At 68.8% G+C, this 53,546-nt stretch carries 37 protein-coding genes; 17 read left to right on the top strand and 20 right to left on the bottom strand.

From position 1 onward, the window contains the following. Positions 1 to 24: 24 nt before the first annotated feature. From fis to prmA, 4 genes are all read right to left on the bottom strand, one after another. Complete coding sequence (fis, locus tag CEK66_RS09335; protein ID WP_010343856.1) at positions 25 to 297, bottom strand: DNA-binding transcriptional regulator Fis; 273 nt, start codon at positions 295 to 297, stop codon at positions 25 to 27. Positions 298 to 413: 116 nt separating this feature from the next. Next, a complete protein-coding gene (locus tag CEK66_RS09330; protein WP_226978552.1) occupies positions 414 to 938 on the bottom strand; it encodes a DUF3426 domain-containing protein in 525 nt (174 codons plus the stop codon). A gap of 462 nt (positions 939 to 1,400) precedes the next feature. Beyond that, entirely contained in the window at positions 1,401 to 1,847 is a 447-nt protein-coding gene (locus tag CEK66_RS09325) for a helix-turn-helix domain-containing protein (protein ID WP_152236728.1), read from the bottom strand. Between the two features lie 86 nt (positions 1,848 to 1,933). Beyond that, positions 1,934 to 2,854 carry a 50S ribosomal protein L11 methyltransferase gene (gene prmA / locus CEK66_RS09320; protein WP_152236727.1) on the bottom strand — a complete coding sequence of 307 codons (921 nt, stop codon included), beginning with the start codon at positions 2,852 to 2,854 and terminating at the stop codon, positions 1,934 to 1,936. Between the two features lie 417 nt (positions 2,855 to 3,271). Here prmA and CEK66_RS09315 point away from each other — a divergent pair, with 417 nt between their 5' ends. Both CEK66_RS09315 and CEK66_RS09310 read left to right on the top strand, forming a co-directional pair. Next, entirely contained in the window at positions 3,272 to 4,198 is a 927-nt protein-coding gene (locus CEK66_RS09315; RefSeq protein ID WP_152236726.1) for a hypothetical protein, read from the top strand. Continuing rightward, on the top strand, positions 4,195 to 4,551 hold the full coding sequence (locus tag CEK66_RS09310; RefSeq protein WP_152236725.1) for a hypothetical protein: 357 nt from the start codon (positions 4,195 to 4,197) through the stop codon (positions 4,549 to 4,551). Before CEK66_RS09315 ends, CEK66_RS09310 begins: the two co-directional genes overlap by 4 nt. Before the next feature lie 256 nt (positions 4,552 to 4,807). Here CEK66_RS09310 and accC read toward each other — a convergent pair whose 3' ends face one another. From accC to aroQ, 4 genes are all read right to left on the bottom strand, one after another. After that, complete coding sequence (gene accC, locus CEK66_RS09305; protein WP_017911501.1) at positions 4,808 to 6,175, bottom strand: acetyl-CoA carboxylase biotin carboxylase subunit; 1,368 nt, start codon at positions 6,173 to 6,175, stop codon at positions 4,808 to 4,810. A 54-nt stretch (positions 6,176 to 6,229) separates the two neighbouring features. After that, positions 6,230 to 6,607, bottom strand: coding sequence for a four helix bundle protein (locus CEK66_RS09300; RefSeq protein ID WP_026143397.1), 378 nt, complete (start codon positions 6,605 to 6,607; stop codon positions 6,230 to 6,232). A 17-nt stretch (positions 6,608 to 6,624) separates the two neighbouring features. After that, positions 6,625 to 7,107 carry an acetyl-CoA carboxylase biotin carboxyl carrier protein gene (gene accB / locus CEK66_RS09295; RefSeq protein WP_148827977.1) on the bottom strand — a complete coding sequence of 161 codons (483 nt, stop codon included), beginning with the start codon at positions 7,105 to 7,107 and terminating at the stop codon, positions 6,625 to 6,627. Positions 7,108 to 7,200: 93 nt separating this feature from the next. After that, positions 7,201 to 7,647: a type II 3-dehydroquinate dehydratase gene (gene aroQ / locus CEK66_RS09290; protein WP_010343847.1), complete on the bottom strand. Its 447-nt coding sequence runs from the start codon at positions 7,645 to 7,647 to the stop codon at positions 7,201 to 7,203. A gap of 216 nt (positions 7,648 to 7,863) precedes the next feature. Here aroQ and CEK66_RS09285 point away from each other — a divergent pair, with 216 nt between their 5' ends. The 3 genes from CEK66_RS09285 (at position 7,864) to CEK66_RS09275 (ending at position 14,734) form a co-directional block, all read left to right on the top strand. After that, complete coding sequence (locus tag CEK66_RS09285; RefSeq protein ID WP_152236724.1) at positions 7,864 to 10,845, top strand: KAP family NTPase; 2,982 nt, start codon at positions 7,864 to 7,866, stop codon at positions 10,843 to 10,845. 109 nt (positions 10,846 to 10,954) lie between these two features. Then, a complete protein-coding gene (locus CEK66_RS09280) occupies positions 10,955 to 12,910 on the top strand; it encodes a beta-N-acetylglucosaminidase domain-containing protein (RefSeq protein ID WP_152236723.1) in 1,956 nt (651 codons plus the stop codon). A 426-nt stretch (positions 12,911 to 13,336) separates the two neighbouring features. Further along, entirely contained in the window at positions 13,337 to 14,734 is a 1,398-nt protein-coding gene (locus tag CEK66_RS09275) for an FAD/NAD(P)-binding protein (RefSeq protein WP_152236722.1), read from the top strand. Between the two features lie 234 nt (positions 14,735 to 14,968). On the opposite strand, the gene CEK66_RS09270 is transcribed toward CEK66_RS09275, so the two are convergent. The 4 genes from CEK66_RS09270 to CEK66_RS09255 form a co-directional block, all read right to left on the bottom strand. Then, positions 14,969 to 15,562, bottom strand: coding sequence for a TlpA disulfide reductase family protein (locus CEK66_RS09270; protein ID WP_152236721.1), 594 nt, complete (start codon positions 15,560 to 15,562; stop codon positions 14,969 to 14,971). Then, positions 15,559 to 17,856: a protein-disulfide reductase DsbD gene (locus CEK66_RS09265; protein WP_152236720.1), complete on the bottom strand. Its 2,298-nt coding sequence runs from the start codon at positions 17,854 to 17,856 to the stop codon at positions 15,559 to 15,561. The genes CEK66_RS09270 and CEK66_RS09265 overlap by 4 nt, the downstream gene beginning before the upstream one ends. Positions 17,857 to 17,860: 4 nt before the next feature. After that, a complete protein-coding gene (gene cutA, locus CEK66_RS09260; RefSeq protein WP_017907317.1) occupies positions 17,861 to 18,193 on the bottom strand; it encodes a divalent-cation tolerance protein CutA in 333 nt (110 codons plus the stop codon). A 157-nt stretch (positions 18,194 to 18,350) separates the two neighbouring features. Next, positions 18,351 to 20,129, bottom strand: a complete 1,779-nt coding sequence (locus CEK66_RS09255; protein ID WP_152236719.1) for an endonuclease — start codon at positions 20,127 to 20,129, stop codon at positions 18,351 to 18,353. A gap of 280 nt (positions 20,130 to 20,409) precedes the next feature. On the opposite strand from CEK66_RS09255, the gene CEK66_RS09250 reads away from it, so the two are divergent. From CEK66_RS09250 to CEK66_RS09210, 9 genes are all read left to right on the top strand, one after another. After that, on the top strand, positions 20,410 to 20,697 hold the full coding sequence (locus tag CEK66_RS09250) for a co-chaperone GroES (protein WP_010340979.1): 288 nt from the start codon (positions 20,410 to 20,412) through the stop codon (positions 20,695 to 20,697). 147 nt (positions 20,698 to 20,844) lie between these two features. Beyond that, positions 20,845 to 22,491, top strand: coding sequence for a chaperonin GroEL (gene groL / locus CEK66_RS09245; RefSeq protein ID WP_010340980.1), 1,647 nt, complete (start codon positions 20,845 to 20,847; stop codon positions 22,489 to 22,491). 182 nt (positions 22,492 to 22,673) lie between these two features. Further along, positions 22,674 to 23,222, top strand: a complete 549-nt coding sequence (locus tag CEK66_RS09240) for an RNA polymerase sigma factor (RefSeq protein ID WP_152236718.1) — start codon at positions 22,674 to 22,676, stop codon at positions 23,220 to 23,222. After that, positions 23,219 to 24,265, top strand: a complete 1,047-nt coding sequence (locus CEK66_RS09235) for a FecR domain-containing protein (RefSeq protein WP_152236717.1) — start codon at positions 23,219 to 23,221, stop codon at positions 24,263 to 24,265. The genes CEK66_RS09240 and CEK66_RS09235 overlap by 4 nt, the downstream gene beginning before the upstream one ends. Positions 24,266 to 24,539: 274 nt before the next feature. Beyond that, on the top strand, positions 24,540 to 27,353 hold the full coding sequence (locus CEK66_RS09230; RefSeq protein ID WP_226978551.1) for a TonB-dependent receptor: 2,814 nt from the start codon (positions 24,540 to 24,542) through the stop codon (positions 27,351 to 27,353). Between the two features lie 85 nt (positions 27,354 to 27,438). Beyond that, positions 27,439 to 28,746 carry a hypothetical protein gene (locus tag CEK66_RS09225; protein WP_152236716.1) on the top strand — a complete coding sequence of 436 codons (1,308 nt, stop codon included), beginning with the start codon at positions 27,439 to 27,441 and terminating at the stop codon, positions 28,744 to 28,746. Between the two features lie 297 nt (positions 28,747 to 29,043). Then, positions 29,044 to 31,956, top strand: a complete 2,913-nt coding sequence (locus tag CEK66_RS09220) for a TonB-dependent receptor (protein ID WP_226978553.1) — start codon at positions 29,044 to 29,046, stop codon at positions 31,954 to 31,956. Between the two features lie 450 nt (positions 31,957 to 32,406). Beyond that, positions 32,407 to 33,480 carry a 3-deoxy-7-phosphoheptulonate synthase gene (locus tag CEK66_RS09215; protein WP_152236714.1) on the top strand — a complete coding sequence of 358 codons (1,074 nt, stop codon included), beginning with the start codon at positions 32,407 to 32,409 and terminating at the stop codon, positions 33,478 to 33,480. Positions 33,481 to 33,910: 430 nt separating this feature from the next. Further along, positions 33,911 to 34,225, top strand: a complete 315-nt coding sequence (locus CEK66_RS09210) for a GIY-YIG nuclease family protein (protein ID WP_152236730.1) — start codon at positions 33,911 to 33,913, stop codon at positions 34,223 to 34,225. A gap of 213 nt (positions 34,226 to 34,438) precedes the next feature. Here the strand turns inward: CEK66_RS09210 and CEK66_RS09205 are convergent, their stop codons facing one another. Together CEK66_RS09205 and CEK66_RS09200 are read right to left on the bottom strand one after the other, a co-directional pair. Next, positions 34,439 to 35,602: an AAA family ATPase gene (locus CEK66_RS09205; RefSeq protein ID WP_152236713.1), complete on the bottom strand. Its 1,164-nt coding sequence runs from the start codon at positions 35,600 to 35,602 to the stop codon at positions 34,439 to 34,441. Between the two features lie 20 nt (positions 35,603 to 35,622). Next, a complete protein-coding gene (locus tag CEK66_RS09200) occupies positions 35,623 to 37,143 on the bottom strand; it encodes an acetyl-CoA hydrolase/transferase family protein (protein WP_152236712.1) in 1,521 nt (506 codons plus the stop codon). A gap of 285 nt (positions 37,144 to 37,428) precedes the next feature. Here CEK66_RS09200 and CEK66_RS09195 point away from each other — a divergent pair, with 285 nt between their 5' ends. Beyond that, entirely contained in the window at positions 37,429 to 39,744 is a 2,316-nt protein-coding gene (locus CEK66_RS09195) for an AsmA-like C-terminal region-containing protein (protein ID WP_226978550.1), read from the top strand. 279 nt (positions 39,745 to 40,023) lie between these two features. Here CEK66_RS09195 and CEK66_RS09190 read toward each other — a convergent pair whose 3' ends face one another. Beyond that, positions 40,024 to 40,902: a LysR substrate-binding domain-containing protein gene (locus CEK66_RS09190; protein WP_152236710.1), complete on the bottom strand. Its 879-nt coding sequence runs from the start codon at positions 40,900 to 40,902 to the stop codon at positions 40,024 to 40,026. Positions 40,903 to 41,066: 164 nt separating this feature from the next. Here CEK66_RS09190 and CEK66_RS09185 point away from each other — a divergent pair, with 164 nt between their 5' ends. Beyond that, the gene (locus CEK66_RS09185; RefSeq protein WP_152236709.1) at positions 41,067 to 42,611 is read left to right on the top strand and encodes an MFS transporter; all 1,545 of its coding nucleotides are present in this window, start codon (positions 41,067 to 41,069) and stop codon (positions 42,609 to 42,611) included. 200 nt (positions 42,612 to 42,811) lie between these two features. On the opposite strand, the gene proP is transcribed toward CEK66_RS09185, so the two are convergent. Beyond that, positions 42,812 to 44,293, bottom strand: coding sequence for a glycine betaine/L-proline transporter ProP (gene proP, locus CEK66_RS09180; RefSeq protein WP_152236708.1), 1,482 nt, complete (start codon positions 44,291 to 44,293; stop codon positions 42,812 to 42,814). A 657-nt stretch (positions 44,294 to 44,950) separates the two neighbouring features. Here proP and glnE point away from each other — a divergent pair. Next, positions 44,951 to 47,791, top strand: coding sequence for a bifunctional [glutamate--ammonia ligase]-adenylyl-L-tyrosine phosphorylase/[glutamate--ammonia-ligase] adenylyltransferase (gene glnE / locus CEK66_RS09175; protein WP_152236707.1), 2,841 nt, complete (start codon positions 44,951 to 44,953; stop codon positions 47,789 to 47,791). 227 nt (positions 47,792 to 48,018) lie between these two features. On the opposite strand, the gene CEK66_RS09170 is transcribed toward glnE, so the two are convergent. The 4 genes from CEK66_RS09170 to CEK66_RS09155 form a co-directional block, all read right to left on the bottom strand. Further along, positions 48,019 to 48,546, bottom strand: coding sequence for a hypothetical protein (locus tag CEK66_RS09170; protein WP_152236706.1), 528 nt, complete (start codon positions 48,544 to 48,546; stop codon positions 48,019 to 48,021). A gap of 112 nt (positions 48,547 to 48,658) precedes the next feature. After that, positions 48,659 to 49,216, bottom strand: coding sequence for a queuosine precursor transporter (locus CEK66_RS09165; protein WP_017914641.1), 558 nt, complete (start codon positions 49,214 to 49,216; stop codon positions 48,659 to 48,661). Between the two features lie 230 nt (positions 49,217 to 49,446). Next, on the bottom strand, positions 49,447 to 50,517 hold the full coding sequence (locus CEK66_RS09160) for a glycerophosphodiester phosphodiesterase (RefSeq protein ID WP_152236729.1): 1,071 nt from the start codon (positions 50,515 to 50,517) through the stop codon (positions 49,447 to 49,449). An 80-nt stretch (positions 50,518 to 50,597) separates the two neighbouring features. Beyond that, positions 50,598 to 52,895 carry a TonB-dependent receptor gene (locus CEK66_RS09155; RefSeq protein ID WP_152236705.1) on the bottom strand — a complete coding sequence of 766 codons (2,298 nt, stop codon included), beginning with the start codon at positions 52,893 to 52,895 and terminating at the stop codon, positions 50,598 to 50,600. Positions 52,896 to 53,546: the final 651 nt, after the last annotated feature.

The following is a 53,546-nucleotide window of genomic DNA, read 5'->3' as shown; positions in this document are numbered from 1 at the left end:
CCGATTCCCGATTCCCGGCCTCTCTCAGGCCAGCCCGTATTCCTTGAGCTTCTTGCGCAGGGTGGCGCGGTGGATGCCCAGCAGTGCGGCGGCGCGGCTCTGGTTGCCTTCGCAATGGTTGAGCACTTCCACGAACAACGGGATCTCCATCTCGCGCAGCACGATCTCGTACACGTCGTCGGCGTCGCAGCCGTCGAGGTCGCGCAGGTAGCGGCGGACCGATTGCGCCACGTGTTCGCGCAGCGGCGGCTTCGGCGCGCCGCGACTGGAGTCAGGACGAGTGGTGGCGGCGTTCAAGTTCGACGGATCCCCGGATGACAGCGGCACCGGACGGCAGGAGGGCCGGCGCGGGGGGACGAGTCTAGCGCGTGGCCTGCGCCGCTGCCATGGCGTAGTGCCCGAACGCAGCGTTCTCAGTGGAAATCGAAACTGAATGCCGCCGTCTCGGCGGCCGGTTCGCGCACCTGGAACGCGATCTGTGCGCTCTGTCCCGGCGCCAGTGTGGCGCTGTCCGGCCGTGCGCGCCCCAGGTACTCCTGCGGGCGCAGCACGCGGCTGCCGATGGTGCGGCCGTCGGCGTCGGCCAGCGACAGTTGCAGCAGCGGCCAGGCCTGCGCCCAGCGCGCGTCGTTGCGGAAGGTCGCCTGCACCTGCAGGGTGCCGGCATGGCCGGGCAGCGGCCGCACCTCGCGGCTGAGCATGGTGAAGGCGGCCGGCTCGCGCCAGGCCGGCACGCTGCAGCGCAGGACCTGGCAGACCCCGGCCACCCACGGCCGCCAGCGCGGGTCGGCGCCCAGGCGCTGGCGATCGGCGATCAGGATCTGCAGCGCCAGCAGCAGGCCCAGCCCGGCCAGTGCGATCCACTGCCAGGGCGCGGCACGCAGCACCGGGCGGCGTTCGCGCGGGCCATGCAGGAAGCTGGGCGCGGCGGCGGACACTGGCGAGGTGGGGGCTATCGCGGGAGTCGCGACCGTGGCCGGTGCCGGTGCCGGATCCCTCGCCGACGCGGGCGCTGGCGGCAGCGCTTCCAGGTCGCCCGCGTCAGGTGCTGCGTCGCGTGCGGCGGTCTCTTCCTCGGCCGGCTTCACGTTCGCAGGCGCTGGTGAGACGCTCGACGCCACGGGCGGCGCTGCAGTGTCGGTCAGCGGCGTCGCGGGTGCCGACGTGTCACCGCCCGCCGCCGGCGCGACCGGGGTGTCGCCCTGTGTGGCGGACGGATCGGGCTGACGCAGCAAGGTGGCGAGGCTGGGGCGGGGCGGAGTGCGATCGGGCATGCGCGCGGGCGACGACGGCGAGAGCCGTATTCAAGCACGCGCCGGCGGGATCTGCAGTGCGCTGCCGGCGGATCGCGGCCTTTCTCAGCGCTGGACGCTCTACGGAGCGAGGGGCCCGCGGCGTACTCAGCGCGACTTGCGGGTGTCGAGCAGGTCGAGCAAGCCGGCGCGCTGACGCGGGCTCAGGCTGTCGAAGCGCTCCAGCAGGCGCAGTTGCTGGTCGGTGAACTGGTAGTGGTTGGGCAGCTCGCCGATGGCCGCGGCGTCCACCGCCATCGGTTCGCCGAACACGCGCTCGCCACGGCCGGTGGCCAGGTACTCGAAGTGCAGCCCGCTGCGGCGGGCCAGGGCGATCAGGTGCTCCAGCGCTGGCGCGGTGCCTTCGGCCATTTCCCACTGCGCCACGGCGCTGCGGGTCACGCCCAGGTCCAGCGCCAGGGCCTCCTGGGTGAGGCCGGTGAGCTTGCGCGCTTCGCGCACCCGTTCGTACAGCTTGCTGTTCACACGCACCTCCGCAGGGGAGGCGAGATATAGCCGCGCCGGCCGCCGCGCTTGGTTCGCAGCGCTGTCCATCAGTGAAATGTTAGCGATACTGTCCCTGGCGCAATGGGCCGGCTGGCCTTGAGGTGGACCACGCCCCGGCCTGGCCGTGCCCCGGTTCAGTCCCGGCGCACGCCGTCGATGCGCATCCAGTCGCCGTCCTGTTCGGTGCGCAGTTGGGCGAACCACGGGGCGTAGCGCTGCAGCAGCTCCTGTTCCTGGCCATGCAGGATGCCGGACAGGGCGATGCGCCCGCCCGGCGCCACGCGCGCGGCCAGGGTCGGCGCCAGCGCATCCAGCGCCGAGGCGAGGATGTTGGCCACCACCACCGGATAGGTGGCCGCCGGTTCGTCGGCAGGCAGGTACACGACCAGGCGCTCGCCCACCGCGTTGCGCTCGGCGTTGTCGTGGCTGGCCAGCAGCGCCTGCGGGTCGTTGTCCACGCCCACCGCGGCGGCGGCGCCCAGCTTCAGCGCGGCCAGCGCCAGGATTCCCGAGCCGCAGCCGAAATCGAGCACGCGCGCCTGCGCCAGGACGCCGTCGGTGGCCAGCGCATCCAGCCAGCGCAGGCACAGCGCGGTGGTCGGGTGGGTGCCGGAGCCGAACGCCAGGCCCGGGTCCAGGCGCACCACCGCGGCGTCGGCGCCGCTGGCGTCTTCGGGCAGCTCATGGTTCCACGGCACGATGAAGGTGCGCGCGCCGAAGCGCATCGGCTGGAACTGGTCCAGCCAGGCCCGTTCCCAGTCCTGGTCGTCGACCTTGCGGAAGGTGGCCTGGGTCCAGTCCAGCCCGGGGTCGAAGGCCTCCAGCGCAGCCAGCAACACCAGCGCATCCTGCTCCTCGGGGAACAGCGCGGTGAGCACCAGCGTGCCCCACAGCGGGGTTTCGCCCACGCCCGGTTCCAGGATCGCGCGTTCGTTGCTGGTGTCGGCGTCGGCATCGAGCAGGGTCACCGCCAGCGCGCCGACATCCTCCAGCGCGGTCTCGTAGCGGGGCTGGGTGGCGTCGGTGCAGCGCAGGGTCAGTTCGAGGAACGGCATCGGTCGATGGGGCAATCAGGGGAAGCGCGCATCTTAGACGGGCGGCGGGCTTCGCGCTGGAGACTGTCTTGCGGCGGAGCGGGGTACGGCACGCATTTCGGCCGGGTGCGAACCACGTCCAGCTGGCGCCGTTCGGAATGCGATACGTGCCGGCGGTACGCGGCGTCACGCTGGCCGCGCCGGGCCCAGCAATGCGTCCGGACGCTGCCGGGCCAGCACCGGCACTGCGATCTACACCGCGCCGCCCGTGGCGTCGTGCCGTTCGTCCGTGCCGCCGGTCCGCACGTCCATGCGCCGGGATCGCGGCATGCATTTGGCGCATGCCGCGGCCGTGGCCTGGGGTAGACTGCCGGCTCGCAGCGGCCGGGCGACAGGGGGTCCGGCTGCGCTTCTGCCCGTGGTCCGGCTCTTTCGCGCATGCCCGTCGTGTCCCGTCCAACCTGGCTGTTGCTGGCGCCCGCCGCGCTGTTGCTGGGCGTGGTCGCCTATCGCGCGCTGTCGCTGCCGGCTGCACCGGCGGCGTCCGTGCCGGCGAGCGTGGTGGCGGCCGACGCCTACCCCGCGTCCGCCACGCCGGCCACGGCGTCGCGCCAGGCGTCGGCGCCTGCGCGCCTGCGTGAGGAGAAGGAGGGCGAACACAGTGCCGACCTCTACCGCGCCGCGCAGCAACTGTCGATCGCCGCCGCGCACGGCGACCCCGAGGCGTCCTGGCGGCTCAGCCGCATCTACGACTACTGCGCCGGCTATGCGATGGACCCGGTCGGCTACGGGGCCGATACCCGCGCCATCGCCGACGCGCGCCTGCCGACCTCGGCGCAGATGGTGCAGGCGCGCGCCCGCGTCGGCCGCCGCTGCGCCGGCTTCGCGCCCGGCGACGGCCTGACCCGCCAGGCCATCGTCGCCCAGCGCGTGCAGGCCGCGCGCGGCGGCAACCTGGCCGCCGAAGCGGCGCTGCTGGCGCTGGGCCAGCCGTTGCATGCCGGCGCCGAGTACAAGCGCGATCTGGTCGCGCGGGTGCGCGCCTCCGGCGATCCCGATGCCTACGTGGCGCTGTCGCCGGCGATGGGCCTGGCCGCCAGCGGCGACGACAGCCTGGACGGGCGCGTGGCCGGCACTCAGTTTTCCGAATTGGCCTGGCAGTTGGCCGCCTGCAGGCTGGGATTGGATTGCGGCCCGGACAGCGAGCTGATGACCCGCTATTGCGCCAACGGCGGGATCTGCTCGCGCGACCCCACGCAGGACTTCAGCAGTTTTGTTTACGACGCCGCGGTGCCGCGGCAAGGCACGGACACGATGAACGACATGGTCAATCGACTGGTGGACAGCAAGGGAGCAGGCTCATGAATTACCGGCGATGGCTGCACGGCGCCAAATTCTGGTTCTGGGTCCTGGCCTTCGTCGCCTATTCGGCGGCGGCGGCGGGCCTGTTGCTGATCGACACCGCCGAGCAGCGCTACCGCGGCCTGTCCAAGGTCGAACTGACCACCGCGCACGCCGCGCCGGACGTGCGCCGCGCCGGCGCCGCGCAGGTGGCGGCGATCTACCGCGCCAACAGCGGCATGCCCTTCTCCACCCTGGCCCCGGGCAGCACCTTCCAGATCGTCTGGCCGGACGGCTCCACCGAAACGGTGATGATCGTCAGCCCGACCTCGAGCCTGGGCGCGGAGCCGGTGGCGGGGACCCAGCAGGGGAAGTAGCCGGGAGTGGGGAACCGGGAATGGGGAACCGCAAGAGCGGGTTCCCGGCCCCCTAATTGCACTGCGCGGTGGTTGTCGCAACGATGTCGGCGACGGGCGCCGACGCGCTGCATCGAAGCCATTCGCTCCGGCCTATTCGTTCCGCCTCGATCCTGTCGTGCTTAGGCGAACGCGCCAGCGAGATCGCGGCCTTCTCCGTCGAAAATCGGGAGCCGGCACTGCCGATTCCCGATTCCCGTTTCTCCATTCCCGGCTGTCAAACCAACGCAATCGACTTGTTCTTGCGCTCGGCCAGACGCTTTTCCAGGTAGTGGATGTTCTGGCCGCCGGCCTGGAAGCCCTTGTCGCGCATGATGCGCTGCTGCAGCGGGATGTTGGTCTTGATGCCGTCCACCACCATCTCGCTCAGCGCCACGCGCATGCGCGCGATCGCGGTCTCGCGGTCGGGGCCATGCACGATCAGCTTGCCGATCATCGAGTCGTAGTTCGGCGGCACCTTGTAGCCGCTGTAGATGTGCGTGTCCACGCGCACGCCGGGGCCGCCGGGCGGGTGGAAGCCGGTGATCAGGCCCGGGTTGGGCATGAAGGTTTCCGGGTCCTCGGCGTTGATGCGGCACTCGATCGCATGGCCGCGCAGGACGATGTCCTTCTGCTTGATGCTGAGCTTGTGCCCGGCGGCGATGCGCAGCTGCTCGCACACCAGGTCGATGCCGGTGATGCGCTCGGTGACCGGGTGCTCCACCTGGATGCGCGTGTTCATTTCGATGAAGTAGAAGCGCCCGTTCTCGAACAGGAACTCGAAGGTGCCGGCGCCGCGGTAGCCGATGCGGATGCAGGCGTCCACGCAGACCTTGCCGATCTCGTTGCGCAGTTCCTCGGTGATGCCCGGCGCCGGCGCTTCCTCCACCACCTTCTGGTGGCGGCGCTGCATCGAGCAGTCGCGCTCGCCCAGGTGGATGGCGCCGCCCTGGCCGTCGGCCAGCACCTGGATCTCCACGTGGCGCGGGTTCTCCAGGAACTTCTCCATGTACACCTGGTCGTTGCTGAAGGCGGCCTTGGCCTCGGACTTGGTGGTCTCGATGGCGGCCTTCAGCGCGGCCTCCGAATGCACCACGCGCATGCCGCGGCCGCCGCCGCCGCCGGCGGCCTTGATGATCACCGGGTAGCCGATCTCGCGGGCGATCTTGGTGTTGGCGACGATGTCCTCGCCCAGCGGGCCGCCCGAGCCGGGCACGCACGGCACGCCGGCGGCCTTCATCGCGCGGATCGCCTCGACCTTGTCGCCCATCAGGCGGATGGTGTCGGCCTTGGGCCCGATGAAGATGAAGCCGGACTGCTCCACGCGCTCGGCGAAGTCGGCGTTCTCCGACAGGAAGCCGTAGCCGGGGTGGATGGCCTGGGCGTCGGTGACCTCGGCGGCGGCGATCAGCGCCGGGATGTTGAGGTAGCTCTCCGAGGAGGGCGCCGGGCCGATGCACACCGACTCGTCGGCCATGGCCACGTGCTTGAGGTTGCGGTCCACGGTGGAATGCACCGCGACCGTGCGGATGCCTAGCGTATGGCACGCGCGCAGGATGCGCAGCGCGATTTCGCCGCGATTGGCGATGACGACTTTATCGAGCATGGGAAGGCCGGGAATTGGGAATGGAGAATCGGGAATGGAGGACGGCGTGCATCGTCAATCTCCGCGCTTGCTCAGAACATTCATCAATGCGGTCAGTTTGGCGAAGATCGTATCGATCAATCCGTCGAGTGCCGCGATGTCGGAGGTGTAGTCGAGCCGGCGCGCGATCTGCAGGTGCGTGCTGGCCTCGGACAGCGAGCCACGTGCGATCGACAGAAAACGCAGGTATTCGGGAGTGGAGCGGCGTGCCGCGCCTTCGGCGATGTTGGCGGGAATGCTGACCGCTGCGCGGCGCAGCTGCGCCGTCAGCCCGAAACGTTCCGTCGCCGGAAACGTCTCGGAGAGGCGGTAGATCATTTCCACCAGATCCATGGAGTCGCGCCAGACGTCGAGCCGCTCGTGCGGCCGCTTTGACGATTCCCCATTCTCCACTCCCGATTTCCGGCGTCTCAGCCAATCACAAACAACGGCTGATCGAACTCCACCGGCTGGCCGCTTTCGCCCAGGATCGCGACGATGGTGCCGGAGACGTCGGCTTCGATCGGGTTGAACATCTTCATCGCCTCGATGATCGCCAGGGTCTCGCCGGCCTTGACCGCCTGACCGACGCTGACGAAGGCCGGCTTGTCCGGGGCCGGCGAGGTGTAGAAGGTGCCGACCATCGGCGCGCGCAGCACGTGGCCCTCGGGCAGGGCGTTGCCGGGCTTGGCGCTGCCGCCGGTGGAAGCTTCGGTGGGCGAGCTCATCGGCATCGGCGCGGCGGCGGCCGGCGCGGCCGCGGGGGCGGCGGCCACGTACTGCGGTGCGCTGGCGGTCATGCCCTTTGGGGTGCGCGCCAGGCGCACGCTTTCCTCGCCTTCCTTGATCTCGATCTCGGCGAGATTCGATTCTTCCAGCAGGTCGATCAGTTTCTTGATTTTGCGGAGATCCATAACGGCCTCGTGAGGTGACTTTTGAAAAAGACCGGGCGCGCGGCCCGGGGACTCAGACGGGGGTATGCGGTGCCGATCGGGCGTGGGCGCGGCTCATGCGGCCGCTCCCAGCCGGGTCAGCGCCGCGTCCATCGCGTAGCGGTAGCTGTCGGCGCCGAAGCCGCAGACCACGCCGACCGCGTGGTCGCTGAAATAGCTGTGGTGGCGGAACGGCTCGCGGCTGTGCGGGTTGGACAGGTGGATCTCGATGAACGGGATCGCCACCGCCGCCAGCGCGTCGCGCAGCGCCACCGAGGTATGGGTGAAGGCCGCCGGGTTGATCAGGATGAAGGCGGTGCCGTCGCCGCGCGCGGCCTGCACCCGCTCCACCAGCACGTGCTCGGCGTTGGACTGCAGGCTCTCCAGCGCGTGGCCGGCGGCGCTGGCCTGGGCCTGCAGCGCGGCATCGATCTGCGCCAGGGTGGCATGGCCGTACACGCCCGGCTCGCGGGTGCCGAGCAGGTTGAGGTTGGGGCCATGCAGCAGCAGCAGTCGCGCCATCGGGAACAAAGCAGCGGAAAGGGCGGCAGTCTGCGCGAAGCCGGCATTGCTGTCCAGTTCGGCGAAGTTGCAGGTGTTTTAAGCGTTTGTTTGATTTTTCCGCGGACTTGCGTCGCGGTCTCTGTCGCCTAGATCGCGAGGAACCTTTGTCCGCAGTTTGTCGCCAACCTATGATGAACAATCGATGGCAAGCGCGCCAAAGGATGGGGGGACTCAATGACAGCCGCTAAGCCCGTACTGAAGATGGCTGAGTTGTTGATATTCCTGCGTTTTGTTTTCATAGGATTCGTGCTCGCCGAGGTAGGGCGAATTGCGTTTTACCTCGGCACAAGCTGCGCACTAGCCTGGCCCAATGTGTCTATTGGGGTATGGGCCGGAGGGGCATTTGTAGGCGCGGCTTTATGTTTGACTTACGTTGTACAACGAGGCGCACTCGCTACGGTAAGTCGAATGGTCCGCAGCCTACGTGTCGATCTCCTTGCAGCGACTGCGGTTGGCATCTGGGCCAACGGATTAATCTCCCCTTGGCTCGCTAAGGTTCACCTAGTATTCAAAACTGCGGATCCGCAATGGGCGCTGTTGATCTTATTTCTCCTTTTATTTTTATTGACTTCACCCTTGGTTAGGCAGCGCTTTCCGAGATCAAAGAAAAATGCTGAACAACTCTACTTCCTTGTGGACGAGGAAATCGGAAATGAACAAGATGATTTGCTCGCCAGTGAGGCACAAGCCAAGGCGTTCGCCGAAACTGTTCTTGAAAGCGGTGCGCATAAGGGTCTTGTTTTTGGCGTTGATGGTCCTTGGGGCGTAGGAAAGACAAGTTTTATCAATATGGCTGAACGCTATTGGGCTTCAGCCGAGAACAGAGTAATAGTGTGCCGATTCGAGCCTCTGCGATATTTGTCGGAGTCCGACTTGGCGGATCGCATGATCCGTGATCTTTCCAGCTCGATTCAACGACAGGTCTTTGCGCCTGAATTTCGGCCAGCTGCATCTCGGTATTCCCGCTTAATCAAAGGCAAAGCCGACTTTTCGTTTCTTGGATTTAAGCTTTCGCTGGAGCCGGGTCAAGAGACTGTCGAGGAACTACTCGAGGACATCGATGAAGTACTCAAGCGAATAGACCATCGTGTGATCATCGTCATAGATGACTTGGATCGCTTGGACTCGAAGACCATAAACAGCATCTTGTTTGCCACTCGGCGAACATTTAAGCTTTCCCAGGCGACCTATGTCCTTTGTTATGACACCGAGATACTTGCTGGAAGCAAAGAGGAAGACTCTAGGGCGAGGGAGTTTCTTGAGAAATTCGTAACCGTCAAGTTAAGCCTGTTTGTCGATAGCTCTAGAATCCGAGACTTCCTACGCCGGGATTGGCAGCGCGAAGAAAATTGGCTTGTTTCAGTTCCCTCCGATACCATGCTGAAGCTCGGTTCTGTACTGAATGAGCTGGCCAATATTCTCGATAGCGATTTGGCAGCGGCTTACATGCCTCTCGTTGGTGACCTGCGTAAAGTAAAGCGGTTTATCAACGCAATGCTGCTTATGCAGATTGAGAAGAGTGACTTAGGTCGGACGGACTTTGATAAACGCGACCTAATCAATCTCATGCTTCTGCACTTGAACTATCCGGGGTTATTCAGGCGGATTTATGCCGAAGAGACGGAGGGGCGTAAGGGGGCCTTCTCAGTGCGCCGTGAGTACGACGAGCGAAAATATAAAAACACTGTCGAATTCTCAAGCCTGGTAAGTCGTGACTCCGGAACGTCTATCTTCTTACTTCGGCAGCTTTTTGATGTTGAATCCTTGCGGATTGGCGATATTGGCAGCATTGATGAAAACTTTTTGGCGTCAAGGGCATGTTTCAATCATGATTCATTTCGGAATCTGGAGAAGTATCTCAAGCTAATTGTACGATTTTCTAGGCCTGAGCCACGCGAGACCTTTGTTCTGTACCAGGAGGCTGTGGGAAAGGTTCGGAGAGGTGCTGATATTGTTTCAATTTTAGAGTCGCCAGAATTCAATCTTGGATCCGGAGACCGTGCGCATGATCAGTTCTGGAGGGTGCTTGTAAATCAGTCTCACGACTTAACCAGTCCTGTTGCAGAAGATGCTATCACAACCTTGGTTAGTTATCTTCCTAGATATTCTTCGATAGAGAATGAAGATCGTGGGCTACGACCGAGGTCGGTTTATTCCCTGCTTCGACTCCTGGATCGTGCTGGTTGGGGAAGGACGCTTGGTCGGCGGCGCCCCAACTCTGCAGAAAACATCGTGGAAATTGCGTGGCGGATCTTTGGTGAGAACCTTCATCAGGGAAAGGGTCTACTTCAACGCATCGTCAACGGTGACCGTGGCGTTCTTGGCTGGAACGACCTAATGCTATTTAGGCTCCAGTGCTCTGCAGATCGCCAAGGGCAACTCCATAATCTGCATTCTGCGCTCTTAATTCATCAGAATCCAAAGGCGTCAACAACTGGTTATATCGCGAACAACACAGTGGTGGGAATGAGGCGATTATCGCAAGAGGTGTTTGCGCTATTTAAAAGTGCCTACATTGCATCGCGACGGAACTTCTACTCTGAAGTCGACGATTTGGTGGATGAGGCGCTTCTCGGTGATGCGTCGAATTATATTCGAGAGCAGATTCTAGGTCGAAGTGAATCAGTGCCAGGTGTTACTCTTCTTTCACAGAAATCTTCATCGGCACGTTATGTTATCAAGTCATTTGTGATTTATCAGTTGAGCAACTCACTTCCTCCAAATGGTTCGGGTGTTGGTTGTGGGTTTTATGATGAATCAGGGGAGGTCGATCGCAGTGGCATAGCGAGGCTTATGAACGACTACGTTTTTGGTTTTTGCTTTAGTCCTGCTGTCGAAGAGGATAATGTTTTTTATTTTCTCGATCACTGCCTTTCGCACCTGACAAATTCCTTCCTTTCTGGAGATAATGAGGATGGCTACTCTGCGACCAAGAACGGCATTCTTGGTGGTTTTGATGCAAAGGAGATGGGGCTCTATTGGATTACAAACCGCGATCTTATTCGCCGAAAAGCCTTGCAAGTACAAGGGCGTCTAGTAATGACGAGTAATTATATAGCCTCATACAAGGACGATTTGCCTAGTGTCTTTGCCGCACTCGATGATTTGGTGTGCGAAGCGGTTGCAGAAGATGGAGAATCTAGAGGAACTGTATGAGCCGCGCTTGCTCCGCGGCTAGGCTTTGCGCCACCGACGTGCGGTATCTTGGCTAACAATGGTATATACCACTCCCTAATCACTAAGATACCAATCCGGGAGTGGGCGCATGCGAACCGAGCGTATTGGCCGTTGCGGCCTTGGCCGCCACATCCTGGCGTTCGCGCTGCTGGCCGGGGCGACCGCGCCCGCGCTGGCGGCGGCGCCGGCCACCCTGCCGGCGGTGTACCCGACGCCGACCGCGCTGCGCCTGCTCGGGCCGGAGCTGCCGCTGGGGCCGTCGGTGGTGCTGGTGCAGGCCGGCAAGGCCGACCCGGCCACCGACACGCTGGTGCGCGCGGTGTTGCGCGAGGCCGGCGTTTCCCGCATCCGCCGCGCCAGCACGCTGCCGCACGACCCGCAGGCGGTGTCGGTGGTGCTCGGCACCGTCGACGCGGCGCCGGTGCGCGATGCGCTGGCCGCCGTCGACCTGGACGTGCCGGAACGCGCGGAAGGCTATGCGCTGGGCAGCGTGGCCAGCGGCGGTGGCACGCGGATCGTGCTGGCCGGCCGCGACGGCGCCGGCCTCTACCACGCGGCGCAGACCTTCCGGCAACTGGTCGCGCCCGGACGCATCGCCTCGGTGGCGGTGACCGACGCGCCGGCGATGCCGGTGCGCGGCACGATCGAGGGTTTTTACGGCAAGCCCTGGAGCATGGCCGAGCGCGCCGCGCACCTGGCGTTCCTGGCGCGGTTCAAGGCCAACACCTACATCTACAGCCCCAAGGACGACGCCTTCGCGCGCGACCGCTGGCGCGTGCCGTACCCGGCCGCCACGCTGGCGGCGCTGGGCAAGCTGGCCGCGGTCGCCAATCGCGAGCACATCAACTTCGTCTACGCGCTCTCGCCGGGGCCGTCGGTCTGCTACAGCGATGCGGCCGACCTGCAGGCGATCCGGCGCAAGTTCGCCGCGCTGCGCGCGCGCGGCGTGCGCAGCTTCTACATCGCCTTCGACGACATCGAATACACCAAGTGGAACTGCCCCGGCGACGCCACCGCATTCGGCCCGGCCGGCGAGCAGGCCGCGGCCACCGCGCAGGCGCGGTTGCTCAACGCGGTGCAGGCGGACATCGCCGCGGCCGGCCACGGCGCGCTGATCATGGTGCCGACCGAGTACTTCAACGTCACCGAGTCGCCGTACAAGGCGACGCTGCGCAAGGCGCTGGATCCGCGCGTGGTGGTGCAGTGGACCGGCACCGACGTGGTCCCGGCGTCGATCTCGGTCAGCGATGCGAAGAACGCGACCAAGGCGTTCGGGCGCAAGACCCTGCTGTGGGACAACTACCCGGTCAACGACTTCGCCGAGACCGCCGGGCGCCTGCTGCTGGCGCCGTACGACCGTCGCCAGGCGGGGCTGTCGACGGAGCTGAGCGGCATCGTGTCCAACCCGATGAACCAGGAAGTGGCCAGCCGGCCGGCGGTGGCCGGGCTGCTCGCCTTCGCCTGGAACGACCGCGGCTACGACGCGCCGCGCACCTGGCGCGCGGCCGCGCGCGACCTGGCCGGCGGCGATGCGCAGGTCGCCGACGCGCTGCTGACCTTCTTCGACACTCAGCACCTGGCACCGACCTTCGGCCATCTGCCCTGGCAGCCGCAGGCGCCGCGGCTCAAGGCGTTGATCGATGCGACACGCGACGCGCTGGCCGACGGCGATCCGGCTGCCCGCAGCGCGGCGCTGGCCGCGCTGGGCCGCGCCGCCGACGACCTGGTGGCGGCACCGCAGCGCATCCGTGCCGGCACCACCACCGGCGCGTTCGTGGCCGAGGCAGCGCCATGGCTGGACGCGACCGCGCTATGGGGCCGCGCGCTGCGCCTGAGCGTGGACGGGCTGAACCAGGCGCTGGCCGGCGATCCGGCGGCCGAGCAGGCCTTCGCCACCGCCGGGCAACTCGCCGCGCAGGCCGCGGCGATCCCGTCCATCCCCGGCGCGACCCGTTTCGGCGGCCCGGTCAAGGTCGCCGACGGCGTGCTCGACACCTTCGTCGCCGATGCGCCCAGCCTGGTGCAGCGTCCGACAGGGCGTTAGCGCCCGGATCGGCGCACCACGGCGCTCCTTGCCGACGGCTCACCTGTTGCGTGGCACACGCCGGGTCCGGCGCGGCACTGCCGATGCGGCCCGCGCAGTGTCCGACACGAGGCGGCGGACGGCGTCGTTGCCGGCGAGAATGCGCGGAGCTTGATCGGCCCCGTGGCGACGCCGCGCGAGGAGGCCGCAGCCGCGAGCCGCGAGGGTCGCGCCGTCGGTACGTGCCGGCCCAGCGCTTCTGTGTCTGCCGCGGCGTCAGCGGCCTTCGGCTCGGCCTTGCCGATCGCCGTGCAGCCTGACTCATGGACATCGCCCATGTGCTGATGCCGCATTGCCATGGCGAGCGACGCACGCATTAACCGACGGTTTACACCTCCGGCGGGCATCCCGGGCACAAAGAACGCCCGACCGGCCAAGGTGCGAGCCATGCGAATTGCGATCATCGGCGCAGGATTCTGCGGCAACGTGCTGGCCGCGACGCTGGCCAGGCAGGGCGCCGCCCGCCACATCACCCTGGTCGGCGTGGCCGACACCTACGGCCGCGGCATCGCCTACGGTGCGGCGCGGCCGGAACACGTGTTGAACGTGCGCGCCAAGGACCTGGGCGTGGATCCGCAGGAGCCGGGCGGCTTCGCCGACGCCCTGCAGCTGGATGCCGCGCAACGCCTGCAGTTCCTGCCGCGGCTGCTGTACGGCCGCTACCTGCAGCAGCACCTGGACGACGCGCTGGCAGCGTCGCCGGTCGAGGTGGCGCGAGTGAGCGAGGAGGCGGTGGCGGTGGAGCGCGATCCGGACGGCTTCCGCCTGTTCCTGGCCAATGGCGAGGCCGTGGTCGCCGACGTGGTGGTGCTGGCGATCGGCGCGCTGCCGCCGGCGGCGCTGCCGGGCATCGGCCCGCGCCTGGCGGTGCATCGCCGCTACATCGGTTGGCCGTGGCAGGACGGCGTGCTGGACGAGGTGCCGCCGCAGGCGCGGCTGTTGCTGGTCGGCACCGGCCTGACCATGGCCGATGTGGCCCTGACCCTGCGCCGACGCGGACACCGCGGCCCGATCACCGCGCTGTCGCGGCGCGGCCTGGCGCCACAGGCGCACCTGGCGGTGCCGGGCGCGCCGGTGAGCCTGCCGCCCAGCGTCGTGCAGGCGCTGCGCAGCCACGACCTGCGCGGCCTGGTGCGCAGCCTGCGCCAACTGACCACGGTGGTGGAGGACTGGCGCTGCGTGGTGGATGCGCTGCGTCCGCACCTGCAGCCGTTCTGGCAAGGCTTGGCGCCGGCGGCGCGCGCCCGCTTCCTGCGCCACCTGCGGCCGTACTGGGAAGCGGCGCGGCATCGGCTGGCGCCGGCCGCGGCGGCCGCGCTGGCGCAACTGCAGGCGCAGGGCCAGCTGCGCATTCGCGCCGGGCGCCTGCTGCGCGCGCGGCTGGGCGAAACCGCGGTGGAAGCGGTGATCCGCGATCGCGCCAGCAGCAACGCGCGCACCGAGGACTTCGACGTGCTGATCCGCGCCACCGGGCTGGACACCGACGTCGCCCGCACCAGCCATCCGCTGGTCGCCACGATGCGCGACGCCGGCCTGCTGCAGGCCGATCCGCTGGGCCTGGGGCTGCAGGTGGACGAGCGCCTGCGGGTGCGCGACGGCAGCGGCCATCCGGTCGCCGGGCTGTACTGCATCGGGCCGCTGCTGCGTGGCGTGCTGTGGGAGATCACCGCGGTGCCGGAACTGCGCACCGCCGCGCAGCGCCTGGCCGAGGAGCTGGCGACGCTGGCGCAGGTGCGGACCGGGAATGGCAGTGTTGGCGAAGCGCGGCAGCGGCAGGCGTTTTAGCGGACTGATCCGGTGCGGCGTGGACGTGGCGTGGGAGGCAACTCTCACGACGCTGCAGCGCGCTTTCCCGATAATGCAATGCGTCGGGACTGACGTCCCTCCCACAGTGCACCCGGCAGGCTCGCCGCAAGCCGCTTGGGAGGCGCGAGGTGAGTCGCGACAGCGCCATCGGCAATGCGTCGCCGACGCGGACGTCGCTCCCACAAGGGCGCGCATCGGCGGCTGGCTCGCCGGCTACAGCGTCGGCTGCGCGCCGCCGCCCACCCAGGCCTCCACTTCGCCCGGCGCGAACGGGCCGAGCTTCTGCCTGACGATGCGGCCGTCGGCGTCGATCAGCACGCTGTACGGCAGCAGGCCCTGGGTGTCGCCCAGGCGCACGCTGGCGTCGGCCGGGCCGGGCGTCTCCAGCGCGATCGGGTAGCCGATCGGCACTCGCTGCAGGAAGTCGCGCACGTCTTCGGCGCGGTCCAGGGCGATGCCCAGCACCTGCAGGCCGTCGGCTGGTTGCGCGCGCGCCAGCCGGTCCAGTTCCGGCATCTCGCGCACGCAGGGTTCGCACCAGCTCGCCCAGACGTTGACCAGCAGCGGCCGGCCGCGGAACTGCGCCAGGGTCAGGTGGCCGCCGTCGAGCGTGGGCAGGCGCAGCGCCGGGGCGGAATCGCCCGGGCGCGCCGCGGCGACCGGCGGCGCGGCCGCATGGCCGCTGGCCTTGGCGGACGTTGCCGGGGCCAGCGCCGGCGTCCGCCGTTCCCACCAGTGCGCCGCCGCCACGCCGAGCACCGCCGCCACCGCGGCGACCGCCAGCAGGCGCGCGCTGGCGGGGGTCATCGCGCCGCGCGCAGCAGGGCGTCCTCGACCACCGCCTGGCTCAGCACCGGCGGCAGTACCGTCGGCGGCGCGCCGGGGCCATAGACCACGTACAGCGGCACGCCCACTGCCTTGTGCTCGGCGAGGAAGGCGCTGATGCGCGGATCCTCGTTGGTCCAGTCGCCCTTCATGTACACCGCGTCCACCCGCTTGATGGTGTCGCGGAACGCGTCGCTGTCGAACACGTTGCGTTCGTTGGCCTTGCAGGTGACGCACCAGTCGGCGGTCATGTTGACGAACACCACGCGGTTGTCGGTGCGCAGGCGGTCGAGCATCTGCGGCGAATAGGCCACGGTGTTGCGCTCGACGCTGGCGCTGGGCGGCGGCAGCCGGGTCACGCCCCAGGCCGGCACCAGCGCGGCCAGCAGCAGCACGGCGGCCAGGCGCATGCCGGTCTTGTGGTCGCGCCAGCGCGCGCGCTCGAACCACCACAGGCCCAGCGCCAGCAGGGTGGCGCCGATCAGCAGCAGCGCCACCGCGTCCACGCCGCGCTGCTTGCCCAGCACCCACAGCAGCCAGATCGCGCTCAGGTACATCGGGAACGCCAGCACCTGCTTGAGCGTTTCCATCCAGGCGCCGGGCTTGGGCAGGCGCCTGGCCAGCGAGGGCACGAAGCCGATCAGCAGGAACGGCAGCGCCAGGCCCAGGCCCAGGGTCAGGAACACCAGCATCGCCATCGCCGGCGGCGCGGTCAGCGCATAGCCCAGCGCCGGGCCCATGAACGGGCCGATGCAGGCGCTGGACACCACGCAGGCCAGCACGCCGGTGAAGAAGTCGCCGACCGGACCGCTGCGCGTGGACAGCGACTGGCCGACGCCGCCGAGGTTGGCGCTGAGGGTGAACACCCCCGACAGGCTCAGCCCGACCACGAACATCAGGTACACCAGCACCGCGACGAAGCCCGGGCGCTGCAGCTGGAAGCCCCACAGCAGCCGCGCGGCCACGGCGATGCCGCCGACCACGGCGAAGGAGGCGAGCACGCCCAGCGTGTACCACAGCGCATGGCTGCGGGCGCGGCCGCGGCTCTCGCCGCTCTGCGCCAGGCCCAGCACCTTCAGCGACAGGATCGGCAGCACGCACGGCAGCAGGTTCAGCAGCAGGCCGCCGCCGAGCGCCAGCAGCAGGATCCACAGCAGGTTCTGCGTGGCCGGCGGCGGTGCGGCGCTGCGCGCGGCGTTGTGCGCCGAGGCGTCCGGCGTCGCCGGCAGGGCATCGGCGGCCGTGGCCGCGGCCGCGTCGTTGGCGTCGGCCTGGCGGCTGTCCAGCGGCGTCACCAGTAGCGGGCTGACCTCGGCCTGGTCGGCCGGGGTGACGGTGCCCTTGGGCAGCGCCAGCTTCACCCGCCGGGTCATCGGCGGGTAGCAGATGCCGTCGGTCTGGCAGCCCTGGAAGGTCGCCACCAGGGTCGCGGCGGTGGCGTCGGCGCGCTGGCGCTGCAGCGGCACGGTGACCTCGGTCTGGTCGAAGTACACCACCACGTTGCCGAAGTGTTCGTCCTGGTGCGAGCTACCCTTGGGCCAGCGCGGCATGCCGGTGCGGATGCCGGGCGCGCCCTCCAGCGCCAGCGCGGTGCGGTCGCGATACAGGTAGTAGCCGGGCGCCGGGGTGAAGCGCAGCAGCAGGGTATTGCCGTCGCCGACGATGGCTTCGAACTGGAAGGCCTGGTCCGAGGGCAGCGGCAGGCCCTGCACCGCCGCGGTGCCGGGGCCGGGACCGAACAGCGGCTTGGCCCCGTTGCCGGCGCCCGGGCCGCTGCCCGGCAGCCCGCCCGTCGCGGCCGGCGGCGGCAGTGCCGGTGCGGGATCGGTGGCGGCCGTGGCGGCCGGCAGGGTCACCTCGAGCAGGCGCTTCTGCGGCGGATAGCACACGCCGGCATCGGCACAGCCCTGGTAGCGCACCTCCAACTGCACGCGGCTGGTGCCGGGATCGGCGACGCCGCTCTGCACCGCGTTCAGTTCGTCGCGGTAGGTCTCCACCTCGCCGAAGTACGGGTCGGTCTTCTTGTGGCCGGCCGGCAACTGCAGGGTCGGGTTGGGCTTGAAGCCGCCCATCACCTTCACCGCGATGCGGTGCCGATACAGGTAGTAGCCCTTGGCGATGTCCCAGTGCAGCGCGATGCGGCCGCGTTCGGGTGCCTGTGCGCTCAGCGCGAAGGCCTGGTCCACCGGCAGCAGGTCCTTTTCGCTGATCGCCAGGGCGGGAAAGGCGGCCACGGCCAGCAGGCACAGGGCGGCGAGGCGGTGCAGCAGGGTCATCGGCTTACGGTTCCTCACGGGTTTCGGCATGCACCCACTGCAGGTAGGCCGGCAGGCCGCCGGCGACCTCGAGTTCGACCAGTTCGGGGACCTCGTAGGGGTGCAACGCGCACAGCCGCTGCCGCAACGCGGGCAGGCGGTCGGCGGCGGTCTTGATCAGCAGCAGCACCTCCTCGCCCTGTTCCACCTCGCCTTGCCAGCGATAGGTGGACTGCACGCCGGGCAGGCGGCTGACGCAGGCGGCCAGGCGTTCGTCGACCAGCGCCTGGGCGACCCGCGCGGCGCTGGCCGGATCGGGGCAGGTGCTGAGCAGCAAGCGGAGGGCGGGCGCGGACATGCGGCCGACAGTATAGGGATGCCGGCCGCGCTTTGGCGGCGCCCGCGGGGAAAGCCGGCGCCGCTCTGAATCCCCAATCCCGAATCCCGGGTTTTTCAGCAGCCGAATGGCTGATCATCCCCGCCCGCTCCAAATGCAGCGGGCGAGGCACCACGGCTCAGTTGAGCAACTGGCAGCTGGCCGGCTTGGCCGAGGTGAACAGCGACGAGGTCGCCCACTCCGGGTGGTCGATGAACGGGTTGCGGTTGCCCTGGAAGCTGTAGATCACCTCGTTGCGGGCGCGCTCGGCGTCGTCCGGCGGATCCTGCTGGCTCCACGCGATCAGGGTCGACAGCAGGCCCATGTAGGCCGGCGAGGACGAGGTCTTGACGATCTTGCTGCGGTCGTCGGTCAGCTCCAGGTCCGGCTCGGACTGCCCGGTCTTGGCATCCACGCCACCCTCATAGCGGATCGCCATGTACATCACCGCACGCGCCATGTCGCCCTTGCGGTGGTCCCACACCTCGAAGGTGCCGCTGTTGCCGTCCGGGGTGCGCACCCAGTTGGAATTGCCCGGGTAGCGGCCGCTGCCGCCGCCGAAGCCGGCGTTGGCCTCGGTGGCGCGCTCGCCGCAGTTGCTGTCGCACTTGGCGTAGGGCTTGTTGCCGCGGTCGGCGTTCCAGGTGGCGTCGGTCAGGTACAGCATGTGGGTGTCGGTGTACGGCGCGTAGGGCAGGCCCTTGTTGCCGGTGGCGGTGCCGAAGCCCAGCGAGTTCGGCCAGCTGTGCTCGCGGTTGTACTTCAGGCCGCTGCCGCTGCCGGCACGGTCGGTGCCCTTGGCATAGCTGCGGTTGCGGTAGGCGTCGAGCACGCGCTGGCCGTTGTTCGGATCCTCGTCGGCGATCTCCAGGATGGCCCAGGTATCGGTGCCGGAGCTGCTGCTGTACGGATAGACGGTGTGGCCCTTGATCGTCTCGTGCAGCGAGCAGCGCAACTGGCTGGGGCTGGAGGTGTTGACCCGCGAATAGTAGGTGCCGGCGCCATTGCCGCCGCCGCCCGAACCGCTGGCGACGTTGAAGGCGACGCTGCGATCCTGCGCCGGATGCGCGCCGTCGGCATCGCTCACGCGTGCGGCGACGATGCTCAGGGTGCAGCTCTCGCCGGCCTTCAGCGCGGTGTTGGTGGACAGCGCGAACTGGGTGCCGCTGCTGGGATAGGTCAGCGCCACGCTGCCGGACTGCTGGCAGCTCAGGCCGAACGCGCCGCTGGCCAGGCTCACCGTCTCGCTGAAGGTCACCGCCAGGTCGCCGGCGGCGGGGAAGTCGGTGGCGCCCTGGGTCGGGGTGGTGGCGGTCACGGTCGGCGCGGCGTTGCCGCCGCCGCCGCCGGCGAAGGTCTGGCCGTTGTTGCAGGCGCCGAAGGTGCTGGTGGCGCTGTCGCTCCAGCTGAAGTCGGCCGCGGCGCTGCCGTTGCCGCGCAGCTGCAGCGAGGTGCCGGCCGGGGTGCTGTTGCTCTCGCTGACCGGCAGGTTCTGGCTGGTCATGCCCGCGGCGGGGCCGCCGCCGCCGGTGATGGCGCCCTCGTAGCTGAGGAACTGCACCACCTTGCCGTTGCCGTCGACCAGCGCCAGGCCGTCGTTGGGCCCGTTCTGGATGCCGTTGCTGGCGTAGCTGACGGTGGCGATGCGCACCTGCCCGCCGCAGCTGACCAGGTTGCCGGCCGGCACCGCGCTGTTGGCGTAGACGGTGGCCGACCCCGGGTTGCTGCCGTTGTACAGGTAGACGCGGTAGCCGCTCAGGCTCTCCCCGGCGGTGGCGACGATCTCCACGCCTTCGCCGGTGTCGCCGGCGGCGGTGGCATCGTCGTAATGCAATTCATTGATGAATACGGCGGCCTGGGCCGGCCCGGCAAGGGCGAGCAGGCAGGCCAGCGGCAGCGCAACGGCGGATGGCTTCATCGACAACTCCTTTTGGTGACGGATCCCCCCCTGGGTCCGCGCTCAGCCTAGCCTGCCTCTGTGACACTGTGACGGGATTCGGTCACTGCTTGCCACCGAATGCACGTTCCTGGCAAAAATTTTTTGCCTCCCGCCCTTGAAAGCCCTGGCCGCGGCACTACATCAGGCGCATCCCGGCGCTACCGGGTTTTTTCGCGAGCGTTGCTGGCAGTCGTCATGGGCGAGTGCTAACATCGCCGGCATTTCCTAGACCAATCAATCACTTAAGAGGTCTCACTCAATGAGCATCAAGCCGCTTCACGACCGCGTCGTAGTCAAGCCGATCGAAGCCGACGAAATCTCCGCCGGCGGCATCGTGATCCCGGATTCGGCCAAGGAAAAGTCCACCAAGGGTGAAGTCGTGGCCGTCGGCGCCGGCAAGCCGCTGGACAACGGCAGCGTGCGCGCCCCGGCGCTGAAGGTCGGCGACAAGGTCATCTACGGCCAGTACGCCGGTTCCAGCTACAAGGCCGAAGGCGTCGAGTACAAGGTGCTGCGCGAAGACGACGTTCTGGCGATCGTCGGCTAAGAGCGCCGCCGATCGCGGGAATCGGGAATGGTGAATCGGGAATCGGTCAGGCGCCTTCGTCGCCCGCGATTTCCGTCCCGTCCCGACCGCCCGCTCTTGATCTGCCTATTCCCTGTTCTCCATTCCCTATTCCCGAGGTAACTCAACATGGCTGCCAAAGATATCCGTTTCGGTGAAGACGCCCGTTCGCGCATGGTGCGCGGCGTCAACATCCTCGCCAATGCCGTCAAGGCCACCCTGGGCCCGAAGGGCCGCAACGTCGTGCTCGAGAAGAGCTTCGGCGCCCCGACCATCACCAAGGACGGCGTCTCCGTCGCCAAGGAAATCGAACTGGCCGACAAGTTCGAGAACATGGGCGCGCAGATGGTGAAGGAAGTCGCCTCCAAGACCTCCGACAATGCCGGCGACGGCACCACCACCGCCACCGTGCTGGCGCAGGCGCTGATCCGCGAAGGTTCCAAGGCGGTCGCCGCCGGCATGAACCCGATGGACCTCAAGCGCGGCATCGACAAGGCCGTCGTGGCCGCCGTGGCCGAGCTGAAGAAGATCAGCAAGCCCACCGCCGACGACAAGGCCATCGCCCAGGTCGGCACCATCTCCGCCAACTCCGACGAGTCGATCGGCAACATCATCGCCGACGCGATGAAGAAGGTCGGCAAGGAAGGCGTGATCACGGTCGAGGAAGGCTCGGGCCTGGAGAACGAGCTGGACGTGGTCGAGGGCATGCAGTTCGACCGCGGCTACCTGTCGCCGTACTTCATCAACAACCAGCAGAGCCAGCAGGCCGACCTGGACGACCCGTTCGTGCTGCTGCACGACAAGAAGATCTCCAACGTGCGTGACCTGCTGCCGGTGCTGGAAGGCGTGGCCAAGGCCGGCAAGCCGCTGCTGATCGTCGCCGAGGAAGTGGAAGGCGAGGCGCTGGCGACCCTGGTGGTCAACACCATCCGCGGCATCGTCAAGGTCGTGGCGGTCAAGGCCCCGGGCTTCGGCGACCGTCGCAAGGCGATGCTGGAAGACATGGCCGTGCTGACCGGCGGCACCGTGATCTCCGAGGAAGTGGGCCTGGCGCTGGAGAAGGCGACCATCAAGGACCTGGGCCGCGCCAAGAAGGTGCAGGTCTCCAAGGAGAACACCACCATCATCGACGGCGCCGGCGACACCTCGGCGATCGAGTCGCGCATCAAGCAGATCAAGGCGCAGATCGAGGAGACCTCGTCGGACTACGACCGCGAGAAGCTGCAGGAGCGCGTGGCCAAGCTGGCCGGCGGCGTGGCGGTGATCAAGGTCGGTGCCTCCACCGAGATCGAGATGAAGGAAAAGAAGGCGCGCGTCGAAGACGCCCTGCACGCGACCCGTGCGGCGGTGGAAGAAGGCGTGGTCCCGGGCGGCGGCGTGGCGCTGGTGCGCGCGCTGAGCGCGATCGGCGAGCTGAAGGGCGCCAATGAAGATCAGACCCACGGCATCCAGATCGCGCTGCGCGCGATGGAAGCGCCGCTGCGCGAGATCGTCACCAACGCCGGCGAAGAGCCGTCCGTGATCCTCAACAAGGTCAAGGAAGGCAGCGGCAACTTCGGCTACAACGCCGCCAACGGCGAGTTCGGCGACATGGTCGAGTTCGGCATCCTGGATCCGACCAAGGTGACCCGTTCGGCGCTGCAGAACGCCGCCTCGATCGCCGGCCTGATGATCACCACCGAAGCGATGGTGGCCGAGGCCCCGAAGAAGGAAGAGCCGGCCGCTCCGGGCGGCATGGGCGGCGGCATGGGCGGCATGGGCGGCATGGATTTCTGATCCAGCCGGCCTCGGCCGACCTGTTCCACGCAGTCGAAAGGAGCCCCGCAGCGATGCGGGGCTCTTTTTTTTTTTGGTGCGCGTTTTACGCGCGCGCCGGCGGCGGCCGCACCGCATGCCGGTCATCGCGGTGGCATGCCGATGCGCTATAAGCTGCGCTCGCCCAGCCTCTGCGAGCGGTCATGGTCGCCCCGGTCTGCCAACTCGATCCGCATCGGCTGGACCAGCACCGGCCGGCGTTGCAGCGCTTCCTGTTCCGCCGCACCGGCGACTGGTCGCTGGCCGAGGACCTGGTGCAGGAGACCTTCCTGCGCGTGGTCGTGTACGCACGCGACCACGCGGTGACCGACCTGGCCGCGCTGGCCAGGGCGATCGCCCTGAACCTGCTGCACGACCACCTGCGCCGGCGCCAGCGCCAGCGCACCGAGCCCATCGACGACGAAGTGCCCAGCCCGGCGCCGGGCGTGGAGGAGGCGGCGATGCAGCGGCAACGCGTGGAGACCTTCGCCCGCGCGCTGCAGGGCATGCCGCCGCTGCGCCGCGAGGTGTTCGTGCGCAGCCGCCTGCGCGGGCAGAGCTATCGCGAGATCGGCGAGGCGCTGGGCCTGAGCGAGGCGGCGGTGGAGAAGCATGTCAGCCGCGGCCTGCGCTGGCTGCAGGAGACGGTGGCGCGTGGCGACGCGGTGCCGCCGCCCGCGGCGGGTCGGCGTGGCCCGGAGGATGCGGCATGAGGCAGGGCAACGCCGCCGCCGATGACGCGGTGCAGGATGCCGCGGCTGACTGGGTCGCGCGCGCCATGGCCACGGCGGGCGGCGATCCAGCGGGCCTGGCCGAGTGGCTGGCGGCCGATCCGGCGCACCGCGCCGCCTTCGATGCGCTGTGGGCGCTGGCCCACGATGCGGCGCTGCTGGAGGCGCTTGCCGCCTACGCCGCGCCGGCGGACGCGCCGGCCGTGGCCACCGTTGCGCCGGCCGCCGCCCGCGTGCCCGCTTCACGCGCGGTGGCAGCGTCTGCCGGCGCTGCGGCGGTGCCCGCGGCACAGCATCCGCGCCGTCGCGGCTGGCGGCCGCTGGCGGCATGGGCGGCCGGCCTGGCGCTGCTGGCGGTGCTGTTGTGGCCGCGGCTGCACCCGGATCCGGCGTCGATCGTGGCCACGACCGCGCCCGGACAGACCCGGGTGCTGCGCCTGGACGATGGCAGCGTGCTCACCCTCAACGGTGCCAGCCGGGTCCGGGTGCAACTGCGCGCGCAGCGGCGCGAGGTGGCGCTGGAGCGCGGCGAGGTGTTCTTCGACGTCGCCCACGATCCGCAGCGCCCGTTCCAGGTGAATCTGGGCCCGGCGCGGGTGCAGGTGCTGGGCACCGTCTTCAACCTGGCGCGCGATGGCGCCACCAGCGAGCTGTCGGTGTATTCGGGGCGGGTGGAGATCGACAACGGCGCCGCGCACCAGGTGCTGGCGGCCGGCATGCGCATCGACACGGCCGGCACCGGCCTGGGCGCGTTGACGCGGTTCGATCCGCAGGCCGGCGACTGGCGTGAGGGCTGGCTGCAGACCGCCGGCATTCCGCTGGCGCGGCTGATCGAGCGGCTCAACAGGCGCTCGCCGCAGCCGATCGTGCTCGCCGATCCCGCGCTGGGTGCGCTGCAGGTGTCCGGGCGTTTCCGCCTGGACCGGCCGGAGCAGACCCTCATGCATCTGGCGCAGCTGTATCCGCTGCAGCTGCAGCGGCGCGCCGACGGCATCCGCGTGGAACGCGCCGCCACGCCACAGTAGTTGCCGTTGCCGTTGCCGTTGCCGTCGCGGCGTCGCGCGCGCGGGCAGGCGCGACGTGCGGGGTCTGGCTGCCGGCGCCGGCGTCGGCAGGGCAACGCGATGCTGCACGCGACGGCGCGCGGCGCCTGTCCTCGCGGCCGGTTCGCCGGCCACGCGACCGTGCGGTGCTGCGACGCGTCACAAAAAATTCATGCAATTCCCTGTCGGGATCGGCGCGTCGCGGCGTCTTTGTCCTTTGCCACGCCACGTTGGCGACCCGACGACGACCTTGCTCATGCCGCCCCGCCGCTCCTTCCGTTGTGCCCTCCGTTCTCCGCGCGCCACCGCGCTGGCCGCTGCCCTGGCGGCGCTGGTGGCGCTGCCCGCCATCGCACCGTCGGCCGCCGCCGCGACGCCGGCCGCCGCGACCCTGCCGCCCGGCGACCTCGGCGCCACCCTCGCCGCGTTCTCGCGCGCCACCGGCCTGCAGGTGATCGCCGATCCGGCGCTGCTGCGCGACAAGCGCAGCCCCGGCGGCAGCGTCGCCGGCGACCCGCGGCAGGCGCTCAGCGGCCTGCTGCGCGGCACCGACCTGGGCTTCCGCCTGGACGGCGACACGGTGATCGTACAGGCCACCGCGATGCCCTCGGCCAGCGTCGCCGCACCCGCGCCCGCCGCCGCCGATGCGATCGACCTGGACCGGGTGGTGGTCACCGGCACCGCCACCCAGCAGCCGAAGTTCCTGGCGCCGTACGCGGTGTCCACGGTCGGCGCCGAGGCGATCGCGCGGCAGGCGCCGCGCAGCGTGGTCGACCTGCTGCGCTCGGTGCCGGGCGTGACCGTGGAGAATTCCGGCGGCGAGGCCGGTGGCGAGAACGTGGTGATCCGCGGCCTGCCATGGTCCGGCTTCCGTCTGCTCGACGTGCTCGAGGACGGCCTGCCGCTGTTCGAATCCAACTACGAGCGGCAACTGCAGATCGACGAGGTCTACCGACTCGACCTGGGCACCACCGATGCCGAAGTGGTGCGGGGCGGTACCGCGCCGATCTACAGCAACAATGCATCCGGCGGCGTGCTCAATTTCATCACCAACCACGGCACCGACACGCCCAGCGGCGCGGTCAAGCTGACCGGCGGCGCCGATGCGCTGGCCCGCATCGACGGCGTGGCCTCCGGTCCGGTCAAGGGCAACGACGCGCTGCAGTACGCGGTCAGCGGCTTCTACCGACAGGGCGACGGCCTGCGCGATCCGGGCTTCGGCAACGGCAACCAGGGCGGGCAGTTCAAGGTCGGCGGCACCTACAAGTTCGATTTCGGCAAGATCTTCGCCGACTTCAAGTATCTCAACGACCGCGGCGTGTTCTACAGCGCGATCCCGCTTGCCGACCCCCGCAATGGCCAGTCGCTGAGCGCGCTGATCGATCCGGGCACCGGCACGCTCAACAGCGCCAGCTTCCGCCACGTCGCCTTCCGCACCCTCGACGGCGCTGGCGGCAACGGCGTGGAGACGCGCGACCTGGCAGATGGCGTGCATCCGGTCACGCGCACCCTGACCATCGGCGGCGACACCGAATTCGCCAACGGCTGGCGACTCAGCGACAGGGCGCGCTACGTCAACGGCGACGTCGGTTTCAATGCGCTGTTCAACGGCGCGCCGACCGATGCGGCGGCGCTGCTCGCCTCGCGGCTGGGCGCGGCGCGCGCGGCCTTCCCGGGCACTGCGTCGCTGCGCTACGTGCTGGCCGGCAGCAACACGCCGTTCGATCCGGCCTCCACCGCCGGCCTGGCGATGATCAACACCTGGTCCAGCACGCAGACCCACTACAGCGACCTCGTCAACGACCTGCGCCTGGGCCGGCTGTTCGATCTGGCCGGCGGCGGCAGCCACGACATCACCATGGGCCTGAGCGTCAGCCGCTTCACGCTGCGCCAGGCGCAACTCGGCAACGCACTGCTGACCGACGTGAAGAGCAATCCCGACGCGCTGGACATCCAGGCGCTAAACGCCGCCGGGCAGGTGCTGGGCAGCCTGACCGAGAACGGCTTCACCGCGTACGGCAGCGGCGACCTGATCGGCGAAAGCCACGGCACCGCCACCGCGCTGTACGCGGCCGATACCTGGAAGCTGGACGACGCCTGGCAGGTGGACGCCGGCATCCGCCGGGTGTGGCGGCGCGAGGAAGGCAACCGCGGTGTGATCGGCACCCAGACCATCGCCGGCAGCGGCCCGCTGGCCGCGCGCACGGTCACCGGCCTGGTCGGCAGCGTGCCCTACAGCAAGGACATGGCCGGCACCTCGTGGACGCTCGGCGCCTCCTACAAGATCGCCGACCCGGTCAATGCCTTCGCCCGCTACACCGAGAGCTTCAGCTTCCCGCGGCTGAGCGAGCAATGGGGCAACGTGGTCGCCGGCATCGGTGGACGCATGCCCGACGGCCGCGCCACGCCGGTGACGCCGATCCGCCAGGCCGAACTCGGGGTGAAGTACGCCTCGCGGCCGCTGGAGCTGGTGTTGATCGGCTTCTACAGCGACTTCAAGTCGCTCAATTCCAGCACCTACGTCGCCAATGCCAGTGGCCTGCTGGTCAACGTGCCGCTGCTGATCGACACGCGCACCAAGGGCGTGGAATTCGAGGGTACGTGGCGGCCGCTGGACGGCGTCGAGTTGACCGGTTCGGTGACGCTGCAGGACCCGCGCATCAGCGGCGCCGACACATTCAGCGGGCTGTCCGGCGCTTCCCTGGTCGACAACGAGATCCCGCGCGTGCCCAAGTACAGCTGGTCGCTGCAGCCGAGCTACCGCTTCCAGGTCGGCGAGGTGGAAGCGCGCGCCTACGCTACCTGGTTCGGCATCGGTCGACGCTTCCAGGACTTCACCAACGCTAGCGTGCTGCCGGCCTATCGCACGCTGGACCTGGGCCTGCATCTGCAGCTCGACGCCAACCTCAGTGCGCAACTGCTGTGCACCAACGTCACCGATGCGCATGGTCTCACCGAAGGCAATGCGCGCGCGCCCGGCGTGTCCGGCGACCTGGTGCAAGCGGACGCGACCGTGGGTCGGCCGATCTTCGGCCGCAGCTACGTCGCCTCGCTGCAATGGGCCTGGTGAACCACGCCCTGCGCCATGCGTGCGTCGCCGCCAGCGCGCGGCGACGTCACGCCTGCCGCTTTCCTTGATCTGCCAGGACCCTTCGATGCCTTCTTCGCACCTTACGCGCCGCCGCTTCCTCGGTGGCCTCGGCACGGCGCTCGCCGCCGGCATGTTGCCACTGCCGGGGTGGGCGCAGCGCGCCGCGGCCGCCCCTGCCGCATCCGTCGATCGCATCCGCGAACCGCTCGGCGGCTGGACCCCGGGCATGCTCGACATCCACCACATCGGCACCGGCCGCGGCAACGCGACCCTGATCGTGTGCCCCGACGGCACCGCGATGATGATCGACGCCGGCGCCATCGACGGCCTGGACAAGTACCTGATCGACGAGTTGCCCAACGCCAGCCGCCGCCCGGGCGAGTGGGTCGGCCGCTATGCCCACCGCCATCTGGCGCAGGCCGGCCGCCACGAACTCGACGACTTCGTGCTCACCCACTTCCACCGCGACCACATGGGCGAATGCCTGCCGGACACGCCGCTGGCGCCGGGCGGGCACTACGCCTTGACCGGCGTGATCGACGTGGCGCAGTGGCTGCCGATCCGTCGCTATCTGGATCGCGGCTATCCGGACTATGCGTATCCACAAGCGCTGGACGATCCCAACCAGCGCAACTATCGCGCCTTCATCGAGCAGCAGCGCGCGATTGGCGCACGGGTAGAACGCTTCCGTGCCGGCGCCGCCGACCAGTTGCGGTTGCGTCGCGATGCCGCCGCGTATCCGGACTTCGCCATCCGCAACCTGGTGGTCAACGGTGAGCTGTGGACCGGCGATGGCGAACGCACGCGCGCACTGTTCCCGCCAGGCGCCGTGCCGACCGAGAACCAGTGCTCGGCCGCGCTGCGCCTGCACTACGGCGCCTTCACCTACTACAGCGGCGGCGACCTCTCCAACAGCATCAACTACTACGGCGACGATCCTTGGCGCGACGTGGAAACTCCGGTGGCGCAGATGGTCGGCGCGGTCGACGTGGCGGTGGCCAACCATCATGCGTATGCGGATGCGATGGGCCCGGCCTGCGTGCGCGCGCTGCGTGCGCGCGCGTTCGTCATCCTCACCAACGACTCGGCGCATCCGTCGGTGTCGCCGCTGGAGAACATGCTCAGCGAGCGGTTGTACCCGGGCCCGCGCGACATCTACGCCACTGCGATGAAGCCGGAGAACGTGGTCGCCAACAAGCGTATCCGCGAGATGACCAGCACCAATGGCCACGTCGTGATACGGGTCGAGCCGGGCGGCGCGCAGTACCGCATCGTGGTCACCGACAACAGCGACGAGTCGGACACGGTGCTGGCGGTGCATGGTCCGTTCGCCAGCGGCCGCCAGGCGGCGCTGGCGCTGCCGTCCAGCTGAGCGGCGCCACACGCGGTCCCGCTGCGACGATGCGGCGGGAATCCGCGTGCATTGCAACGAATCGCGCACAACCAAAAAACGTCTACGAGCGATGCATGGCAGCGTGTTGACAGTGTTGTCAGCGCCATGCAGGTTAGAAACTCACGGGCGCAGGGGATCTGCACGCCCGCATGTTCGTCTTCTTCTGTGCGCCGCGGCCGGCGCAGGGTGGCGCGTGCCTGCGGCATGCGCAGCACGGTCGTGGGCGCGGCGCAGCGAAGAGGGCGCCGCAGGTCGTGTTCGCACGGCGCTGCTTCCATCCGCTGCCGGGGACACCGCATGCCACTTCGCTCATCCACCACCCTCGCGTTCGGTATCGTGCTGGCGCTGTACGGCGCCAGCGACGCGCGCGCGCAGGACGCCGACACCGCCGCGCCCAAGGCCGCCGCCACCACCGACCTGGGCCAGGTCGTGGTCACCGGCTCGCGGATCAAACGCTCGGAGGTGGAGGGCGCCGAGCCGGTGCTGACGATCAGCGCGCAGCAGATCCAGCAGGAAGGTTTCCTCACCGTCTACGACGTGCTCAGCACGCTCAACCAGCAGGGCAGCGTCGAGGCCGACACCAAGTACGGCTCGCACACGCCCAATGCCTCGCCGGTGAGCCTGCGCGACCTTGGCCCCGGACGCACCCTGCTGCTGGTCAACGGCCACCGCGTCGCCGATTACCCGCAGCCCTACGCCGGCGAGAGCAACTTCGCCAACTACGCCAATATCCCCTCCGCGGCGGTGGAGCGCATCGAGATCCTCACCGGCGGCGCCTCGGCCATCTACGGTTCGGACGCGGTCGCCGGCGTGATCAACGTGATCCTCAAGCAAGGCTACGAAGGCAACCAGGTGCGCCTGCGCGGCGGCACCGCCACCGCCGGCGGGCGCGACGTGGTCGACCTGTCCTGGGTCGGCGGGCGCAGCGGCGACAAGTGGAACCTGACCTACGCGCTGCAGTGGACCCGGCGCGATCCGCTCTCGGTCGGCGAGCGGCCGAAGATGGACGACCAGGACGACGAGTCCTACAGCAACTGGACCGCGCAGGCGCGCAAGTACGGCTTCAATCCATTCACCGGCCTGAGCCTGGTCGACGCCGGCAACAACACGCGCCTGGCGCCGCCCAGCGGCACCTGTGCGCGCTTCGGCGGCCAGTTCGTCGACGCGCAGCGGCTGAGCTACGACTACAACAGCGACACCGTGCGCAACCTCGGCGGTTACTGCGGCATGGCCCACGACTACGCCGACTGGCTGGCCGCCAGCGGCGGCGACAGCGGCTCGGCGTATCTGTACGGCACCTTCGACTTCGACAACGGCGTGCAGGCCTGGAGCACGCTGTCCACGACCAAGAGCCTGGGCTACTGGACCTACGATCCACCGTACGTCTACCTCGGCCCGTTCCACGACACCGGCAGCGACCGCGACCTGTACGCGATCCGCCAGCTCACCCGCTTCGAATCCGGCGGCTGGAAGAACCTGGCCAACACCACCAGGGAACTGTCCTGGGACCTGAGCGCCGGCCTCAAGGGCCGCCTCGCCGATCGCTTCGACTGGGAACTGGCGGTGGGCCGCGCGCGCTACACCGTCGACGAATACGTGCGCACCGTGGATACGCAGAAGGCCACCGCCTACTTTCTCGGCCCGCAACTGGGCAGCACCGCCGACGGCACGCCGATCTACGATCTGGACGAGTCGCGCTGGTACCAGCCGCTGTCCGGCGCGCAGTACAACGACCTGGCGGTGAAGGCGCACAACCGCGCCGATTCCTGGGTCAACCAGGCCAGCGCCAACATCACCGGCGAGCTGCTGCAGGGCTGGGCCGGGCCGATCAAGTTCGCCGCGGTCGGCGAAGTGGCCAAGCAGGGCTATCGGCTGTCGCCCGATCCCTGCGCCAACACCTGCTATCCGCTGGACGTGGTCGACTACGGCGGCGGCGAGCGCCTGCGCTACTCCGGCGGCATCGAGTTCGACGTGCCGCTGCTGTCCACGCTCAACGCCAGCCTGGCGGCGCGCCACGACCGCTACGGCGACTATCGCGCCTACGGCAGCGACCTCGGCGCGGCGATCGGCACCCAGCGCGACACCACCTGGAGCGCCGGCCTGGAGTGGCGGCCACTGAGCACGCTGCTGCTGCGCGGCAGCGTCGCCACCAGTTTCCGCGCCCCGGACATGCACTACGTGCTCGGCGAACCCAGCTCCACCCAGCAGACCGTGATCGACCAGTACCGCTGCATCCAGAAGGGCTACTACCTCACCGGCGGCTGCAGTGCCGAGAACAGCGACGTGTTCTACCTCATGCAGGTCAATCGCCGCGGCACCCCGGATTTGGAATCGGAGCATGGCCGCTCGGTCACCGCCGGCTTCGTCTGGGACATCGCCGAGGGCCTGTCGCTGACCGCGGACTACTACCGGATTCGCTTGCAGGACATGATCAAGGACCTCAACCGCGACGAGGTGCTCAGCGCCGAAGCCGGCTGCCGCACCGGCCTGACCACCGCCGGCGGCGTGTGGGTCAATCCCGGCGGCGCCGAGTACTGCGCGCGCATCCTTTCGCGCGTGGCGCGCGATGCCGCCGGCCGCGTCACCGGCATCGAGCAGGGGCCGATCAACATCGCGCAGATGCACGTGTCCGGCGTCGATGCCTCGCTGAAGTACCGCCTCAACACCGCGCGCTGGGGCAACTTCAGCTTCGCCCTGGATTACAACAACCTGATCGGCTACCACGAGCAGACCTATCGCACCGACGACGACAAGAACCTGCGCGACCAGAAGATCCGCAGCAAGCTGCGCGGCAGCGTGCACTGGGAGAACGGCGGTCCGCTGGATCTCACTCTCTATGCCAAGCGCTTCGGCTCCACCCAGGCGGTGAACTGGGGTACCTGCACCCGCTTCGACGACGGCTACCAGCCGAGCCCCTCCGACGCCTGCCGCGTCGCCGACAGCGGCAACCGCCACTTCGGCGAGAGCACCACGCGTTACTTCGGTCGCGTCGGCCCGGCGCTGTACTGGAACCTCACCGCCGGCTACCGCATCGCCCCGAAGATGAAGGTCAACCTGTACATCAACAACGTGCTCGATACCGTCGGCTACGACAACAAGGAGCGCTACTACGGCTACCAGTTCTACAACACCACCCTGTACGACGCGATCGGCCGCGAGGTGGCGATGGAATATGTGTTGGATTTCTGAGAGGCCGGGATTTGGGAGTGGGGATTCGGGATGCGCTCTAGCCCCTCTCCCTGCGGGAGAGGGGTTGGGGTGAGGGTACGGAGCGCGCAGCGCCACGTAAGAACCCACGCGTCAAAGGCTCCTACGCGATGACGGCGACATCATGGCCCTACCGCCGCGTTGAACCGCTTTTCCGATTCCCCATTCCCGGTTCCCCTTTCCCGGCGCCACAAGTTGCTGATGCAACTGTGGCGCTGCCGCAAACCCTGTGCTATCACTACGTCCCATGAACGCTTCCTGCCGCAGCTTTTACTTTTGGTATTACGGTTTTCCGATGCCGCTGGCGGAGGAAGGATCGCGTTCACCCTGAAGGACACTTCAGCCGCAATCCCGAAAGCCGCCAGCGAACCTGGCGGCTTTTTTCATGCCGCCGGATCTGGCCCCCACCCAGCCCCCCGACGAGACACGCACATGGCCCCGCACACCGACGATCTGCGCATCCGCAAGATCGAACCGCTGACCCCGCCCTCCCAGCTGCAGGCGCTGCTGCCCTGCGACGAGGAGGCCTCGCAGACCGTCGCCGCCGCGCGCGCGGCGCTGCACGAGATCCTGCACGGCCGCGACGACCGCCTGGCGGTGGTGATCGGTCCTTGCTCGATCCACGACCCGGTCGCGGCGATGGAGTACGCGCAGCGCCTGCGCCCGCTGCGCGAGACCTACGGCGATGCGCTGGAGATCGTGATGCGGGTGTACTTCGAGAAGCCGCGCACCACGGTCGGCTGGAAGGGCCTGATCAACGACCCCAACCTCGACGGCAGCTTCGACATCAACAAGGGCCTGCGCCTGGCGCGCGGCCTGCTGCGCGACATCAACCGCCTGGGTCTGCCGGCCGGCGTGGAGTTCCTCGACATCATCTCGCCGCAGTACATCGCCGACCTGGTGGCCTGGGGCGCGATCGGCGCGCGCACCACCGAGAGCCAGGTGCACCGCGAGATGGCGTCCGGCCTGTCGTGCCCGGTGGGCTTCAAGAACGGCACCAGCGGCGACGTCAAGATCGCGGTCGATGCGGTCGGCGCTGCCTCGCATCCGCATCATTTCCTGGCGGTGACCAAGGACGGGCAGACCGCGGTGGCGGCCACCGCCGGCAACCCGGACTGCCACGTGATCCTGCGCGGCGGCACCCAGCCCAACTACGACGCCGACAGCGTCGCCGCAGCGGCGCAGGTGCTGGAGAAGGCCGGCCTGCCGGCGCGACTGATGGTCGACGCCAGCCACGCCAACAGCGGCAAGAACCCGGACAACCAGCCCAAGGTAATCGAGGACATCGCCCGCCAGCTCGAGGCCGGGCAGACCCGCATCGTCGGCGCCATGGTCGAGAGCCACCTGCGCGGCGGCCGCCAGGACCTGGTCGCCGGCCAGCCGCTGGTCTACGGCCAGAGCATCACCGACGGCTGCATCGACTGGGATACCTCGGCGCAGGTGCTCGAGCGGCTGGCGCAGGCGGTACGCGCACGACGCCAGGCGCGCGTGGCGCAGGCGGCCTGAGGGCGCTGTTGGGAGAAACGCACGCAGCCTGACCGGCTGCGTGCGTGGGGGCGGGGGAGGCCCGGAAGAGGGGCCGGACGCGCCGCCGAATGCGAAGGGAGAGAGCTTCGGTATCGACGGCTGCGTGCCGGTGATGACGTTATCCGCCCATCCGGTGACCACGGTATGCCGGTGTGTGGCAGCGGCTGGCAAGGTGTTCGCAGTACGTTAAAGCGTGTTGTCGCCTGTTCAGTACGAACGCGCGGAGCAGACGTTGGAGGCGCGCTTTCGGAGCGGATTGCCGAGCGTCGGGACGTAGCGGCGACCGCCTTTTCATGAGCGCCAAGTGCAAGCGCGACATGGTCTGGCCAGCAGGCAATGGACGTGTCGCATGAGCGCATGGGCGGAGGCTGTGGCTGGCGAAACCGGCCGCCGCGTCGATAATGGGCATATGGCCGCCGACTCGCCCTGGTTCCTGTACCTGCTCGAATGCCGCAACGGCAGCTACTATGCCGGCATCACCCCGGACCTGCAGGCGCGCTTCCAGGCGCACCTGCGCGGCGCCGGTGCCAAGTACACCCGCGCCAACCCACCGGTGCGCCTGCTGGCCAGCCGCGCCTATCCCGACCGCGCCGCCGCCTCGCGCGCCGAGTACGTGCTCAAGCAGTTGCCGCGCGGCCGCAAGCTGGCGTTCCTGACCGCGCCCGAGACCGCATCTGACGCCGACAACCTTCAAGCGACCGCCGAATCCGCAGCGGTGTCGTAGAGCGGCTTCAGCCGCGAGAGGCGTGACCCGTAACGCCCGTCGCGGCTGCAGCCGCTCCCGCGACGATGCCGCACATTCGCGCAGATTCTGGATGCGAGAGGGCTGCACTGTGGGAGGGACTTCAGTCCCGACGCGACGAACCCGAACGACGCGACAACCGCTCCATCGGGCATGCCGCTGTACGCAGCAGACACACCCGATGCACACCCGGCCTCAGCGGCTGGGCCAATGCCACGCTGGCCGATCGAGCGCGCGCAGGCCGGCGACGTCGGTCTGGCCGTGCTCCTTGATCAGCAGGTGGTGCAGGCAATCGGATTGCTGCTCCAGCGCCGCGATCAGCCGGCTGGCATGCGAGACCACGATGATCTGCGCCTGCCGCGCGGCGCTGCCGATCAGCCGCGCCAGCGCCGGCAGCAGGTCCGGATGCAGGCTCGCTTCCGGTTCGTTGAGCACCAGCAGTTCCGGCGGGCGCGGGCTCAGCAGGGCGGCGATCCACAGCAGGTAGCGCAAGGTGCCATCGGACAGTTCGGCTGCCGACAGCGGCCGCAGCAGGCCATGCTGATGCATCGCCAAATCGAAGCGCCCGGCATGTACCTCGATCGTCAACCGTGCGCCGGGGAAGGCATCGTCCACCGCCGCATGCAGGCCGTCGGCATCGCCGATCTCCAGGATGGTCTGCAGGGCCGCGGCGAGGTCGGCGCCGTCGTTGCTCAGCACCGGCGTGTGCGTGCCGATCTGCGCCATGCGTGCCGGTGCCGCGGCATCGGTGCGGAAGTGGTCGTAGAAGCGCCAGCGACGGATGTTCTCGCGGACCTCATGCATCTCCGGTGCCGCGCGCGGATCGGAGAACTGCGCCAGCACGCTGTCGAAACTGGCGATGCCGGCACCGGCATCGGTCCAGCCGTCGTCCTGGGTCCGCAGGCGCACCGCCGGCCCGTTGCGGTCCACCAGCAGGTTGGACTGGCGCAGCCAGGGGCCGGCCCAGATGCATTCGCGCTTGATCTGCGGATCCAGCCCGAAGGCCGACGCCGACGGCACCGGCAGGCCCAGGTCGATGGCATAGCCGAAAGCGTCGCTGGCGTAGCCCAGCTTCAGGCCGACGGCCTGCTGCCGCACCGTGCCCTCGACCGGATGCTCGCCGCGCCGGACCGCGCGGCTCAGCGTCTCCGGGCCGGCCCACAGCGCCGACGGCAAGCCGCCTTCGCGGGCCAGTGCGGCGATCACCCCGCCCTGGGCGGTGTCGGCGAGCAGGCGCAGCGCCCGGTAGACGTTGGACTTGCCGCTGCCGTTGGCGCCGGTGATCAGGGTCAGCCCCGCCAGCGGCAGCACCAGCTCGCGCAGGGAACGATAGGAGGAAACCGCCAGGGTGGTCAGCATCGGCGCAGCATACCCGCCGCTCAGCCGCCCGCGTGCATCGTCCCTGTATCCAGCCAGCGCTGGTGCCAGGACAGCGCCTCGGGCAGCAGGTGCGGGGTGTGCTTGCCGTAGCTGGCGTGCAGGGCGCGGTCGAAGTAGTCCTGCAACTGCGCGCGGTAGCTCGGGTCCACGCAGTGCGCGAGCAACTGTTGTGCGCGCTGCCGCGGCGGCAGGCCGCGCAGGTCGGCCAGGCCGTGCTCGGTGACGATGATCGAGACGTCGTGCTCGGTGTGGTCCACGTGGCTGACCATCGGCACGATCGAGGAGATGCTGCCGTGCTTCGCCGTGCTGGGGCTGAGGAAGATCGACAGGAAGCCGTTGCGGGCGAAGTCGCCGGAGCCGCCGATGCCGTTCATGATGCGGCTGCCCATCACGTGGGTGGAATTGACGTTGCCGTACAGGTCGGCCTCGATCATGCCGTTCATGCCGATGCAGCCCAGCCGCCGCACCAGTTCCGGATGATTGGAGATCTCCTGCGTGCGCAGGATGATGCGCTCGCGGTAGAAGTCGATATTGCGCTTGAACTCCTCGTTGGCCTCCGGGCTCAGCGCGAAGCCGGTGCACGAGGCGACCTTCAATACGCCGCTGCGCAACAGGTCGAGCATGCCGTCCTGGATCACTTCGGTGAAGGCGCTGAGGTCGCGGAAGCCGCTGCTGGCCAGGCCGGCCAGCACCGCGTTGGGAATGTTGCCCACGCCGGACTGCAGCGGCAGCAGGTTGGGCGGCAGCCGGCCCTTGCCGACCTCGTGCTGGAAGAACGCGATCAGGTGCTCGGCGATGCGTTGGCTGGTGGCATCGGCGGGCGTGAACGGGCTGTTGCGGTCGGGGCCGTGGGTGCGCACCACCGCCACGATCTTGTCCGGGTCGCAGCGCAGCGACGGCTCGCCGATGCGGTCGTCGGCATGCAGCAGCGGGATCGGCTTGCGATGCGGCGGCAACGCCGTGCCGTAGTACACGTCGTGCATGCCGTCGATGCCGGCCGGCTGCCAGTCGTTGACCTCGACGATCACCTTCTTCGCCAGGTCCAGCCAGGTCTTGTTGTTGCCGACCGAGGTCGACGGAATCAGGCTGCCGTCCTCGCGGATGCCGGCCACTTCCACCACCGCGGTGTCGATCTGCCCGTAGAAGCCGAACCACACGTGCTGGGCGACGTGGCTGAGGTGGATGTCGATGTAGTCCAGGCTGCCGGCGTTGATGCGCTGGCGCGCGTCCGGGTCGGACTGGAACGGCATGCGCAGGGCGATGCCGTCGGCCTTGGCCAGCGCGCCGTCCAGTTCCGGCGCGGTGGAGGCGCCGGTCATCAGCTGGATCTTGAACGATTGCCCCTGCAGGTGCGCCGCCTCGATACGCTGCGCCAGCGCCATCGGCACCGCCTTGGGATAGCCGGAGCCGGTGAAGCCGCTCATCGCCACCGTCTCGCCGGGCTGGATCAACGCCGCCGCGGCCTCGGCGCTGACGATGCGTTCGCGCAGGCGGGGATGGAGGATACGTTCGGCGGACATGCGGCGACCATGGCGTGGGAAGGGGATGGCAATTATCGCGGATCGGGCCGAGGCCCGCGTTGAGGCGCGTCCCCACTTTTTGCGCCTGTCGCGTGGCGGCGCATGCGGGCGCAACGGACGCAGCGATGAGGATGTTCGCCACGGTCTGTGCGATGTGTGCGGCGCTTCGCGCGCCGGACCCTCACCCCAACCCCTCTCCCGGTGGGAGAGGGGCGCTGGTTTCTCCGCTCTCCTTGTGGGGTCTGGTTTGCGATGGCAGGACGCAGCGCGCATGCAGCCGGTGCAATGGAGCGGCCTGGCGGCCCTGCGTGCACCGCCACGCAACGCCGGGTATGCGCCACCGTCGCTTTCACGCGTTCCACGCCGCACCGCGGCGATAGTGCGGCGGTGCCGCTCTCCGCCCGCCCACTGACCGCCGTCCATGCTCGCTACCGGCGTCTGCCGCGCGGCTGGCGCCTGCTCCTGCGCGGCCTGCTGATCGCCTACTTGCTGTATCTGCTGGCCGGCAACGTGTTCCTCAACACGCCGCTGTTCGACCTGGCCACTAACCGCAAGCCGGAGAAGTTCCGCATGCACACCGGGCCGGCCGTCACCGTGCTGCCCGGCTTCATCACCGCCTGGAACGTGCGCATGCGCGGCCACGTGCAGCGCAACGTCTGGCAGGTGCGTGCCGACCGCGCCAGCGCGCGCATCGCGCTGCTGCCGCTGCTGAACCGCGAAGTGCGCCTGCCGTGGATGGAAGCGGTGAACGTGATCGGCGAGATGGACCGCGTCGAGGAGATGATCCCGCCACCGCCGCCCAGCGACCAGGGCTGGACGCTCCGCTTCGACGCGATCCACAGCGGCACGCTGCGTCGCGCCCGCTTCGGCGATTTTGCGATCGAGGGCAAGGGCCACGGCACGGTCGGCTTCCTCAAGCAGTTGCGTGGCGGCCCCTCGGAACTGTTCCGCTCGCAGATCGTGTTCGAGGACGCCAGCGTGCGCTACGGCAAGCGCCAGATCGCCGACCAGGCCACGCTGGACGCGCGCTTCTCGTTCCCGCGCCACTACCGCGCGCAGGCGCCGGGATTGCGCAAGCTGGGCATCACCGACCTGGCGCTGCGCGTGCACGGGCGCAGCGTGGCCCTGCGCATCGACACCGCCGGCGACACCACCAAATTGAGCACCGAACCCGGCCTGGGCCACGTGCAGGCCGATCTGCACCTGCTGCGCGGCGCGCTGCAGCCCGGCAGCACGCTCAACTGGCGGGTGCCGCTGCATGCCGGCGTCGGCGCCACCGATCGCGGCGTGCTGACGCTGCTGCTGGACGTGGAGGGCGAGGACATCCACGCGCGTGCGCGCTTGCCCGGCAAGGTCGATCCGCGCAGCATGCTCGATGCCGATCTGCACATCGCCGGGCGCCAGCTGCCGTTCGCCGACCCGGCGGCGCTGCTGCCGCGCACCTCCGGCCGCGTGCAGGGACGCTGGCATTTCGAATCGTTGAACTGGATCAGCGACCTGCTGGTGCGCAAGCCGTGGTTCCAGCTCGACGGCGGCGGCGACGTCTCTGCCGATCTGCAGCTGCGGCAGGGCGCGTTGCAGCCGGGCAGCCGCCTCGACGTGCCCGACGTGCAGGCGGTGGCGGAGATCATGCGCGTGCGCCTGAGCGGCAAGGCGCAGGCGGCCGGGCGCATCGTCGGCAGCGCCGACCAGCCGCGCACGCAACTGGACGTGCGCATGCGCCGCTTCGCGCTGGCGCCGCTGGACGCGCCCAAGGCCAGCTTCGTCGAAGGCGAGAACCTGCAACTGGACTTGCAGGGCGACGGCGCGCTGGCCACCTTGCGCGACTCGTTGCAGGCGCGGCTGCGCTTCGCCGATGCGCGCGTGCCGGACCTGCGCGCCTACAACCGCTACCTGCCGGCGGCGCAGGTGCGTGTGCTCGGCGGCGATGGCCGGCTCAGCGGCGATCTGCAGCTGGATGCGACCGGCCAGGTCGGCCAGGGCACGGTGCGTGTGCTCGGCCGCCGGGCGCGGCTGCAGACCGCGGGGCTGGAACTGGACGGCGATCTCGACCTGGACGCGCGGCTGCGCCGCGCCGAGCTGCAGGACAAGCGCTTCGATCTGAGCGGCAGCACCCTGCGCCTGCAGGGCGTGCGCTACGGCACCCAGCCCAGGCAGGGCGACTGGTGGGCGACGCTGCGCATTCCGCAGGGCCGCATCGCTGCGGCGGCGCCGGTGCAGGCCGATGCGCAGGTGCAGATGCAGATGCGCGACGCCGGCCCGGTGCTGGCGGTGTTCGCGCAGCACAGCGATGCGCCGGCGTGGTTGCTGAAGCTGGCCGACGCCGGGCAACTGCAGGCCAGCGGACAACTGCGCTGGCGCAAGGATGCACTGTGGCTGGATCGGGTCGCTGCAGAAAACGAACGCGTGGCCTTGCGCGCTCGCCTGCGCGTCGGCGATGCCGGCACGCAGGGCGATCTGTATGCGCGCTGGGGCGTGCTCGGCGTGGGCGTGGCGCTGCGCGGCGAACAGCGGCAATGGCATCTGCTCGGCGCGCGCGAGTGGTACGACAAGCAGCCGGCCTGGCTGCCGGAGGCCCCGGCACCGGCGGCATCGCCTTAGCGCGACAGAGATCGCGTTGGGCGTGCTTCGCTGGCTGCGGGTGGATGCGCTGTGCGCCGCGCCACGCCGGCATGCGAAAGCATGCAACGCGCGTATCCCCCGCTTTATCTATTCCCCATTCCCGTCTCCCCATTCCCGCCCACGCAGAATGTACTGCCCGGTATCGTTTTGCAGTGCAGCGTGCAATGTCCAAAAAAAGCGCCCAAGATCGCCCTGCATCCCGACGTGGGGGAGGGAGCAAAGCCCGCTGGCAGTTCGCTGCAAGCGGGCTTTTTTATTTCAGTCGGCGGGCATCGCGTCGCTGCCGGAAAGTGCCTCGGGTGATTGCGACAGTTGTTGCGCTAGCGCCTCCGCTGCCGGCGTTCGGTTGGCCTCGCTCCACAGCAGCCGGAAGCTGGCGTGCGGCAACGGCGGCAATCCAAAGCGCTCGTCCACGGCGACCATTCCCGCTTCCAGATCTTCCTGGGGCAGGGCGGTGATGGCCAGGCCGGCCTTCACGGCGGCACGCAGTCCCTGCTGACTTGGCGAGGTGAATGCCACTCGCCAGGCGAGATCGGCGCGCTCCAGTGCAGCGGTTCCCACCTGCCGGTGCAGGCAGGGCTTGGGCGCAAAAGCGAGCGGGACTGGCGCATTCGCGGCCGGCGCGAACGCTGGCGCGGCCGCCCACACGAAGCGGGTCCGGCGCAGCAGGGGCGTTGTCGGGTCGTCCTCCAGTGCGAGTGTCACCGCCAGGTCGAGGGAGCCCGCAACGATCTGCTCGTGCAGCGCGGCATAGGTATCCACCGTCACGTCCAGCCGCACCGCCGGAAACATCCGTGCGAACCGCGCCAGCATCGGCGGAAGGCGATCGCCGACGTAGCTTTCGGGGGCACCGAAACGCACCGTGCCGGACACCGGAGAACGCCGGAAACGCCGTGCGAGCGCGTCATGCGCCTGCAGCACATGCGTCGCATGGCGAAGAAAGTCTTCGCCGTCTTCGGTCAGGCTCACCCGGCGGGTTGTGCGATTCAGCAGTGCCGTGCCGGCCTGCGCTTCCAGTTTGCGAATGTGATGGCTGATGGCCGACTGGGTGAGGTGCAGCCGTTCGCCTGCGCGCGTGAAGCCGCCAGTCTCGTTCACCGCAACGAAGGTGCGTAACAGATCCGGATCGTAGTCCATGCGATTCAGTCCATTGTTTAATTAATTCAAGAAAATTAAATCATTTCCATCATCCATTGTGTGCTCCCAGACTGGAAGTCAGCCGCTCCCAAGCCCGAATCGACCCGCCGTGCACCGGTCGGTCCGCTCGGCGCCGCGGGCGGATGTCCCTCTAGGAAAAGCCCATGACGCACCTTCCTTCCGCGCGCAGGAACACCCTCACGCTGGCGGCCGCCTGCCTGGCTTCGCTGATGTTCGGTCTGGAGATCTCCAGCGTGCCGGTGATCCTTCCCCTCCTCGAAGCGGCGCTGCATGGCAGCTTCCGCGATCTGCAGTGGATCATGAATGCCTACACCATCGCCTGCACCACCGTGCTGATGGCGACGGGCACGCTGGCCGACCGCTACGGGCGTAAGCGGATCTTCCTGATCTGCGTGTTCCTGTTCGGCGTGACCTCCTTGGTATGCGGCCTGGCAGGGAGCACGGCGCTGCTGATCGCTGGTCGCTTCCTTCAGGGGATGGCCGGGGGCGCCATGCTGGTGTGCCAGTTCGCCGTGCTCTCGCAGCAATTCGCAGACGCGACGGCCCGTGCCAAGGCGTTTGGGATCTGGGGGATCGTCTTCGGCATCGGCCTGGGTTTCGGCCCTATCATCGGTGCCGGCATCGTCGCGTTGTGGAGTTGGGAATGGGTTTTCCTTGTGCACGTTCCCATTTCCGCGATCGCCCTGGGACTGGCGCTTGTCGGTGTCGAGGAGTCGCGCGATCCGCAGCGGCGCCGTTTGGACGTCGCCGGGATCGTCTCGCTGTCGGTCGCGGTGCTCGCCTTGGCGTGGTTCATCACGCAAGGGCCGGTAGCCGGCTTTGGCAGCGTTTCGTCGCTGGCGAGTCTGATCATCGCCAGCGGCAGCTGCGTCGCGTTCGTTGTGGCGGAGCGCCGCGCCGACGCGCCCATGTTCGACTTCTCGGTGTTCCGCATCCGCGACTTTTCCGGCGCCCTGTTGGGCTCGATGGGCATGAACTTCAGCTTCTGGCCGCTCATGATCTATCTGCCGCTGCTGTTCCAGCATGGGCTGGGCTACGGCAACGTGGCCACCGGACTTTCGCTGCTGGCTTACACCTTGCCGACCCTGGTGCTGCCGCCGTTGGGCGAGCGGCTGGCGCTGCGCTACCGCGCGCATACCGTGATTCCTGCCGGTCTGTTTGCGATCGGAGCCGGCTTCTTGCTGATGGCGTGGGGCAGCGGCACGGTGCGGGCCAGTTGGTTGACGATGCTCCCAGGGTGCCTGCTGGCCGGTACCGGGTTGGGGATCGTCAACACCCCGGTGACCAATACCATCACCGCGTCGGTCTGCGTCGCGCGTACCGGCATGGCCTCCGGCATGGACACAAGTGCGCGCCTGATCAGCCTTGCGATCAATATCGCGGTCATGGGATTCATCCTGGTAGAGGGCGTGTTGTCCTTTCTCCGCCGGACGCTGCCGACGGTCGACGTCACGTTGCTGCGGGGGCTGGCTGAGCGGCTTTCCGGCGGAACCGCACACGCGGCGGGGCAGGGCCTCTCCACGCCGACGGTTCCGCCCGACGTCGCGGCGGCAGCCATGATCCAAGGCATGCAATGGGTGATGTTGTATGGCGGCATCAGTGCCTGGATCCTCGCGCTCTGCAGCGTGATCGTGTTCGGAAGGCGTGGCGCCGAACATCGGTCTGCCGTGTCGAAAGAGGTCGCCTGATGGACGCGCGACCGAGGCGAAGGCGCTCGGCCGGTTGCCCATGACGGAAGCGCAGCGTCGTGTGCTGCGCCCGAAGCCCGGGCGCTGGGACGTGGATTGTCCGCGGCGGCGCGTGCACATGCGCCGCCGGCGGCGCCGCTGCGCCTCGACTGCCGCGAACCGTCGTCGATGCGGGGTGCGCGGCGCCGGTTGCGTGTGCGTCAGGTCGGCATGGCCTGCGACGGCGGTTCCGGCGACGCCGGCAGTTCCGGCCGGGTCGGATCCACGGTCAGCGGTTCGTCGCTGCGCAGCAGCGCATGCGCCTCGGCCTCGCTCGCCACCGCCGGCGGCGAGCCGCGCAGAGGCAGGCCGGCGGTTTCGCGCACGAAGGCCATCGTTGCGATGCCCACCACCGCCGCCCCCATCAGGTAGTACGCCGGCACCAGCGGATCGCCGGTGCGTTCGACCAGCCACGCAGTGACCAGCGGCGTGGTGCCGCCGAACAGCGACACCGACACGTTGAAGGCGATCGACAGCGCGCTGTAGCGCACCGGGGTGTAGAACAGCGCCGGCAAGGTCGACGGCATCGAGCTGGTGAAGCACACCAGCGCCACGCCCAGCAGCATCAGGCCGAGGAAGATCAGCCAGTCGTTGCCGGTGCCGACCAGCCGCAGGCACGGCACCGCCAGCACCAGCAGCGCGATGCAGGCGCCGATCACCATCGGCTTGCGGCCCAGGCGATCGCTGAACGACCCGCCGAGCACGTTGAGCGGCATCATCACCAGCATCACGATGATGATCAGCAGCAGGCCCTTGCTCTCGGCATAGCCCATGGTGACGCTGAGGTAGCTGGGCATGTAGGTCAGCAGCATGTAGTCGGTGACGTTGAACACCAGCACCAGGCCCACGCACTTGAGCAACTGCGGCCAGTGGACGCGGAACAGCGCGCCCAGGCCCGGCGCATCGTGCTCGCGCTTTTCCGCCTCTTCGGCATAGGCCTGGAACGCCGGGGTTTCCTCCAGTTTCATGCGCATGTACAGGCCGAGCAGGCCCAGCGGGCCGGCGATCAGGAACGGCACGCGCCAGCCCCAGTCGTGCAGCTGCGCATCGCTCAGCGTGAAGTGCAGCGCGGTCACCGTGGCGGCGCCGGCGATGTAGCCGCCCAACGTGCCGAACTCCAGCCAGCTGCTCATGAAGCCGCGGTTGCGGTCGGTGGAGTACTCGGCGATGAAGGTCGCCGCGCCGCCGTATTCGCCGCCGGTGGAAAATCCCTGCACCAGCCGCGCCACCAGCAACAGGATCGGCGCCCAGATGCCGATGCGCGCGTAGGAGGGGATCAGGCCGATCGAGAACGTGCCCAGCGCCATCAGGATCATGGTCGCGGCCAGCACCTTCTGCCGGCCGTAGCGGTCGCCCAGCGGGCCGAACACCAGCCCGCCCAGCGGGCGCACCAGGAACGCCACGGTGAAGGTCGCGAACGTGGCGATCAGCTGCGCGGTGGGGTTGGTGCTGGGGAAGAACACGTGGCCCAGGGTCACGGCCAGGTAGCCGTACACGCCGAAGTCGAACCACTCCATCGCATTGCCCAGCGCCGCCGCGCCGACGGCCCGCTTGAGCATGGGTTTGTCGACGACGGTGACTTCTTCCACCTGCAACTGGCGGCGGCGCTTGAACCATCCGAAATGGGCGTGGAACTCCGACATGTCTTCTCCTGTCCTGGAACGGTGAGGTGATGACCCCCGGCCCGCACGCGTCAGGCAAGCAAGACGGAACGACAGGGCGCTACGGGCGCCGCACTGGTCTGCGGGGGCGATCCCGGACGGCCGCGTCAACACCACGGCGCTGCAGGATCGAAGGACGGAGCGGGCGGCGCAGGGCGCACAGGGGCTCCGTCGAGACGGCCATGATACACCATCGTCGTGACGGGGCTGGCGACAAGGTCTGCGAAACGTTGCGAAAAGTGCTGAAAAGCTGCGTTCTGCGTGGATTTTGGAGCTGTGCGGGAATGGCCTCCGTCGTAACGTGCGACGGTGGAACGGCCTTTCGGCGCCGGATGGGCCGTCGGGTCGGGACTGAAGTCCCTCCCACAGTGCATTGCTGCACCGTGGGGTTGCCGAGAATGTGGGTGCTTCACCTGTGGGAGCGGCTTCAGCCGCGACGCGCGGTGGTGGGAGATCCAGCAAGCGTCGGACACGTCGGAATGAAGTTCCTCGTATGCAGCGCAGACAGCTCCGCCCTGGCTGGGGCCGATGCTGCAATCACGACGCTTTCCTTGCGCTCGCCGTGTCCGACGGCGCGCGTTTGATTGCATCCACGCCGCGGTCCTGTCCGCGGTCGCCGCGGGATGCCATGATCGGCCGATGGTTTCTGCTCCCTTCGCCGTTCCCGACGTCCTGCAGCCCACGCTCGAACGCAGCCTGGCGCGCCTGCGCCACGCCGTCGCCGCGCAGCCGTGGCCGTCTCATCCCGGTTTCGAGGACGCGCTGGCGCGCGCGCTGCTGGCCAGCGATTTCCTGCTCGACACGCTGTGCCGGCAGCCGTCCTTGCTCGCGCACCTGACGCAGCCGGATCCGCCGCCGTTGCCGCTGCCGCAGCTGGATCCGGCGCAGCCCGCCGCATGGCCGGCGCAGTTGCGCCGCTACCGCGCGGCCGCCTCGGCGCGGCTGGTGTGGCGCGACGTGCTGGGCCTGGACGAGGTCGATGCGACCCTGGCCGGCAGCACGCGCTTGGCCGAGGACTGCCTGGCGCTGGCGCTGCAGGCGCTGGAGGGCGAGTTCGCCGCGCGCCACGGGGTGGTGCGTGCCGCCGACGGCAGCGTGCAGCGGCTGGTGGTGTTCGGCCTGGGCAAGCTCGGCGGCGGCGAACTGAATTTCTCCTCCGACGTGGATCTGGTCTACGCCTATCCGCAGGGCGGCGAGTCCGACGGCGCGCGGGCGCTGGCCGCCGAGGAATACTTCGCGCGGCTCGGCCAGCGCCTGGCGCGGCTGCTCGACGAAACCACCGCCGACGGCTTCGCGCACCGCGTGGATCTGCGCCTGCGCCCATTCGGCACGGCCGGCCGGGTGGCGCTGTCGTTCGCCGGCATGGACCAGTATTTCCAGCGCGAAGGCCGCGACTGGGAGCGTTATGCCTGGCTGAAGGCGCGCGCGGTGGCCGGCGACATCGCCGCCGGCGAGGAATGGCTGCAGGCGCTGCGCCCGTTCGTGTACCGGCGCTATCTCGACTACACCGCGCTGGACGGCCTGCGCGAGATGAAGGCGGCGATCACCGCCGAAGTGGCGCGCCACGACCGCCTGGACGACATCAAGCGCGGCGCCGGCGGCATCCGCGAGATCGAGTTCCTGGTGCAGTCGCTGCAGTTGATCCGCGGCGGCCGCGAACCCGCACTGCGCGAACGCCGCCTGTTGCCGGCGCTGCACGCGCTGGTCGCCGCCGGCCAGGTCGCCGCCGAGGACGGCGCGGCGCTGGCACAGGCGTATCGCGTCCTGCGCCAGGTGGAGAACCGCCTGCAGATGCTGCGCGATGCGCAGACCCATGCGCTGCCGGAGGATCCGCTGGACCGCGCGCGCATCGCCTTCGGCCTTGGCCATGCCGACTGGGCCGCGCTGCACGCGGCGCTGCAACTCCAGCGCGACCGCGTCGCCGCCGAGTTCGCCGAACTGCTGGCGCCGCGCGAGCGCGTGCTGGCGCCGGATGCGCTGGCCGACTACTGGCGCGGCCTGCCCGACGCTGGCCAGGTGCAGGTGCTGCGCGAGGCTGGTTTCGCAGACCCTGACGGCGCCGACCAGGCCTTGCGCGGCTTCGTGCAGTCGCTGGGCGTGCGCACGCTCTCCGATGCCGCGCGTGCGCGCCTGGACCGGGTGCTGCCGGCGCTGCTGCATGCCGCGGCGCGCTCGGCGCAGGCCGATGCCGCCCTGCACCGCGTGCTCGGCCTGCTGCAGGCGATCCTGCGCCGGGCCAGCTACCTGGCCCTGCTCGACGAACAACCCAGCGCGCTGGCGCGGCTGGTCGACGTGCTGGCGCGCAGCGCCTTCCTGTCCGAACGGCTGGCCGCGCATCCGCTGCTGCTGGACGAACTGCTCGACAGCCGCGTGGACGGCGCGATGCCGGACCAGGCGGCGATGCAGCGGCTGTGCGATGCCGCGGTCGCCACCGCTGGCGACGATCCGGAAGCGGCCTTGCGCGGCCTCAACGAAGCGCGCCAGGCGCTGAGTTTCCGCATCGCCCTGGCCACGCTGGACCGGCGCCAGCCCGCGCTCGACAGCGCTCGCCAGTTGGCGCAGCTGGCCGAGGCGGTGGTCGTGACCGTGCTGCGCCTGGCCCGCGCCGATCTGGTCGCCGCGCATGGCGAGGTGCCTGGCGGCAGTTTCGCCATCGTCGGTTACGGCAGCCTCGGTGGTCTGGAACTGGGCATCGGCTCGGACCTGGACCTGGTGTTCCTGTACGACCATCCGCCGGGCGTCGAAGCGTCGGCCGGGCCGCGGCCGCTGGAGAGCGGGCGCTGGTTCGCGCGGCTGGCGCAGAAGGTGATCGCGTTGCTCGGCGCGGTCACCGGTGGCGGCCGCCTGTACGACATCGACGTGCGCCTGCGCCCGGACGGCGGAAAGGGCGCGCTGGTGTCGTCGCTGGCCAGCTACCGCGAGTATCAGCGCGAGCGCGCCTGGACCTGGGAGCACCAGGCCTTGGTGCGCGCGCGCGGCGTGGCCGGCGATGCGCCGCTGCTGCAGCAGTTCGAGCAGGTGCGCGCGCAGACCCTGGCGCGCCCGCGCGAGGCCGCGTCCCTGCGCGAGGAAGTGCGCAAGATGCGTGCGCGCATGCGCGCCGAACTCGACCGCAGCGATGCCGCGCGCTTCGACCTCAAGCAGGGTGCCGGCGGCCTGGTCGACCTGGAATTCCTGGTGCAGGCCGGCGTGCTGCTCGGCGCCGCGCAGCAGCCGGCACTGTTGTTGCCGCGCGACACGCCAGCGCTGCTCGATGCGCTGGCGCACATCGGCTGGTTGCCGCCGCCCATCGCGGCGAGCCTGCATGCCGCGCATGCCACGCTGGTCGAGGCCGGCCTGGCCTGCACGCTGGACCGGCGTCCGCGCCTGACCGCGCCCACGGTCGAGATCGCCGCGGCGCGTGCGGCGATTCGCGCTGCCGCGGCCGCCCTGGACCTGGTGTTCGTCGATGGCCGAGCGGACGGCGACGCGGCGCGCTAGCGCGCCTGCCATCCTGACGCCAGGCGCAGGTATGCACGTGCGATGGCGGCGGCGACACGCGTTTCTGGCAGCGTGCGTTTGCCGAATCGCGGCAGAAAACGCGTCGCCTGCGCTGTCTGCAATCCCCGGGGAGCCTGTGCACGCTGCCGCGCTACATCCGCAAACACGCCGCCTTGATCGCGGCGATCGGCGTCGGCATGCCGTTCCGCGCCGCGGTGGCGCGATTGCTACACGCTGACGTATTGAGACTGGAACCAGACCGCGTCGGGATCAGTGTCCACCACCTGGTCGGGATCCACGCCGAACAGCGCCTGGTAGGCGCGCTTCCACAGGCCGGCGCGACCGGCGCACAGGTCGTGCCACAGCGCATGGAAGGTCACTGACTCGAACACTCGCACCACGTCCACGACCTGCTCGAGGTAGGCCTGGAACAGGTAGACCCGCTCGCCGTCCACCAGGATGTTGAAGTTGTGGATCAACTGCGACGGATCGCCCAGCAGCACGATGTTGACGAAGTCGCCGTCGCCGAAGGTCGGCAACGCCGCGTCCGCCAGGTACGGCGTGGTGCGCAAGGGCCGGTCGCGGCGCAGCAGCACCATTTCCAGCATCAGCGGGGCGAAGGTATTGCACGACCACGCTGGGTTGGAAACGGCGGGACTGGTCAGCGTGGCCAGCGCTGTGCCGGCCGGCTGCAGTTGCGCCAGGGTGGCGTTGAGCGCACTCAGCGCGAGGGCGGGGGTGACATCGTGCGGCATGGGTGTGGTCTCGTCGCAGGCGCGGCGCACGGGACGTGCGCCGCCGATGGCCTGTTCAACGTCTGCCGTGGCCGCTTGTGAAGCCGCGCTTGCGCAAAGCGCGGCGCAGCCGTCAGCGCGTCGGCGCCATCCGCCACAGCAGCGCGCGGAACGGCGCCAGCAGGCATACGCCGATGCCCAGCTTCACCGCCAGGTCGCCGGCGGCCCAGCTCAGCCACGGCAGCGCCGAGCCGGCGAAGGCGATCGACCAGAAGATCGTAGTGTCCAGCGTCGCGCTGCAGGTGGTGGCGACGATCGGCGCGCGCCACCAGCGGCCGCGGCGCAGCCGGTCGAACACGGTGATATCCAGCAACTGCGCGGCGATGAAGGCCAGGCACGAGGCCGCGGCGATGCGCGGGGTGGCGATCCAGATCGACAGCAGCACCGCCAGTGCGAACCCGCACCAGGCCACCCGCCGCGCCGCGCGCGGGCCGAAGCGGCGGTTGATCAGGTTGCTGACCAGGAACGCCAGCGGATAGCTGAAGGCGCCCCAGGTCAACCAGTCGTTGATCGGGAACTGCACCAGCACGTTCGACAGCAACACCACCGCGCCCATCGCCAGCACGGACAGCAGCAGCGCGCGGGGGGTCAGCGCGGCGAAAGTGGGCGAGGGAGCGGCAACGGACGGCACGGCGATCGGGGCAGGGGCGGCGGGCGCGCATTATCGCGGCCCGGACACCCAATGACCAATGCCCGTGTGCGGACACGCTCCTACAAATGGAACCCCGCGCTGGGAACCGCTTTTGCGATTCCCCATTCCCTATTCCCCAATCCCGGCTCCATCGCGGCTGGAGCCTTTCCTACAAATGGAACTCCGCGCTGGGAACCGCTGTTGCGATTCCCCATTCCCCATTCCCGGCTTCACCGCGGCAGCGGCGTCCCATCCACCGCCGCACGGCCCACCGCCGGATCGTCGGTGAAGAAGCCATCGATGCCGGCGTCGATCAGCGCGCGCATTTCCTTCATGCTGCCGGCGGCATTCACCGCAGCCGGGCCGCGCGCGTCCTGCAACTGCTTGGGCAGGAAATAGTTTTCCGGCCGGAAGGTGTACGGAATCACCTGCAGGCCCGCCGCATGCGCATCGGCCACGAACGAGGTGGGCGGAGCCAGGGCGCCGTCGGCACTCACCGGCACGATCGCGCGCAGGTTGGGGCTGACCAGCTGCGCATACTTGGCGATCGCGCGCAGGCCCTGCGCGCTGCCCATCTGCGCGTAGGTCGGGCCGTCGCGCAACTGGTCGCCTGGGCGCTCCTTGGGATCGCCCAGCAACTGCACCAGGCGTACGTTCGGATGGGTGCTGCCCAACTTGCCGTGCAGGTATTCCAGGTTGCCGATCTCGAACGACTGGATCACCACCGGCGCCTTGCGCGTGTAGGCATGCGCATCGAGCGTGGCGACCAGCTTGTCTTCCATCGCCAGGCCGAGCCCGCGGAAGTAGGTGCCGTGCTTGATCTCGGGAATCAGCCCGATCGGACGCCCGCGCGTGGCCGACTCGGCCGCGGTGAAGTCGATGATCTCGTCCATGGTCGGCACCTGGAACTGCCCGTCGAAGGCGGTGCCGCGCAGTTGCGGCAGGCGCTCGCGCGCGCGCAGGGTCTTCAGCTCGGCCAGGGTGAAATCTTCGGTGAACCAGCCTTCCACGCGCTGCCCGTCGATCTGCTTGACGGTCTTGCGCGCGGCGAACTCCGGATGCGCGGCCACGTCGGTGGTGCCGCCGATCTCGTTCTCGTGGCGCGCCACCAGCACGCCGTCCTTGGTCGAGACCAGGTCCGGTTCGATGAAGTCGGCGCCGTCGGCGATGGCCTTGGCGTAGGACGCCAGGGTGTGTTCGGGGCGCAGCGCGCTGGCGCCGCGGTGGCCGATCACCAGCGGCTTGCTCTCGCCCGGGGCGGCGGCCGGGACGGCCGCCGCGGTGGTCGCCAACACGGCCATCGCGCATCCCAACAACCAGGAGGTGGATCGGATCATCGCATGCGTTCCGGTTCGAGGGCGGGCGGACAGGATGGACGCGCTCAGAAGCGCGCGTCCAGGGTCAGGAACGCCTGCCGCGGCGCGCTGGCGTGGAAGGCCAGCGAGCGGCCGTTCGGGTCGCTGTTGCTGAAAGCGGTGAGGTTGGAGGCGTAGCGCTTGTCGGTGAGGTTGGTGACGTTCAACGACAGCTTCAGGTCCCGCAGGAACGACACCGCCCCGAAATCGTAGCCGGCGCCGGCATCGAAGGAGGTGTAGCCGCCGAAGCCCTGGTCGTTGGTGTAGGTGTAGTAGCGCTGGCCGGTGTACTTGCCGCGCAGATTGGCGTTCCAACCGTTCCAGGTCCAGCTGAGTTCGCTGGCGAACATGCGCTTGGGCGTGTCCACGGTGTACTTGCCGGCGGTGGGGATGACCGCGCCGTTCTGCACGTAGTTGTCGTCGTAGGTGGAGCGGTTGATCGAGGCCGAGTTGTACCACTGCAGGTGCGCGGTCGGCTTCCAGATGAAGGTCAGCTCGCCGCCGCGGCTGCTCACCGAGCCGACGTTGAAGAAGCGCGTGGTGCACGCCGGGCTGGTGCCCTGCTGGATGCTCGGGCACGGGTTGAGCGAGAGCAGGCGGTTGTCGAAGGTCACGTCGTAGCCAACCAGCGAGGCCTCGAACTGGTCGCGGACCAGACGGTAGCCGGCTTCGAAGGTCTTGGACTTCTCCGGCTGCAGCGCGCCGACGCTGGCATCGAACGAAGCCTGCGTCACCAGCAGCGGGCCGCCGGCGCCGCCGCCCTGGAACGCGGCGATGTTCTCGGCGTAGGAGGCGAACACTTCCTGGCCCTCGGCCAGGCGGTAGCTCAGGCCGGCCTGCGGCAGCAGCGCCTTGCTGGCCTTCAGTTCGCCGTTGGCCACCGGCGACTCCACCGCGATCCCCGGCGTCTCGCGCGCGGTCATGGTGGTGTGCGGGCTCTTGGCGCCGATGTCCAGGGTCAGGCGCTCGTCGAGCAGCTTGAAGGTGCCCTGCACGTAGGCCTGCTTGGTGGTGATGACGTAGTCCTGCGAGAACAGCCGGCGGTTCGGGTTGCTCAGGAAGATGTCGTCGTCGATCGGGCCGTCGATCCAGTAGAAGTTGCGCTCCACGTGGTGCTTGTTGCGCTCGTACCACACGCCGGCTTCGAGGTGGTGCGGACCGATGTCCCAACCCAGCGAGGCGATGCCGCCGGTGCGGTTGATGGTGTAGTTGGTGCTGCGGATCGAGATCGGCAGCGCCTGCGGCGTGCCCGGGTAGGACGGCTGGCCCGGCGACCACCAGTGGCCCTGGCCTGCGTTCTCGTGATGGTAGACCTGGGTGTGCACGCTCACCGCATCGGACGGCTGGAAGTCGCCGGCCAGGTAGTACAGGTCGTCGTTGCGCAGCGCGCGGCTCTGATAGTAGGCGTCGTCGATGTTGTCCACACCGCCGCTGTAGCCGCAGCGGCTGGGGTTGCGCGTGGCCGGCGCGCAATACGCCGCGGCCAGTGCGCGCTGCCAGTCCGGCGCGTACAGGTTCCAGTCCCAGCCCAGGCCGCGGTGCAGGCCGCTCTTGGACAGGTAGGCGTAGTCGGCCTGCGAGGTGCGCGAGGTGTCGACGAAGGCGGTGATCTTGCCGCCTTCGAACTGGTACACGCCCTTGCCGTTGAACTGCGCGGTGTGGGTCGGCGAGCCCGGCGGTGCCCACATGTCGGCGTCGGCGTAGATGCCGGACAGGTAGGCGGAGAAGCCGTTGTGCTCACCGGTATCCAGACGCAGGTAGGTACGGCGGTTGCTGTCCGAGCCCACGGTCTGCGCCAGGCGCACGCCGACCTCGGTGGACGGGTCGTCGGAGTAGTACTGCACCGTGCCGCCGAGGTTGCTGGTGGAGGCCGTGCCCAGGCTGCCGATGCCCGATGCCAGTTCCACGCCGCCGAAGTTCTCGGCGATCAGCGCGCGGCTGATGTTCAGGCCGTTGTAGTTGCCGTAGGCGTTGTCGCCTAGCGGCAGGCCGTCGAGGGTGTAGCCCAGGCGCACGCCGTTGAAGCCGCGCAGGCTGATGGTCTGCGATTCCTCGTTGGCGCCGAAGGCGTCGTTGGACTGCACGTTGACGCCGGGAATGCGGTTGAGCAGCTTCTGGATGCTGGTGCCCGGCGGCAGCACCGCCACGTCCTGCGCGGTGATGCGCTGCACCTGGCGGGTCTCGCCCTGGCCGATCACCGACACCGCATCGAGTTGCTGCACGTCGGCCGCGGCGCCATCGGCGGTGGGTTCTGCGGCAGTGGCGGCGAAGGGCGACAACAGGGCGGCGAGGATCGCCGTGCTCAGCAGGGAATGGAGAGGCATGCGCGAGGGGGATTCGTAAAGGAAGTGCGCACACGATGCGACAGCGACGTTGCAGGTTGGCGTCATCGGCGTTGCGGTTGTCATGCAGCGGCACGGTGGCGTGCGTCGTGGCGCGGTTGCAGATGTGAGGCGGTGGCCTGTCCGGCATGGGAGGGCACCAAGGTGATCGGGCGAAGCGTGGTGCTGTGTCGGCGGACGCGCGGTTGCCTCCGTCATCGCGGCGGCCGCGTGCGAGCGCATCGACATCAAGACGTTACACGGTGACACCAATTGCCATGCATCGCAGGTAGAGAACACATGTACGCGCATGTGTCGGCAACGCGTTGAAATGGCCTGTTTACAAAGTAAAGAAAGGCGCGCGCGGTCAAGGTTTTGTGGTGCATTCCTCCCCAATCATCACGCCTCGCCCACGCCCGATGGCATGCCGATGCGTGCAGACATGAGCAGGAAGCACAGTGCACTCGCATCGATCGGATCGCCGTCTTCGTGCCGCGCTGGGTCCTTGCATGGAGATGGCGGCGCGGGCGCTACGCGCGCCGTACCCTCACCCCAACCCCTCTCCCGATGGGAGAGGGGCTACGGCTTCTCCCTTCTCCCTCCGGGAGAAGGTGCCCCGCAGGGGCGGATGAGGGTCGGGCGCAGCCTTGGTGA

It is taken from the genome of Xanthomonas sp. LMG 12460, assembly GCF_009192895.1.
GTDB classification, from domain to species: domain Bacteria; phylum Pseudomonadota; class Gammaproteobacteria; order Xanthomonadales; family Xanthomonadaceae; genus Xanthomonas_A; species Xanthomonas_A sontii.
Note: the sequence above shows the minus strand (reverse complement) of the source record. Positions and strands in the feature narration are given on the sequence as shown.

Bases quoted from the DNA above. Each gene is read 5' to 3' on its own strand.
- CEK66_RS09255 (WP_152236719.1), bottom strand. From the start codon at position 20,129: ATGAAGCCATCCGCCGTTGCGCTGCCGCTGGCCTGCCTGCTCGCCCTT.
- groL (WP_010340980.1), top strand. From the start codon at position 20,845: ATGGCTGCCAAAGATATCCGTTTCGGTGAAGACGCCCGTTCGCGCATG.
- prmA (WP_152236727.1), bottom strand. From the start codon at position 2,854: ATGCCGTTCCTCGAACTGACCCTGCGCTGCACCGACGCCACCCAGCCC.
- CEK66_RS09160 (WP_152236729.1), bottom strand. From the start codon at position 50,517: ATGGCCGTGTTGGCGACCACCGCGGCGGCCGTCCCGGCCGCCGCCCCG.
- accB (WP_148827977.1), bottom strand. From the start codon at position 7,107: ATGGATCTCCGCAAAATCAAGAAACTGATCGACCTGCTGGAAGAATCG.
- CEK66_RS09210 (WP_152236730.1), top strand. From the start codon at position 33,911: ATGGCCGCCGACTCGCCCTGGTTCCTGTACCTGCTCGAATGCCGCAAC.
- CEK66_RS09225 (WP_152236716.1), top strand. From the start codon at position 27,439: ATGCCTTCTTCGCACCTTACGCGCCGCCGCTTCCTCGGTGGCCTCGGC.
- cutA (WP_017907317.1), bottom strand. From the start codon at position 18,193: ATGTCCGCGCCCGCCCTCCGCTTGCTGCTCAGCACCTGCCCCGATCCG.
- CEK66_RS09315 (WP_152236726.1), top strand. From the start codon at position 3,272: ATGCCCGTCGTGTCCCGTCCAACCTGGCTGTTGCTGGCGCCCGCCGCG.
- CEK66_RS09280 (WP_152236723.1), top strand. From the start codon at position 10,955: ATGCGAACCGAGCGTATTGGCCGTTGCGGCCTTGGCCGCCACATCCTG.
- CEK66_RS09270 (WP_152236721.1), bottom strand. From the start codon at position 15,562: ATGACCCCCGCCAGCGCGCGCCTGCTGGCGGTCGCCGCGGTGGCGGCG.
- CEK66_RS09265 (WP_152236720.1), bottom strand. From the start codon at position 17,856: ATGACCCTGCTGCACCGCCTCGCCGCCCTGTGCCTGCTGGCCGTGGCC.
- glnE (WP_152236707.1), top strand. From the start codon at position 44,951: ATGGTTTCTGCTCCCTTCGCCGTTCCCGACGTCCTGCAGCCCACGCTC.
- CEK66_RS09285 (WP_152236724.1), top strand. From the start codon at position 7,864: ATGACAGCCGCTAAGCCCGTACTGAAGATGGCTGAGTTGTTGATATTC.
- accC (WP_017911501.1), bottom strand. From the start codon at position 6,175: ATGCTCGATAAAGTCGTCATCGCCAATCGCGGCGAAATCGCGCTGCGC.
- CEK66_RS09195 (WP_226978550.1), top strand. From the start codon at position 37,429: ATGGAGCGGCCTGGCGGCCCTGCGTGCACCGCCACGCAACGCCGGGTA.
- CEK66_RS09185 (WP_152236709.1), top strand. From the start codon at position 41,067: ATGACGCACCTTCCTTCCGCGCGCAGGAACACCCTCACGCTGGCGGCC.
- CEK66_RS09230 (WP_226978551.1), top strand. From the start codon at position 24,540: ATGCCGCCCCGCCGCTCCTTCCGTTGTGCCCTCCGTTCTCCGCGCGCC.
- CEK66_RS09310 (WP_152236725.1), top strand. From the start codon at position 4,195: ATGAATTACCGGCGATGGCTGCACGGCGCCAAATTCTGGTTCTGGGTC.
- CEK66_RS09325 (WP_152236728.1), bottom strand. From the start codon at position 1,847: ATGGACAGCGCTGCGAACCAAGCGCGGCGGCCGGCGCGGCTATATCTC.
- proP (WP_152236708.1), bottom strand. From the start codon at position 44,293: ATGTCGGAGTTCCACGCCCATTTCGGATGGTTCAAGCGCCGCCGCCAG.
- CEK66_RS09235 (WP_152236717.1), top strand. From the start codon at position 23,219: ATGAGGCAGGGCAACGCCGCCGCCGATGACGCGGTGCAGGATGCCGCG.
- CEK66_RS09190 (WP_152236710.1), bottom strand. From the start codon at position 40,902: ATGGACTACGATCCGGATCTGTTACGCACCTTCGTTGCGGTGAACGAG.
- CEK66_RS09155 (WP_152236705.1), bottom strand. From the start codon at position 52,895: ATGCCTCTCCATTCCCTGCTGAGCACGGCGATCCTCGCCGCCCTGTTG.
- CEK66_RS09250 (WP_010340979.1), top strand. From the start codon at position 20,410: ATGAGCATCAAGCCGCTTCACGACCGCGTCGTAGTCAAGCCGATCGAA.
- CEK66_RS09275 (WP_152236722.1), top strand. From the start codon at position 13,337: ATGCGAATTGCGATCATCGGCGCAGGATTCTGCGGCAACGTGCTGGCC.
- CEK66_RS09200 (WP_152236712.1), bottom strand. From the start codon at position 37,143: ATGTCCGCCGAACGTATCCTCCATCCCCGCCTGCGCGAACGCATCGTC.
- CEK66_RS09215 (WP_152236714.1), top strand. From the start codon at position 32,407: ATGGCCCCGCACACCGACGATCTGCGCATCCGCAAGATCGAACCGCTG.
- CEK66_RS09205 (WP_152236713.1), bottom strand. From the start codon at position 35,602: ATGCTGACCACCCTGGCGGTTTCCTCCTATCGTTCCCTGCGCGAGCTG.
- CEK66_RS09240 (WP_152236718.1), top strand. From the start codon at position 22,674: ATGGTCGCCCCGGTCTGCCAACTCGATCCGCATCGGCTGGACCAGCAC.
- aroQ (WP_010343847.1), bottom strand. From the start codon at position 7,647: ATGGCGCGACTGCTGCTGCTGCATGGCCCCAACCTCAACCTGCTCGGC.
- CEK66_RS09170 (WP_152236706.1), bottom strand. From the start codon at position 48,546: ATGCCGCACGATGTCACCCCCGCCCTCGCGCTGAGTGCGCTCAACGCC.